The sequence below is a fragment of the Actinomyces sp. Marseille-P3109 genome (assembly GCF_900323545.1).
Classification (GTDB): Bacteria; Actinomycetota; Actinomycetes; order Actinomycetales; family Actinomycetaceae; genus Actinomyces.
Genome location: NZ_OOHN01000008.1, coordinates 1,440,034 through 1,497,704, shown reverse-complemented (window position 1 = coordinate 1,497,704; position 57,671 = coordinate 1,440,034). Strand labels below are relative to the sequence as shown.

The following is a 57,671-nucleotide window of genomic DNA, read 5'->3' as shown; positions in this document are numbered from 1 at the left end:
CCGGCCTCCTCCAGGCTGCGTTCGCCCAGGTCGATGCCGGCCACGCGCGAGCGCCTGCCCGAGGGCAGGACCACCACGGGGTCGCCGACGTGCACCGTGCCCGAGGTGATCTGCCCGGCGTAGCCGCGGTAGTCGCGCAGCTCGGGTGTCGGTGCGGCGCCCTGGGGACGGATGACCAGCTGGACCGGGAGGCGGAAGGCTCCCTCATCGCGGGCGGTGGGCAGGGACTCCAGGAGCCCCAGCAAGGTCGGCCCCGCATAGAAGGGCGTGCTGGCGGAGGCCTCGACGATGTTGTCGCCCAGGAGCGCGGAGGTCGGCAGGACGTGGATCGCGGCCACGCCCAGCTCCGCGGCCACGGCGCGGATGTCGGCCTCGATGGCGGCGTAGACCTCGGCGGAGAAGTCCACCAGGTCGATCTTGTTGACCGCGACGATGACGTGCGGGACCCGCAGCAGGGCGGCGACCGCCAGGTGGCGGCGTGTCTGCTCCAGGACCCCGTTGCGCGCGTCCACCAGCAGCACGACGACGTCGGCCGTGGAGCAGCCGGTGACCGTGTTGCGGGTGTACTGCACGTGCCCGGGGCAGTCGGCCAGGATGAAGGAGCGCCTCGGGGTGGCGAAGTAGCGGTAGGCGACGTCGATCGTGATGCCCTGTTCCCGCTCGGCCCGCAGCCCGTCGGTCAGCAGTGCGAGGTCCGCGCTGGTCAGTCCCCGGTCCAGGCTGACCTGCTCGACGGCGGCCAGCTGGTCTCGCAGGACGGACTTGGAGTCGAACAGCAGGCGGCCCACGAGCGTGGACTTGCCGTCGTCGACGCTGCCGGCCGTGGCCAGTCGCAGCAGCGAGCCGGTGGCTGCGGCGCGCGCCTCGGCCTCGGCGGGGATATCGGTGAGGGTGGGGGTGCTCATCAGAAGTAGCCCTCCTTCTTGCGGTCCTCCATGGCCGCCTCGCTCAGGCGGTCATCGGCGCGGGTGGCTCCCCGCTCGGTCAGGGTGGAGGCGGCGACCTCCAGGACGATGTCGTGGTTGGTGGCGGCATCGGACTCGACGGCTCCCGTGCAGGACATGTCGCCCACGGTGCGGTAGCGCACGGTGCGGGTGACGACCTCCTCGCCGGTGCGCAGCGCGTTGACACCGCCGGCGGCCAGCCACATCCCATCGCGCCGGAAGACCTCGCGCTCGTGGGCGTAGTAGAGGCCGGGCAGCGCGATGTCCTCGCGCTCGATGTAGCGCCACACGTCGAGCTCGGTCCAGTTGCTCAAGGGGAAGACCCGCACGTGCTCCCCGGGACGGTGACGGGGATTGAGCAGGTTCCACAGCTCGGGGCGCTGGTTGCGCGGGTCCCACTGGCCGAACTCGTCGCGCAGGGAGACGATGCGCTCCTTGGCCCGGGCCTTCTCCTCGTCGCGGCGTCCGCCGCCGAAGACTCCGTCGAAGCCGCCCTCCTCGATGGCGTCGAGAAGCGGGATCGTCTGGAGAGGATTGCGGGTGCCGTCGGTGCGCTCGCGCAGACGGCCGTCGTCGATGTAGTCCTGGACGCGGGCCACCACGAGCCGCAGACCGAGGTCCTCGACCGTCTTGTCACGGTAGGCCAGCACCTCGGGGAAGTTGTGGCCGGTGTCCACGTGCAGGACGGGGAAGGGGATCGGAGCGGGCCAGAAGGCCTTGCGCGCCAGGTGCAGCATGACCACGGAGTCCTTGCCTCCGGAGAACAGCAGGACGGGGCGGCGGCACTCGGCGGCGATCTCCCGGATGACGAGGATGGCCTCGGCCTCCAGGACGTCAAGGATGTCCAGGGCCTCAGTGGCTGCGGGGGCCTTGGAAAGGTCGGCGAGACCGGCCGGTTCGAGGTCCGGCGCCTGAGCAGGGCCAGGGGAGGGGGCCGGGGCCGGCTGGGTGTGGGTCAGGGTGATGCTCATAGGTGGATTCCGCATTCTGTCTTGGTGAATCCGGCCCAGCGGCCGGAACGGGGATCGTCTCCGGGTTTGACTCGCGCTGTGCACGGGGCGCAGCCGATCGAGGGGTATCCGTCGTGCAGGAGAGGGTTGATGAGCACGCCGTACTGGTCGGCGTAGCCGGTCAGGTCCTCCATGGTCCAGGCGGCCAGGGGGTTGATCTTGACGATCTCGTGGGTGGCGTCCCATCCGATCAGCGGCGTACGGGTGCGGGTGGGGGCGTCCTCGCGGCGCACGCCGGTGGCCCAGGCCTCGTAGCCGCTCAGGGCCCGGGCCAGTGGCTCGACCTTGCGCAGGCGGCAGCAGGCGGCCGGGTCCCGCGACCACAGGTCCGGTCCGTAGCGCTCGTCCTGCTCGGCCACGGTCAGTTCGGGAGCCACGTCGACGACGGTGACGTCCATGGTGGCGGCGACGGCGTCGCGGGTGCCCATGGTCTCCGCGAAGTGGTACCCGGTGTCCAGGAACAGGACGTCGACGCCGGGCAGGACCCGGGAGACCACGTGAGGCAGGACGGCATCGGCCATGGAGCAGGCCACGGCGAGCGTGCCGGGGAAGTTCTGGGCCGCCCACTGGACGACGTCGAGGGCAGGGGCGTTGTCACCGAGCTCGCGCGCGCCGACCTCGGCCAGGGCGCGCAGCTCCTCCTTGGGCCGCAGCGGAGCCCGGCCTGTGCCCTGTGACTTCGATGCGGTAGGAGCGTGGTGTGGCGGGCCCAGGGGCACCTGGGTGCCCTCAGCGGTCACGGCGCTCATTGCAGGGCCTCCTCATCGGCTCGGTGCGCCCACTGGGCGAAGGTCTCCTCGGGGATGCGCTGGTCCAGGTACCGACGCACCAGGCGCTCGACGTAGTCGGTCAGGCCGGAGGCGGGAACCTTGAGTCCGCGCACCGTGCGGCCCAGGCCGGCCTCGGCGCGTCCGTCGGTGGCCAGGCCCCCGCCCAGGTGCACCTGGAAGCCGGGCATCTGCTCGCCGTCGACCGTGATGATCTGACCCTTGAGGCCGATGTCCGCGATCTGGATGCGGGCGCAGGAGTTCGGGCAGCCGTTGACGGTCAGGGTGATGCGCCGCTCGAGGTCGGTGTCCGCCAGACGCGCGTCGAGCTCGGCCGATACGCGCGCCGCCAGCTTCTTGGTCTCCACGATCGCGAACTTGCAGAACTCCAGCCCGGTGCAGGCCAGGGTCGAGCGGGTGAAGGCGCCCGGGTCCGGATCGAGCCCCAGCTCTCGCAGGCCGGCGACGGCGTCGTCGACCCTGTCGGCCGGCACGTCCAGGAGCAGAAGGTTCTGCAGCGGGGTGGTGCGCACCCGGTTGGAGCCGACCCTGCCGGCCAGGTCGGCCAGGCCCAGCAGGACGTCACCGCTCAACCGGCCGACGGGTGGCTTGGCACCCACCCAGAAGCGGCCGTCCTTCTGCTCGTGGACGCCGATGTGGTCGGAGTCCCCGCTCGGCTCCTCGGGGGCCGGCCCGTCGGGCAGGGCGCGCCCCAGGTAGTCGTCCTGGAGGACCTGGCGGAATCTCTCCGGCCCCCACTCGGCCATGAGGAACTTCAGCCGGGCCTTGTTGCGCAGGCGACGGTAGCCGTAGTCGCGGAAGATGCGGATGACGCCGTACCAGACGTCGAGGGCGTCCTCCGGCGTGACGAAGGCCCCCAGCCGCTGGCCCAGACGTGGGGCGGTGGACAGGGCGCCGGCCACCCACAGGTCGTAGCCGGGACCGAGCTCGGGGTGGTTGACGCCGACGAAGGAGATGTCGTTGATCTCGTGGAGGATGTCGAGGCTGGGGGAGCCGGTGATGGCCGTCTTGAACTTGCGGGGCAGGTTGGCCAGCTCGGGGTCGCCCAGGTAGGTGTCCTTGATGGCCCGGGCCAGTGGGGTCGGATCGATGACCTCGTCCTTGGCGATGCCGGCCACCGGGGAGACCAGGAACCCCCGGGGCGTGTCCCCGCAGCCCTCGATCGTGGTCAGACCCACCGACTCCAGGCGCTGCCACAGCTCGGGCACGCTGCCGATCTCCACCCAGTGGAGCTGGATGTTCTGGCGATCGGTGATGTCGGCGGTGCCGCGGGCGAAGTCGTTGGAGACCGAGCCCAGTACCCGCAGCTGCTCGCGGCTCAGACTCCCACCGTCCAGACGCACCCGCTGCAGGAAGTAGCGGTCGGACAGCTCGGAGGCGTCCAGCTGTGCCGTACGGCCGCCGTCAATGCCCTGCTTGCGCTGGGTGTACAGACCCCACCAGCGGAAACGGCCGTTGAGGTCGTCGGGTGCGATGGTCTCGTAGCCGCCGGGGCCGTAGATGTTGACGATCCGGTCGCGCACCGCCAGCGGGGACCCGTCCTGCTTGAAGGCCTCGTTGTCATTGAGCGGCGTGCGCCCGTCGAGGGCCCACTGGCCGTTCGACCGGGCCTTGCGCGGCGGGCGCACGGTGCGGACAGGTGGCGTGACGGTGGTGGTCATTGCTCCTCCATGACGGTGGCGTGTCATTGGCACATGAGGAGCGTCCGGGGCCGGCCTGGTGCGCTGCTGCGTGCAGAGCCTGCAGAGCCGTTCGGTTGGCGTCAGCCGTCTCAACGGGGCCTTCCGGACGCTTCATTGCGCCGGATACCTCGTTGCGGGGGTTGAAGTCCCCGTGGTGTCAGGCGCTGGTCAGGCCCGACAACACATGACCGCGTGGGCACGCAGAATGTCAGCGGGATAAGCACCGCTGAGAAGAACTGCGTGAGAGAAGGTCATGGCCGAAACAATAGCGACGGGTTTATCTGACAGCAAGCAAGAATGATATGTGCTTCCGGTCACGACGCCGTTGCCGAGAGCGATCTTTTCGCATAGAGGTGCGGAAAAACGGTGGCTCCATGCGAGACGTGTCCCCGTCGGCGCGCGGGAGTGGGGTGGGACCTGCTGGCCCGTGCTCGCGGCTACGCGCCCAGCTGGCGGTCGCGCTCGACGATGGCCTCGAAGGCGCGCACGACGGCGTCGGAGAAACCGGCCCGCTCCAGGGCCACCATCCCGGCCACCGACGTGCCGCCGGGGGAGCAGACCGCGTCGATGAGGTCGGCCGGCGTGCGGCCGTGCCCGCCCTCGGCAGTGCGCTGGGCCTCGGTCTGCACGGTGCGGGCGGTCCCCAGCACCGCCTGGGCCACGATCTGGACGGCGAGGGCCTTGGGGATTCCTCCCATGACGCCGGCGCGCGCCAGGGCATCGACGAAGGCGCACACCAGGGCGGGGGAGGAGCCCGCCAGGCCGATGAAGGCGGAGAAGTCCTTCTCCTCCAGGATGACGGTGCGCCCGATCGCCTCCATGAGGGTGCGCACTGTCTCCAGGTCACGGGCGCTCGCGTTGCGTCCCGGCGCCAGCGCCGTCATGGACTCGCCCACGGCCGCCGCCATATTCGGCATCGTGCGCACGACGCGGGTGCCCTCGGGCAGCATCGACTCCAGGCGCTCGAGCGTCAGGCCGGCCGCGATGGAGACCACCAGGGGCTCGCTGCGGCCGATGGCCTCGGACAGCCGGTTCAGGACGGTGGGGATGACATAGGGCTTGAGCCCGAGGATGAGGATGTCGCTGCGCGAGACCAGGTCGGCGGCGTCGGGCACGTGGACGGCCCCGACCTGGCCGGCCAGGCGCTCGGCGGAGCCGTGCTTGCTGGTGAGCAGGAGGTGCCCGGCCGGTGTTCCCGCGGCCACCGCCCCTCGCACGATCGCGCTGACCATGTTGCCGGCACCGATGAAACCGATCCGCATGAGGGCCTCCTGCTCGTCTGTGACGTGAGACCAACACGGTACCGCGCCGGTGCGCCGGGAGGAGCGACTTCCGGAGAGTCGGTCGGTTCGTGGCGCACTGCCGGCACCCGCGACCGCCCGACCGGCCTCAGAGGACCATGGCGGCGATCCAGCCGGCGATGAGCAAGGGGATGTTGAAGTGCAGGAAGGTCGGGATGACCGAGTCGCGCATGTGGTCGTGCTGTCCGTCGGCGTTGAGACCCGCCGTGGGGCCCAGTGTGGAGTCCGACGCCGGTGAGCCGGCGTCGCCCAGCGCCCCGGCGGTCCCGATGAGGGAGACCGTCGCCACCGGTGAGAAGCCCAGGGACAGGCACAGGGGCACGTAGATCGCCGAGATGATCGGCAGGGTGGAGAAGGACGAGCCGATCCCCATCGTCACGATGAGGCCCACGAGCAGCATGACGAAGGCGGCCGCGGGCTTGGAGCCGGCGAACAGGGAGGTCGCCGACTTCACCAGCGGCTCGATCTGCTTGGTCTCCTTGAGGACATTGGCGAAGCCCTGCGCCGTGATCATGATGAGCCCGATGAGGGCCATCATCCGCATGCCGCCGGTGAAGACGTCGTCGGCCTCGGCGATGGCGACGACACGGGTGGCCATGAACAGCAGCAGGCCCAGGAGCGCCCCGACCAGGAGCGGATCGGCCTTGGACTCCATCCAGGTCAGGGAGGTCTGGACCGCGAAGCAGGCGACGACGGCGACCAGTGCGATCGCCACCTTGCGGCGGTCGATCTCGGCGGGACCGGAGATCTCCTCTCCCGAGTCGGAGTCGGCGCCGGTGTCGATCCGGTAGGCACGGGGTTTGCGGTAGGTGACGAACACGGCGATGAGCAGACCCGCGATCATGCCCAGCGCGGGGATACCCATGGCGTGAGTGGGCGAGATGTGGGAGACGTCCAGGCCCGCGTCCTTGATGTTGGCGTAGAGGATGTCGTGGAGGAAGACCCGCCCGAAGCCCAGCGGCAGAAACATGTAGGTGGTCACCAGGCCGAAGGTGATCGTGCAGGCCACCGCTCTGCGGTCCAGCTGCAGGCGGCTCATGACGATGAGCAGCGGCGGGACCACCAGCGGGATGAAGGCGATGTGGACCGGGATGAGGTTCTGGCTCATGATCGCCATGGCCGTCAGTCCGCCCAGCACCATCATGGTCGTCATGCGCACGGCTCGCTGGGAGGTGGAACCGTCCTCGGTCTCGATCCTGGCGATAAGCCAGTTCGCCAGCAGCTGGGGCAGGCCCGAGTGCGCCACAGCCATGGCGAAGGCCCCCAGCAGGGCGTAGGACAGGGCGATCTTGGCGCCGTCGGCCAGACCGTCCTGGAAGGCCACCATCGTCTCGCTGATTCCCAGGCCGGCGGTCAGTCCGCCCACGAGCGCGCCGACGAACAGCGAGAGCACCACATGGACGCGCAGTGTCGCCAGGACGAGCATGACCAGGACTGCGAGGATGACGGCGTTCACGGGGAGGCCTTCCGATGGGGTACCGGGTTGTGCGGTTCGGCCGGAGCCTGGCGGGCCCCACCGAACCGGGGCCGATTGTGCCAGGCCGGCGTGACGGGGACGTATCGTGGAGCAATGAGCGAGAACCACCACGACCTCACCAACAGCCTCCCGTCTGCCCGCCGCGCCCTGGTCACCGGGGCCTCGACCGGCATCGGCGCCGCCACCGTCCGGCTGCTGCGCTCCCACGGCTGGCAGGTGGTCGCCACGGCGCGGCGGGCGGAACGCCTCCAGGCCCTGGCCGCGGAGACCGGCTGCACCTGGGTGGCCGCAGACCTCCAGGAACCCGGCGACGTCGAGCGCCTGGCCCGCGAAGTGCTCGACGCCGGCCCGGTCGACGCGGTCGTCAACAACGCCGGCGGTGCGCTGGGAGTCGACCCGGTCGCCGAGGGCAAGGCCGAGGAGTGGGCCACCATGTACGAGCGCAACGTCCTCGCGGCCCTGCGCGTGAGCCAGGCCTTCCTGCCCGGCATGCGCGAGCAGGGCGGGGACCTGGTGTTCCTCACCTCCACGGCCGCCCATGACACCTACCCCGGGGGAGGCGGCTACGTGGCCGCCAAGCACGCCGAGCGGATCATCGCGAACACCCTGCGCCTGGAGCTGGTGGGTGAGCCGGTGCGCGTCATCGAGATCGCCCCGGGCATGGTGGCCACCGAGGAGTTCTCCCTCAACCGTCTCCATGGGGACGCCGATGCGGCCGCGAAGGTCTATGCCGGCGTCGCCGAGCCTCTGAGCGCCGACGACGTCGCCGCCTGCATCGCCTGGACGCTGGAGCTGCCCGCCCACGTCAACATCGACTCCATGGTGGTGCGGCCGCGGGCCCAGGCCTCCAACACGCTCGTCTCCCGCGATCTGTGAGGGAGCCTCGTGAGATGCGCGGGCAGCTCGGTGGCGTGCCGTGGCCGAGCGCCGCTGGATGGGCCGGTCCTCCCGGTCATAGGTTGCCCACAGGTCTGACCTGCCGCGGGCACAGAGCCGGTCCCTAACGTCTGCGCCAGCCCCGGCTGGGCCGGGAACCAGACTGAAAGGACATCCATGAGCAAGCACGTCTCCTCCAGTGGTGACGACACCTCAGCGTCCCGGCGCGACGCCGTCACAGAGAGCTTCTCCACCCAGGGCGGCACCGACGACGGCACGCGGGCTCTCCCGCAGAGCTCGACCGGCGGCGGCGTCGCAGAAGGTGCCACGAAGGATGTCACCAAGGATCCCGCGACAGCCCCCGTGCCGGACGCGGACCAGGATGGTGGGCGCAACGGCGCCGCTTCCGGATCACGTGAGGAGGCTTCCGCGGATCGTGCTGATCATGCCGCCGCGAACGCGCCGGCCAGCGCGGTTCGCGCCGCCGTCGCCGGCAACTCCACCTCCGACACGCGACTGGAGCGGTCATGGGCCACGCCGGGCGCTCAGAACGCTGCGACCATCGGCGTCGGCGGCTCTGTCTCCGACGCCGCCAAGAAGGCGCGCGCCAAGGCTCGCAAGCCCTGGTACCGCCGTCGCGTCGTTGTGGCGGCTGCCGGGGTGGCGCTGCTGGCTGGGACCTTCGCGGCCGGCTGGGGCACCAATGAGCTGCTCGGCCACGACAGTGACGCCCGTGGTAGTCACGCCCAGCAGGATCCCGGCAACGGCCAGGGCGGTCCCGGCGGGCAAGGAGGCCCCGGAGGCCAGGGCGGTCCCGGCGGACAGATGCCCGGCGGTGGTCCCGGTGGGGGCCAGGGAGGCCCCGGTGGTCAGGGCGGTCCGGGAGGAGGCTCCGGTGGAGCCGGCCGGACCACTCCCAACGGGGACGCGCCTGGCGGCTCCGGATCAGGCGAGGACGGCCAGCAGGGAGACTCCGGCTCCTCCGGCGTCCTCCAGCAGCAGGACGCCACCCCGAGCTCAGACAGCTGACGGCGCCACCATCTAGATCAACATTTTCTTCAGAGACGACGCGTATCCGTGTCGTCTCTGAAGTTCTTGTTGAGCTCTGCAGAATCGGTTACGGTCGCTGGCACGTCCCGCACCGCTGACCCTGATGACACGGAAGGGAGCACCCCGATGACTGACGCACCCCCTCGCATGGCTCTGGGCACCATGCACTTCGGAACCCGCCTGCCCGCCGCCCAGTCCCGGGAGATCCTCGACGCCTACCTGGATCTTGGCGGCCAGTGGATCGATACCGCGAACTGCTACGCGTTCTGGGGCTCCGAGACCGGTCTCGGCGGCCAGAGCGAGACCGTGATCGGCCAGTGGCTCGTTGATCGTGGCGTGCGCGATCAGGTGAGGATCAGCACCAAGGTCGGTGCGGAGCCCACCCGTCCCCATGGTTTCCCGGACGCGGTGGAAGGCCTGGGGAAGGACGTCGTCCTCCGTGCCATCCGAGACAGCCTGCAACGGTTGCAGACGGAGCGCGTCGATCTGTACTGGGCCCACATGGAGGATCGAGAACAGTCGGTCTCGGATGTCGCCGAGACCTTCGGTGAGCTGGTGGCTCAAGGACTGACCACACGGATCGGCTTGTCGAATCATCCGGCCTGGTACGCCGCCGCGGCCAACGTGTATGCCCAGCAGCGGGGATCGACCCGCTTCACCGCTCTCCAGCTACGGGAGTCCTATCTTCACCCCAGGCCCGACGTCCCTGTTGAGGGCGAGGATCATCCTCACGGGATGATGACGATCGAGAGCAAGGACCTCGCCGAACGTTGCGGGCTGGACCTGTGGGCCTACACGCCGCTGCTCACCGGCGCCTACGAGCACCCGGAGCGCCCGCTCCCCGAGGCCTACAGGCATCCGGGGACTGACAACCGGCTGACGGCGCTGCGCAGGTGGTCGGACAGTCTGGCCATGAAGCCGAGCCAGATCGTCCTGGCCCTCCTCAACGCCCAGCAGCCGGCGATCACCCCCATTGTGGGGGTCAGCAGCGTCGCCCAGCTGACCGAGGCGGTTGAGGCCACCCGCCACCCCCTCCCCGAGGAGGCCCTCGAGGAGCTCAACGCAGTCGGCTAGATCGGGTGGGACCGAGCGGATCACTGCCCGGCAACGGGCGTCTATTCCACCGCCGGGTGTGGGCAGGACGACGTCGCTGAGGCGGGTCGCGAACTGGCCCCGGTGGTGCACCGCCCACTACACTCCCCGGAGCAAAGGCACAGACCCGGCCATCACCGGTGAGCCTCCGGAAGAACCGGGCCACCTCGGCGCACCACGCCGTCGTCGGTCCTCAGTAGAACCGGACGGGACAGCCCGTCACAGCTGGAAACGAAGCGGTCGTGCAGGCCGGCCCCCCAGGGCTCCATGCACGGCAAGCGAGGTGGTACCGCGGTGCGGCACCAGTCGGGGAAGCATCCCCGGCCGGGAGCCGACGTCGTCCTCGTCAGGCCCCGGGCACCCGCCCGAGGCGGCAGGAACGAGTGAGACGAGAGCACACCGCGATGGTTGAGAAGATGGCCGAGAGCCCCGTCCCCGCCGGTAACCGCAGCAGCGAGCCGACCGGCGCCGCCTTCTACCCCCTGCACCGGCCGGGGGAGCAGATCGACCCCTCGCCCTCCTTCCCCGCCATCGAGGAGGAGGTCCTGGCCTACTGGAAGGCCGACGGCACCTTCCAGGCCTCCATCGACAACCGCAATGAGCCCTGCGACGAGTTCGTCTTCTACGACGGCCCGCCCTTCGCCAACGGCCTGCCCCACTACGGCCACCTGCTGACCGGCTACGTCAAGGACGCCGTCGGGCGCTACCAGACCCAGCGCGGCAAGCGCGTCGAGCGCCGCTTCGGCTGGGACACCCACGGCCTGCCCGCCGAGCTCGAGGCCCAGCGCCTGCTCGGCATCGACGACGTCACCGAGATCACCCGCCCCGGCGGCATCGGCATCGAGAAGTTCAACGAGGAGTGCCGTACCTCCGTCCTGCGCTACACCAAGGAGTGGGAGGACTACGTCACCCGCCAGGCGCGCTGGGTCGACTTCGACAACGACTACAAGACCCTCGACCCCGACTACATGGAGTCGGTCCTGTGGGCCTTCAAGCAGCTGTGGGACAAGGGACTGGCCTACCAGGGCTACCGCGTCCTGCCCTACTGCTGGCACGACCGCACTCCCTTGAGCAACCACGAGCTCAAGATGGACGACGACGTCTACCAGGACCGACAGGACAACACGGTCACGGTGGGCCTGCGCCTGGAGGAACCGCTGCGCCAGGGCGCCGAGCGCCCCGAGCTGGTCCTCATCTGGACCACTACGCCCTGGACCCTGCCCTCCAACCTGGCTATCGCCGTGGGCCCCGACGTCGAGTACGTGACCGTCCACGTCGATGAGGACCTCGACTCGCCGGTTGCCGGCCAGGACGTCGTCATGGCGCGTGACCTCCTGGGCTCCTACGCCCGCGAGCTCGGCGAGGACCCGCAGGTGCTGGCCACCTGCACCGGGGCCGACCTGGTGGGGCGGCGCTACCACCCGATCTTCGACTACTTTGATGACGCCGCCCACCGGGCCGAGGGCGCGGCGCCCGGGCCGAATGCCTGGACGATCATCGCCGCCGACTTCGTGACCACCTCCGACGGAACCGGAATGGTCCACATGGCCTCGGCCTTCGGTGAGGACGACATGATCGCCTGCACCGAGGCCGGCATCGAGACCGTCGTCCCCGTCGACGACGGCGGCTGCCTGACCGAGGAGGTGCGCGACTACACCGGGCTGCAGGTCTTCGACGCCAACAAGCACATCGTCGCCGACCTGCGCGACGGCACCGGTCCGCTGGCCCGCCGCGACGAGACCCGGCGCGCAGTCCTGGTGCGCCAGGCGTCCTATGTGCACTCCTACCCGCACTGCTGGCGCTGCCGCAAGCCGCTCATCTACAAGGCGGTCTCCTCCTGGTTCGTGCGGGTCTCGGCGATCCGCGACCGCATGGTCGAGCTCAACCAGGACATCGACTGGTACCCCGGCCACATCAAGGACGGCATCTTCGGCAAGTGGCTGGCGGGCGCCCGCGACTGGTCGATCTCCCGCAACCGCTTCTGGGGCGCCCCCATCCCGGTGTGGGTCAGCGACAACCCCGACTACCCGCGCACCGACGTCTACGGCTCCTACGCCGAGCTCGAGCGCGACTTCGGCGTCGAGGTCAAGGATCTGCACCGGCCCTTCATCGACACCCTCGTGCGGCCCAACCCCGACGACCCCACGGGCAAGTCCATGATGCGCCGCATCCCCGACGTCCTGGACTGCTGGTTCGAGTCCGGTTCGATGCCCTTCGCCCAGGTGCACTATCCGTTCGAGAACGTCGAGTGGTTCGAGTCGCACTACCCGGGCGACTTCATCGTGGAGTACATCGGCCAGACCCGCGGCTGGTTCTACACCCTCCACGTCCTGGCCACCGCCCTGTTCGACCGGCCCGCCTTCACCTCCTGCGTGTCCCACGGCATCCTCCTGGGCAACGACGGGGCGAAGATGAGCAAGTCGCTGCGCAACTACCCGGACGTCTCCATGGTCTTCGACCGCGACGGGGCCGACGCCATGCGCTGGCTCCTGCTCTCGGCGCCGGTCATGCGCGGTGGCAACCTCGTTGTCACCGACAAGGCCGTCCGTGACGCGGTGCGCCAGGTGGTGCTGCCGCTGTGGAACACCTGGTACTTCTTCTCCCTCTACGCGGGCCAGGTGGACGGCGGCGGCTATGTCACCGACGGCGTCGACCTCGACGATGCGAGCCTGTTCGCCAAGCGGGGCGGCCTGCACGTCATGGACCGTTACGTCCTGGGCCGCACCAAGGACCTGGCCGAGACGGTGGCCGCTCAGATGGACGGCTACGACATCGCCGGAGCCTGCGCCACGATCCGCGACTTCCTCGACGTGCTCACCAACTGGTACCTGCGCACCTCGCGTCAGCGCTTCACCGACGGCGACAAGACCGCCTTCGACGCCCTGGCCACGGTTCTGCGCGTGCTCACCGAGGTCATGGCGCCGCTGGCGCCGCTGGTGAGCGAGGAGATCTGGCGGGGGCTGACCGGTGAGCGCTCCGTGCACCTGACCGACTGGCCGGTGCTGCCGGCCCACGTCGCCAACGCCGAGCTGGTGACCGCCATGGACGAGGCCCGTGCGGCGGTCTCGGCGGCCCTGAGCCTGCGCAAGGCCGAGAAGCTGCGCGTGCGCCAGCCGCTGCGCAGCCTGACCATCGCCACGGCCGACCCGGCGGGGCTGGCCCCCTTCCGCGAGCTCGTGGCCGAGGAGGTCAACGTCAAGGAGGTCCGGCTCCTGGACGCCGAGTCCGCCGGCTACGAGGCCCGGACGGACCTGAGCCTCAACCCGCGCGCCTTCAGCCCCGAGGTCCGCAAGCTCACCTCCAAGCTCTTCGCCGCCGTCAAGGCGGGGGAGTGGGAGCTCACCGAGGACGGGGACGTGCGCTTCGACGACGTGCTACTCGACGGTGCCCCCGTGGTCCTGGAGGCGGAGGACAGCGCCTTCACGCTGACCACCCGCATCGAGGTCGACGACGACTCCCTGGCCGCCACCATGCTGCCCTCGGGAGCCTTCGTGGTCCTGGATACCGCCCTCGACGACGCCCTGGAGGCCGAGGGGTGGGCCCGCGACCTGGTGCGTCTGGTTCAGGACGAGCGCAAGGCCGCCGGCCTGCACGTGGGAGACCGCATCCGTCTGGAGCTGACCGTCCCCGAGGACAAGGGCGCCTGGACCGGTGCCCACCTGGACCTCATCAAGCGGGAGGTCGGCTGCGTGGACGCCTCCGTTGTGGCGGTCCCGGGTGCCAAGGAGCCCACCGCCACGGTCAAGAAGGTCACCGAGAAGGCCGCGGAGACGGCCGAGGCCTGATCGGGGCTCGAACCTGACTACGAGTGGGGCTGGCAGCCCGAGCGAATCGGGCTGCCAGCCCCACTCGCGCGTCTAGTCACCAGAATTCTTGATGTGCATCGAAATACGTCGCCAGAGACAGTGCGGCAGAAAATTAACCGTACCGGTTAAAGTCGCTTCATCGATCGCCCACCGAGGGTCTTGAGTATCAGATATTCCCCTGCGTCGCAGTTTTTATGACGAGTGGTGTGCATGCTACTATCATCCGTGGAAACTCGGCCCCCGGTGCTCCTTTGGTTGAATGATCCGAGTGTGTTAGGGGTAGGCTGTCACTACTGTGCGGCAGCACGCGGTTTCCGCTGAAACACTCCAAATTCCCCTGCGGACGAACCTCAGTGTCGAGGTCCATTCGGCTTCACCCTCCAACGAAGGAGATCCCTGTGACGCTCTCGGCGCAAGTCCGATCCGTATGGGCCAAATTCGGCTACGACCCTGAGAGTCATCATTGGCTGCCGCTCTGGCTGCACCTACTCGACGCCGCGGCGGTGGCCGAGCACCTCGCCAGACACTGGCTGGCACCTACCACTCGTGAGCTCATCGAGCGCGAGTTCGCGGGCTCCGAGTCTGGGCTGACCTCGGTGGAGGAGTTCTGCCTGCTCGCCTCTTGGATCGCCGGTGTCCACGACATTGGCAAGTGCACCCCGGCCTTCTCCGTCCAGGCCCCGGGCCTCGACGACCGCATGAAGGAGGTGGGGCTGCTCCACGAGCCGGTTGATCGACTCGAGCGGCGCAAGGTTCCGCATGCCCTGGCGGGGCACGTGATCCTGGAGAGCTGGCTCATGGGCGAGCACGGTTGGGACTATGAACCGGCAGTGGCCCTGGCCTCGGTTGTCGGAGCTCACCACGGCATTCCGCCTACGACGGCGGCTATCACCACCGACTACTACGGGCATGAGCACCTCCTCGGTGAGGATGAGGCGTGGAGCGCGACCCGCCACGAGCTCCTCGAACTCGTGACACGACGCACCGGTGCCGCGGCTCTTCTCCCTCGCTGGGCGCGTCACCGATGGTCCCAGCCTTTCCTCGTGGAGCTCTCGGGGCTGCTCATCGTCTCGGACTGGATCGCCTCGACCGAAGCCTATTTCCCGCTGCTGTCCCTCGAGGACGATGGTGCGCGCCTGCTCGCGCCCGATGCCCATGCCCTTCGTGCGGCCACCGGTCTGTCGCGTCTGGAGATCCCCGCGCCATGGCGTCCCCGCGACGAGGGCTCCGCCCCCGACTGTATGCTCACCAGCCGTTTCAACCTGCCCGACGGTGCCCGCGCCACCGACGTCCAGGTGTGCACACTGCAGGCTGCCCGCACCATGGACCTGCCGGGAATGCTCATCGTCCAGGAGTCCACGGGAGGAGGGAAGACCGAGGCGGCTTTCATGGCCGCCGAGGTGCTCGCCGCCCGCACTCGCCGCTCCGGAATCCTCTTCGCCCTACCCACCCAGGCGACGACGGACGCCATGTTCTCCCGCGAGCTCGACTGGCTGGGGAACATTGAGGAGGCCTACGCCGACGAGGGGGCGCCGTCGGAGTTCGCCGCTCAGCTCCTGCACGGACGGTCTCGACTCAACAAGGAGGCGCAGCTTCTGCGACGCCGCGGTTACGAGATCCGCGACCGGCTCCTTGGATCGCTTGACGACTCGACCGGCGAGACCCCACGCCCTATCGGGATCGGATGGGATGAGGAAGAGGCTCGAACGGGCCGTGCCGCAGACTCCGAGGATGGCCGCAGAGCCGACCTGGCGATCCTGGCCTGGTTCAGCGGGCGCAAGAAGTCGATGCTGTCGGACTTCGTCGTCACCACCGTGGACCACCTGCTGTTCGGGGCAATGCGTTCCCCGCACCTGGCCATGCGACACCTGGGACTGTCCCGCAAGGTCGTCATTGTCGACGAGGTGCACTCCTACTCCACGTACATGAACGTCTACCTGGACCGGGTCCTGACCTGGCTCGCAGCCTACGGGGTGCCGGTGGTGCTCCTGTCGGCCACACTGTCCGAGGCCCGATGCTCCGCCATGGTCGACGCCTACCGACGGGGCCTGCGCCTGGCAGCGGGTAAGCGCGTCCGCCGGCGTCCCTCCCCGGACAACGTACACACTCCCTTCCCCTGCCTGGTCGCTGCTGGTGAGGATCGCACCGAGATCGTCCCGACCGCGTCGGGACGACGCAGCACAGTCCGGATCAGACGGCTCACGAAGGATGCTCTGACCCCGCTCTTGGAGGAGGCCCTCGTCGACGGCGGCTGCGCGCTAGTGGTCCGCAATACGGTACGGCGCGCCCAGGAGACCTATGAGCGGCTGCGCGAGCACTTCGGCGAGGACGTCAGTCTCAACCATGCCCGGTTCACGATCGGCGACCGGCTCGCCAAGGACAAGGATCTTCTCAACCGCTTCGGTCCTCCGCGCAAGGCTGGAAAGCGCCCGTGCAGAGCCATCGTCGTCGCCACCCAGGTCGTCGAGCAGTCCCTCGACGTAGACTTCGATCTGCTCGTCACCGACCTCGCTCCCATCGACCTGGTCCTCCAGCGCATGGGACGCCTGCACCGTCACCAGCGGCGACGACCGCCCCTACTTGCCGAGCCCGTCTGCTACATCGACTGGCTGCCGTCGACATCGTCCCCCGAGCCCTCGTTGGAACCGGGGGCCAAGGCGATTTACGGCGAGCAGGACATGCTCATGAGCGCGGCCGCACTGAACCGGGTGGTCGACGGCCCCGGCGTCGTCACGGTTCCCGACGATGTCCACGACCTCATCGAGGCCGTCTACGGTCCCGATGCCCCAGTACCGCCGTCGTGGAGGGAAGCTGTTGACCGAGCTCGAGAGAAATACGCGACGAGCAACCGTGCGAAACATGAGGCCGCTCAGGGATTCCTTCTGAATGAGCCCGAGCGGAGAGGGAAGAGTGCCTCCCTGATCGACTGGCTGCACGTGACGGCCTCCGACAACGAGGAGAGGGGACGCGCCCAGGTCCGCGACGGCGAGGACTCCCTGGAGGTCATCCTCCTGGACCTGTGCCGGGTAGGCGGCCAGGAGGAGCTGCGCACCCTGCCATCCGCACCGGAGGCTCCAGGAGCCATGATCCCCACAGACCGTGCCCCGGACAAGAAGATCGCCCGCGCCATGGCCCTGTCCGCCGTGAGGTTGCCTCCGCGCCTGAGCAATCCGCGCCGGATCGACGAGGTTATCGATGAGCTGGAGAAATGCGTCGTACCCGCTTGGCAGGATGATCCGCAGCTCCGAGGACAGTTGTTCCTTCTTCTGGAGGAGGGCCGGGCGCAGCTGGCCGACACCGTACTCGAGTACTCCCCATCCACCGGACTCAAGGAGGTCCAATCAGAATGACGCAGCGTTTCAATCTTCTCGACGAGTCCTGGATCCGGGTAACCAGGCTCGACGGCACGCCCGATGAGGTCTCCCTCCTCACCCTGTTCCGGGAGGCGACGGACATCACTGGGATCCATGGCGAGATCGCCAGCCAGGACGTGGCCATCCTGCGCCTGCTGCTGGCCATCTGCCACCGCGCCATGGATGGGCCGGAGGACCTGGACACCTGGAGGGAGTACTGGGAGGAGCCCGAGCGCCTGGGGCGGGACGCCAGTGCCTACCTGGAGCGTTACCGGGAGCGCTTTGACCTGCGCGACCCGGACCGTCCCTTCTTCCAGGTTGCGGGTATCCACGCGGCATCAGGCAAGACTTCGGGGCTGGAGTCCCTCATCGTGGACGTCCCCAACGGCAATCCCTTCTTCACGACCCGTATGGCTCAAGGATTGGAGTCCATCAGCTGGGCGGAGGCGGCCAGATGGCTGGTGCACGTTCATGCCTTCGACCCGTCCGGTATCCGCACCGGAGCCGTCGGAGACCCTTTGGTCAAGGGAGGAAAGGGGTACCCAATCGGCCCTGGGTGGACAGGGCAGATCGGCACCGTGACCGTGACGGGCGAAAGCCTGGAGCGGACGCTGCTCCTCAATACCGCCGTCTGCGAGAACCTCCCTGATCTGGTTGACGTCGATCCGGAGCAGGATCTTGCTCCGTGGGAGCACGAGAATGAAGGTCCGGCGGGTTCCCACGACCTGGAACCTACGGGACCTGTTTCCTGCTATACGTGGCAGACGCGCCGCGTGTTGCTGCACGGTGATGATGCGGGAGTCACCGGTCTTTTCCTCGGCAACGGAGATAAGGCAACACCTCAGAACCGGTATCTGGTGGAACCGATGACCGCATGGCGCTACTCCGAGCCTCAGACCAAGAAGTTCAAAACGCCCGTCTACATGCCGCGCAAGTTGCCGACAGACCGGGCATTTTGGCGGGGGCTGTCAACCGTTGTGGCTCAGTTGAGTCCGAAGGTCACGGTTAAAGGTGCAAGTGCAGTGACGCGATACCGCTCTCCCGGTGTCGTCTCCTTCTATCAGGAGCTCATGCGCCGCAGAATCGTGCCTGTAGGCGGCCTCGTTCCTTTACGCGCCGTCGGCATCGAGTACGGAGCCCAGGAGGCGGTCGTCACCGAGCTCGTTGACGACGTCCTCCCCCTGCCCGCTGGCCTACTCAACCCCGAGAACACGAGACTGCTCGCCGTTGTGCGCGATGCCATGGAGGAGACGGAGCAGGTCGCCTCCGCACTGCGGAACCTGGCCGGGAACCTGGACCGCGCTCGCGGTGGGAGCCCGGATACGGCGTCGGCTGCGCGTGAGCACGCCGGCGCCGCCTTCTACCAGGTCATTGATGAGCGTTTCCCCCGATGGCTCGCCTCCCTGGACGAAGCGGACCCGATCAGGGCTCGCGACCAGTGGCGCAGGCTGCTGCGCTCCGAGGCATGGGGACAGCAGGAAGCGCTGGCATCCGCCGTGCCTGATACCGCCTTCGCCGGGCGTGGAGAGGGAAAGGGGCGGATGGACGTCGGCAAGGCGTTGTTCTTCTTCCGCCGTGCTCTGAACGTGGCCGTACCAGCACCTGCACAGCAAGACAGCAGCGCTGAGAACAATAAGAATGAAGAAAGGACACCGGCATGACTGTGTCGGATACCAATACACACGCCAACCTTGCAGAAGCAGTACTGCCCGGAGCGCACCAGCGGCCTTACCGCCCGCGGCTGGAGGAGAATGCCGGCCGCCTCGTCGACCAGCGCATTGGCGGAACGAAGAGGCAGGAGGGCCTGCAAGCCCGCTATCGGCGCAATGAGGCTCGAGCAGGCGGTGAGTTGGCCGCTCTGCGCAAGGGCGCGAACAGGCCGCCCGGAGAGCTCCCCGAGATCTGGGAGCTCACGAGCGTCCACGTTCCCGACTATGCGGGTGACGCCCCTACGTGGGAGGAGACCGCCGTCCATACCGCCATGACGCTCTATGCCGTGCACCAGCAGTCACGGACCGAACCCATGTTCGTGCCCGGAAGAGGGCTCGGCCATGCCGCCCGCAGCCTGATCGGTCCACCGGATGACGAGAACCCTTCGGCCCGGGCGCGCTTCAACGCCCTGGTCACCTCGACGACCGTCACCGAGCTGCGCCACCACCTGCGGGGCTTCATCTCGCTGCTCCGAGCCCGGAGCATCACCTTGGATCACGCCATGCTCGCAGACGACATCCTTCACTTCCAGCAACCGGGCGGAGCCAGAAAGGTTCGCCTGACCTGGTCACGGGAGTACCAGTTCCTATCTGCCGAATCCCCAGCCTCTTCCGACGATGCCACCCCGGCATCTGCAACCAACTCAACGATAACCGCGCCAACCCCGGAGAACTGACAATGAGCACCTACATCGATATTCACATCATCCAGAACCTTCCGCCCTCCTGCGTTAACCGAGACGACTCGGGCTCACCCAAATCTGCTGTTTACGGAGGCGTCCGCCGTCTGCGGGTCTCCAGCCAGTCCTGGAAACGAGCAACGCGTCTGTACTTCAATGATCTGCTGGACGCCGAGGACGTCGGCGTACGCACGAAGCGAGTCGTCGAGGTGCTGGCCGCGGCAATTGCGAAGGATGCACCTGAGCTCGCGGAGAACGCCACCACGCTCGCCGAGGGAGTGTTCAAGGCGGCCAAGATCAAGCTCTCACCTCCGCGCGGCAAGAAAGACGGGACTCAGGAGTCCGGCTACCTTCTGTTCCTGTCCACCAGCCAGATCACGCGCCTGGCTGAGCTGGCTGTTACCTCAGTCCGCGATGGTGAAGCGCTCGACGCCAAGGCAGTCAAGAAGATCTTCAAGGAAACGCACGCCGTCGATATCGCACTGTTTGGACGCATGGTCGCCGACGACACCGACCTCAACGTTGATGCCGCCTGCCAGGTGGCCCACGCCATCTCCACGCACGCCGCTGAGAACGAGTACGACTTCTTCACCGCCGTCGACGATGAGAAGAACCGATCAGAGGAGGAGGACGCCGGTGCCGGAATGATGGGCACGGTGGAGTTCTCCTCGGCCACCATGTACCGCTACGCCACCGTTAATCTCGACATGCTGGCTGAGAACCTTGGGGACGGTGAGGCGGCACTGCGAGCGCTTGAGGTCTTCATCAAGGGCTTCTGCCTGTCGATGCCCACCGGGAAGCAGAACACGTTCGCCAACCGGACTCTCCCGGAAGCCATCGTTGTGTCTATCCGTGACGACCAACCTGTTTCCCTCGTCGGTGCCTTCGAGGAACCGGTGCCGGAGGCCTCCGGCCGCGGTTACGTCGACCGTTCAGTGGGGGCGCTCGCTCAGTACACCGAGACGATCGAGAAGAACTACGGGGTGACGCCGCTGAGCAGTTTCGTCGTTGCCCTCAAGGATTCAGACGCCGTCTCCTCGCTCGGTGAGCGCGTGTCCTTCGCCAACCTGCCCGACCGGGTCCGTCAGGTTGTGGCTCTCCGAGCGAGCCGTGAGGAGCGAGCCTGATGACCGTCCTCCTCCTGCGACTGGCAGGACCTTTGCAGGCCTGGGGGGTGAAATCTCGCTTCACCGTCCGCTCCACCGAGCTTGCGCCGACCAGGAGCGGCATCATCGGCATGCTGTCGGCCGCAATCGGCCGTCGCCGAACGGACCCGATCGAGGACCTCTTGTCCCTGCGGTTCGGGGTGCGGAAGGACCAGCCCGGTCGAGTCATCAGGGACTTCCACACGGCACGCTCGCTTGACGGCAAGGAATCTATGCCCCTGTCGAACCGGCACTACCTCGCCGACGCCGTCTTCCTCGCAGGTATCGAAGGTGATCGCCCCCTCCTGGAGGGCATTGACGAGGCGCTTCACCATCCGGCTTTCCCGCTATACCTCGGGAGGCGCTCCTGCCCGCCGACGCCTCCCGTGTCCCTGGGCCTACGGGAGGCGGCGCTGCTCGATGTGCTTCGGACCGAGCCCTGGCTCGCTTCACCGTGGTTCCAGAAACGGCATCGCAGCCGTGTCTTCGACGTGGAGCTGCTGCTCGACCAGGAGGCCGTACCCGTAGGGGAGCGGGGCTCGGCCCGCGGCAGTCGTGACGTACCGGTTTCCTTCGATCCGCGACGCCGCGACTATGACTTCCGCCAGGTTGAACGGCTCATGGTGCAGGTCGGTGTGCCTGAAGCGGACGCGCATGATCCCATGCTTGCGCTGGAGGAGGCGAACCAGTGTTCCTAACGAAGATCGAGCTGGCCCCGGAGCGCCGCCTTGCGCGCAAGTATCTGGGGTCGCCTCAGGCCATGCACGCCGTCGTCATGAGCGCCACCGGAGGTCATGACGGGAACGGGCCTGGACGCGTCCTGTGGCGGGTCGACCGAGGTGTGACAACGGCCCTGTACATACTGTCGCCGTTAGAACCTGACTGCTCTCGGCTCGTCGCAGAGGCGGGGACGGCCGGTACCCAGGCGCGGACCCTGGATTACTCCCTATTCCTCGCCTCGCTGGATGCCGGGCAGCTGTGGGCCTTCCGCCTCGCGGCGAACCCGTCCTACTCGGCTTCTCGGGGCCCAGGAGCGCGCGGACAGCGCTACGGACACGTCACCGTTGAACAGCAGCGACAGTGGCTGATGGACCGCCTCCCACGGTTCGGCTTCGAGCTCATGCCCGTGGACCATGCTGATGGTGAGGGGACTGACGATGCCGTCTTGGTCGTGTACCGGGGGCGTCCTGTTTTCAACCGTCGGCGACCAGGGGGTGAAGGATACGACCGCGTGACCATCAACCGCACCGTCTATGAAGGCGTTCTGCGTGTCACTGATCCTGAGCCCCTGCGCCGCGCGCTCATCGCCGGGATCGGCCGGTCCAAGGCCTACGGTTGTGGGCTCATGACGCTCGCCCGGGTGCGACAGGACTGACAATGTTAAGAATGCTGCCGGTTCCGGTGACGGCGCTGCCCCGTGTCCAGGACCGGATGTCCTTCCTCTACCTGGAGCACTGCGTGGTGCACCGGGAGGATGGTGCCCTGACCGCGCGCAACGACCAGGGCACCATCCGCGTCCCCGCTGCCTCTCTGGTGTCGGTCTTCCTCGGTCCGGGAACGTCGGTCAGTCACCAGGCGATGAGCCTGCTGGGCGAGTGCGGGACGACGGCGGTCTGGGTCGGTGAACGCGGCGTGCGCTACTACGCGCATGGCCGATCGCTGGCGACATCCACCCGTCTGCTGGTGGAGCAAGCGGCCAGCGTCTCCTCTCCCCAGAAGCGACTGCGGGTGGCGCGTGAGATGTACTGCATGCGCTTCAGCGGCGAAGATGTCGACGGGCTCACCATGCAGCAACTCAGAGGCCGGGAAGGCGCTCGGGTCCGCGAGGTGTACCGCGAGAATTCCAGGCGCACTGGAGTTCCCTGGACCCGACGCGACTACCGTCCTGATGACTTCGAGGCGTCGGATCCGATTAACCAGGCGCTCTCAGCCGCGCACGCAGCCCTGTACGGCGTCGTTCACGGAGTGATTGTCTCCCTGGGGTGCTCGCCGGGGCTCGGCTTCGTTCACACGGGCCACGAGCGCTCCTTCGTCTACGACGTCGCCGACCTGTACAAGGCGGAGACGACGATCCCCATCGCCTTCGATGTCGTCTCCGAGGGGATGGATGACCTCACCGGGACCACTCGCCGGCGAGTTCGGGACAAGGTATTCGAGCTCAAGATCATCGAACGGACGGTCAAAGATATCTACCGCCTGCTTGAGGTTGGTGATCTGGAGGATATGAGCATCAACGTCGTCTCCTTGTGGGACTACCAGCAGCGTGCCGTGGCCGGTGGAGCGAATTACGCGGGAGAGGACGCAGGAGGATGGTAGTCCTGGTTCTTTCCGCTGCCCCTGCCTCGTTGCGGGGCTCCATGACTCGCTGGTTGTTGGAGGTCTCCCCCGGGGTCTTCGTCGGGCATGTTTCAGCTCGAGTACGAGAGCAGCTGTGGGAGCTAGTGTGCGCATACATCGGGGAAGGTCGTGCGCTACTGATCTGGTCGGTGCGCTCCGAGCAGCGGTTCGAGATCGCCTCTCTGGGGCACGAGCGTGAACCGGTCGATATCGAAGGGTGCCTCGTCATGCGCACCCCGTACCGGCAGATCGAGGGATCGCTGGCGATCCCCGGCGCCGTCAAGCCTCCGAAGGAGTCCTGGTCGATCGCTGCGAGACGACGGCGCTATCGGAACTCTGCGGAGCGAGCGCTAGGTCGGCAGTGAAGGCAAACGCGGTCTGGTAGTGTGGCTCGTCGTTGGGATTCCAAGGATCCGCAAGTGTAAACCCCGCGCGAGCGGGGATGATCCTGGCATTCAATTAGCCGTCCAGATGTCCGCGGAGTAAACCCCGCGCGAGCGGGGATGATCCCGATAGAATCGCACTGACAGAACCACCCAGGGCGTAAACCCCGCGCGAGCGGGGATGATCCCCAACCAGTTCGCCGTCGACACAAACATGATCGGTAAACCCCGCGCGAGCGGGGATGATCCGGTCGCGTCCGGGACGATCTACGAGAAGGAACGGTAAACCCCGCGCGAGCGGGGATGATCCCTGCTCCGGCTCAGGCTTGGTGACGACGAGGACGTAAACCCCGCGCGAGCGGGGATGATCCTTGACGGTTTGCTTTCCCGCAGAGTAGAAGCGGGTAAACCCCGCGCGAGCGGGGATGATCCGGGACGATGCACATCATCGACCCGAAGAAGGGGGTAAACCCCGCGCGAGCGGGGATGATCCTCGAAACTAGATGTCCTCTTGTTAGGATTCATGGTAAACCCCGCGCGAGCGGGGATGATCCGAACCCCGAGCCGGGCAGCCCTCGCATCAGGACGTAAACCCCGCGCGAGCGGGGATGATCCGTATCGCTCCGCGTCCCGGGCGATCCGCAGCGTGTAAACCCCGCGCGAGCGGGGATGATGCGCCGACCCCTTGGACTGTGGAGTGGTGTGTTGTGCATATCTGTGCGCGAGGAAGTTCACCGCAGATTGCTCACGCTCCGGGAGGTTATCCATGAGGTCTATCATCGGATCCGCCGTTCTCCCGCGGCTCGTGAGTGACTCGGTGTCCATGCAGCGGACATGGCTGGATCCACAGTCAAAGTGCCCTAAAGAAGACCTTGGAATCCTGCGGCTCTCGTTTGCGCTATGACGTTACCGCTGCGCTCATGTCCGCTGCGTGGACACTGGTCGCCGCCAGGCCGTCGTCCCTGACGATAGCTACCACCGCAAGCCTGGCGAATAAGCCTGGCGGCCTGAGCGAATCGGGTTGCCGGCCCCCGTCCTGGCGGTGTGCTCAGTAATTAGTCCTGGATTACGTCAGCCTGTTTGAGTTGATGCCCCCAGGTGATGTGCCCTTCCTTGATGAGTTGAAGTTCCTCTTCAGTCACGTGGTAGACCTGTACCTTGCGGGAAGAGCGCCGCCACCTTGTTCTCCGCTGCGTCCTCGGCGTCAAGAACTGGTCCTATGTCGAAGAGGACCGGAAACCGAGAGCGCCGGCCGACACCAAGATCCGTATTCGTCACAGTTCCAAGGTAGGTCATGTGGCGCCCACCGAGACCGTCGACCTCCACGGCACCGTGGTCCATCTGCCAACGCCCCCAGTGCGAGAGGGCGATGCGACTGTGATACGGACCCCTCGGCTGTTCCACAGACTCTGGGGCGGAGTACGGTTTGACATTGCGAGAACGGGCGCGTCCGGAAAGTGCTGTTCCTGCTGTTCCCGTCATGTATCTTCACCCTTCCCCGGTTACCAGTCCTGATGATTGAGGAATGCTTCTCTCTTCATGGAGGGATTGAGAGCGCAGGCATCCGGGCCGCCGAGGGCGGGCTGCGGTAGGGTTCGCGCGGCAGTGGGCGCGCGCGGCGCCTGCAGATGGAGGACCTCATGAACGACGAGCGCCACAACCGGCACCTTGAGCAGGATCCGGCTCAGAACCCACCCCACCCGGGTGCCGCCTTCGGCATCCCCGAGGGCGCCACGGGGGAGGAGGTCGTTGACGCCGTCTTCGGTGAGACCGGCATCGACCCCGAGCTCCTGCCCTACCTGGAGGCCTCAGGCGCCCCCGTTCTCTCCGACGGCGACGGCCTGACCGTCTCCGTCTCCGAGCTCCAGGAGGCCGGTGCCCAGCGGGAGGCCGACGCCGATGCCCAGGACCGCGAGGACCTCGAGGCCCTGCGTGAGCTCGTCGCCGCCAACATGATCCCCGGTGGTGACGCAGACCGCCTTGAGGAGCTCCTCGCCGAGGTCGATGCCGACGACTCCGACGACTGGGAGTCCTGGGAGCCCCAGCTCCCCGATGCCCCCGAGGATGATCACCTGCGCGAGCTGGAGGCTGCCGCCCGTGCCGTCGAGGTCACCGCCCGCATGCGCGAGGTCGAGGCCGAGATCCTCTCCCGCGCCCCCGAGCACCAGGTCCAGCCCTCCCTGGAGCGTGTCGAGGCCGTCCTCGACCTCCTGGGCAACCCCGAGCGCACTTACCGCACCGTCCACATCACCGGCACCAACGGCAAGACCTCCACCGCCCGCATGACCGAGCGCCTTCTGGCCGCCGGCGGCATGCGCACCGGCCGCTTCACCAGCCCCCACCTGGCCACCATCCGCGAGCGCATCAGCCTGGACGGCGAGCCGATCAGCGAGGAGGGCTTCATCGCCGCCTGGGAGGACGTGGCCCCCTACATCGCCATGGTCGACGAGCGCTCCCAGGCCGACGGCGGGCCGCGCTTGTCCTTCTTCGAGGTCCTGGCCGTCATGGCCCTGGCCGCCTTCGCCGACTACCCCGTCGACGTCGCCGTCATCGAGGTCGGCCTGGGCGGACGCTGGGACGCCACGAACGTCATCGGCCCCGACGTCGCCGTCATCACCCCGATCGGGCGTGACCACGAGCGCTGGCTCGGCTCCTCGATCACTGAGATCGCCTACGAGAAGGCCGGCGTCATCAAGGACGGCTCCACCGTCGTCGTCGCCCAGCAGGTCCCCGACGCCGCCGCAGAGATCGAGCGGGCCGCCACCGAGCACCGGGCCATCGTGCGCCGCGAGCGCGATCCGGAGGAGGACCCCACCTCGCCGGATGCCGGTGTCCTGCAGGTCCTCGACCGTCAGCTCGCCGTCGGCGGCCAGCTCGTCACGCTGGCCACCGCGGCGGCAGTCTACGAGGACGTCTTCGTCCCCCTGCACGGGGGCTACCAGGCTCGCAACGCCCTGCTGGCCCTGGCGGCCGCCGAGGCGATCCACGGCGGGCGCCAGGTGCCCGCGCGGGTCGTCGAGGACGGTTTCGCCTCCGTCACCAGCCCCGGCCGCCTGGAGGTCCTGCGCTCCTCGCCCACGGTCCTGGTCGACGCCGCCCACAACCCCCACGGCATCGATGCCCTCACCGGAGCCATCGAGGAGGCCTTCGGCTTCCAGCACCTCGTCGCGGTCCTGGGCGTCATGGCGGACAAGGACGCCGAGGGGATCCTGGCCGGCCTGGAACCGGTGACCGACGCCGTCGTGTGTGTCCCCATCGACTCGCCGCGGGCCATGGCCGTCGACGACCTGGGCGAGATCGCCAAGGAGGTCTACGGCGCCGACCGCGTCGTGGTGAGCCAGCAGCTCGGCGAGGCAGTGGGGCAGGCCGTCGCCCTGTCCGAGGGCTACGACATCCCGCTGACCGCATCAGGAATCCTCATCGTCGGCTCCGTGCTCCTGGCCGCTGAGGCTCGCGCCCTGTTCGGCAGGCCCTGATCCGGCCTGGATCTCTAGCCCACCTGGTTTCCCTGGGCGTCGCGGACCGTGATGTTCGATTTGTCGAACGACGTCCCGTTCCAGCTCAGGTCGGCGCTGCCCGTGCCTGAGCCGGTGTGCATTCCGGTGGTGTCCGTAGGGAGTTTCTCGTTGCTCCACTCCACGTGCAGGATGTCGCCCCGGGGTTCCAGTGAGGTGATGACCGGCTCGTAGGATTCTGCGTCACTGATCCTCGACAGGTCGTAGGAGGCGACGAGGCTCAGCTCGTCGTCGTAGAACGCCAGGGAGGGGAAGGCTGCCGATCCGCCACCGTTGCAGGTCAGTGCCACGGCGGTGGTGGGAGTGCCGTTGAGGACGTAGGTGGCCGAGGGGTCCTCGATCCTGGCGAATCCCCCGAAGCTCAGAGAGGCCTGTCCGCCGGAGAAGGAAACGGGGCCGCTGGCTGTGCAGGTTGAGGGCAGGGGCAGTGAGGCATTGAGGAGCGTGTTGCGCTCGGGCGCGGTGTCCGCCGGTGTGGGGGTGGGGCCCTCGGTGGCCTGCGTCGACAGAGGTGATGATCCCGATGCGGTCTGCGTCTGCGCTGCTGACGGCTTCTGCCCGCCCCCAGATGGAGAGGCGGCTGCCGAGTGCGGGGCTGAGGGGGTCTCCTGAGCGGATGAGGCGGATGCGGCCCCGGAGGATGTTGTTCCACTCATGCCGCAGGCGCTGAGCACCAGGGTGCACAGGAGCGGGAGTGCGGGCAAGGCCCATCGGGCTTGGGCGCGGAGGTGGTGAGGACGGTGCGGGCGAACGGGCTCTCGGCTGCTCACGGGAGACACATCTTTCTTGCGGAGAGAACGGGGATGAGGGGCGCTATGTCCAGAGGCCTGGGGTGTCGCTTCCGGAAACCAGTCACATGATACATAACACAAAAAGGCGTATCAACAACTTGTGCACACAAGTGCATACTTGTGTGCACAAGTTGTTCGGAGGTGGTTCCTCCGGCTCCATCCCGCTTCCCTCAGGAGCTCCCGCATGTCATTGACGGACAGTGTCGTCTACCAGATCTATCCCAAGTCCTTCCGCGACTCCACTGGTGACGGCGTGGGCGATCTGCGCGGCATCATCGAGCAGGTCGGCTACATCGCCTCCCTGGGGGTGGACCACGTCTGGTTCAATCCCTTCTTCCCCTCGCCGGGCCGGGACAACGGATACGACATCTCCGACTACTGCGCCATCGACCCGGCCATGGGAACCATGGAGGACTTCGAGGAGCTCGTCGCCGCCCTGGGCGAGCACGGCATCGGCGTCATGCTGGACATGGTTCTCAACCACGTCTCCACCGATCACGAGTGGTTCCAGCGGGCCCTGGCCGGTGACCCCGTCTACCAGGACTACTTCTACCTGCTGCCCCCCAAGGAGGATGGCTCGCCGCCCACCAACTGGGTCTCCAAGTTCGGCGGCCCTGCCTGGGCGCCCTTCGGGGAGACCGGCCTATACTACCTGTGCCTCTACGACCGCACCCAGGCCGACCTCAACTGGCACAACCCGGCCGTGCGCGCCGAGGCCGCGGGGGTCGTCAACTTCTGGCGGGCCAAGGGCGTCAAGGACTTCCGCTTCGACGTCATCAACGTCATCGGCAAGCCCGTTCCCTTCCAGGACGCGCCCGCCGGCACGGACGACCGCCGCATGTACACCGACGGCCCCCTCGTCCACGACTACCTGCGCGAGCTCTCTGCGGCCAGCTTCGGCCAGGACCCTGAGGCGATGACGGTCGGCGAGATGTCCTCAACCACCGTCGAGGCCTGTGTCGACTACTCCAACCCGGCCAGTGGCGAGCTGAGCATGGTCTTCAGCTTCCACCACCTCAAGGTCGACTATGCCGACGGCGCCAAGTGGACCCGCGTCCCCTACGACTTCGCCGCCCTCAAGCGCATCCTCAATGAGTGGGCCCTGGGCATGCAGGCCGGCGGCGGCTGGAACGCCCTGTTCTGGAACAATCACGATCAGCCCCGCGCCATCGACCGCTTCGCCGACCCTGAGCGCTACCACGCCGAGTCCGCGACCATGCTCGCCACCGTCGTCCACCTGCTGCGCGGCACGCCATACATCTACATGGGCGAGGAGATCGGCATGACCGACCCCGCCTACCTGTCCATCGAGGACTACGTCGACGTCGAGGCCCGCAACGCCTACCACGAGCTGACGGCCGGCGGCATGGACGCTCAGGAGGCCTTCGCCGTCGTTCACTCCAAGGCCCGCGACAACGCCCGCACCCCCATGCAGTGGAACGCCGAGATCCCCGGTGCCGGATTCACCACCGGGACGCCCTGGCTGCGGCCCACCAACCAGCGGATCGTCAACGTCGAGATCGAGGAGAGTCAGGGGCGGATCCTGCCCTACTACCGGCGCCTCATCGCCCTGCGCAAGGAGCTGCCCATCATCTCCCGCGGCACCTACGCCCCCTACCTCATGGAGCACGAGGACGTCCTGGCCTACACCCGCGAGCACGAGGGCGGCCGCCTGCTGGTCCTGTGCAGCTTCCGCGGCCACAGCACCGAGGTGGATGTCCCGGAGGCCTTCGCCGCCGCCCGCATCCTCATCGGCAACTACGACGGTAACGACCGCACCCGCAGCAGCGCCGAGCTGCCCGCCGTCACCGGCCGCCTCGAGGCGGGAGTGATCCGCCTGCGCCCCTACGAGGCCATCGCCCTGCTCACCTGAATCAGCAGCAGCCCGCGTCCCCTCCTGTCCGTCACTTCTGTCCGCCCCGTCCACCCCGGAGGACTGCCGAGCCCGCCCTCCCCGACACCGCTGTACCCACCCGCGCTCCGAAAGGAACCCCCATGTCCGAACCAGACAAGGGACCCGAGATCCCCATCGCCTCCCCGGTGACGGGGACAGTCATCGACCTCGCCGACGTCCCCGACCCCGTCTTCTCCTCCAAGGCCGTCGGGGACGGGCTCGGTGTCGAGCCCGACGACGGCGCCATCGTCTCCCCGATGGACGCCACCGTCACCATGGTGGCCGGAACCGGACACGCCATCGGCTTCAAGAGCGAGTCCGGCCTGGAGGTCCTCCTGCACCTGGGCGTCGACACCGTCGAGCTCGGGGGAGCCCCCTTCGACCTGAGCGTCACGGTCGGAGACACCGTCAAGGCCGGGCAGACCCTGGGCGCCATGGACCTCGAGGCCGTCCGAGCCGCGGGCAAGGCCACCACCGCCATCGTGGTCCTGACCAACACGATCACCCACCTGTCCGACCTGACCGTCACCACCGGGAGAACGGACGCGGGCACCACCGTCGCCACCGCCACGCTCAAGGGCGAGGACGATGACGCAGCTCCCACAGGTGCTGCGAGCACCGAGGTCGATGCCGGTACCACCGACGGGGCACGCACCGACGGCCTCACCGGCTTCGACGCCACCGCCGCCGACATCATCACCGGCATCGGCGGCCCCGACAACGTCCGCTCCGTCCTGCACTGCATCACCCGCGTGCGCTTCTACCTCAAGGACGAGTCCCTGGCCGACGACGAGGCCGTAACCGACCTCGACGGCGTCATCGACGTGGTCAAGTCGGGCGGCCAGTACCAGGTGGTCATCGGCCCCGACGTCGTCGACGTTTACGACGCCGTCGTCGCCCAGCTGCCGAATGTGGGGGCCGGCGATCAGGCCGCCGATGTCGAGATCGTCGAGCGGCCCACCACTCTGTGGGGCTGGGTCAAGCTTGGCTTTTCCTCCCTCATCGGCGTCATCACCGGATCGATGATCCCCGTGGTCGGCATGCTGGCGGCCTCCGGGATCCTCAAGGGCCTTCTGGCGCTGCTCGTCCAGTTCAAGGTCGTCACCGAGGCCTCCAACACGTTCCACTTCATCGACGCCATGAGCTCGTCGATGTTCTTCTTCCTGCCAATCATCGTCGGCTTCACCGCGGCCAAGCGCCTGGGCGCCGACCCCATCGTCGTGGCCATCATCGGCGGCGTGCTCTGCTATCCCTCCGTGGTCACGATGTCCAACCCGGATGATGAGGCCTACCACGTCGTCGCACAGGTGGGGCGCACGGTCTTCAACGCCGACTTCTTCGGGATCCCCGTCTCGCTGCCCGAGGGCAACGCCTACGCCTACTCGATCTTCCCCATCATCGTGGCGGCCTGGCTCGCCTCCAAGATCGAACCCTGGCTCAAGAAGGCCCTGCCGGCAGTCATCCGCCCGATCTTCGGCCCCCTCATCGAGATCTTCGTGGTCTCCGCCCTCATCCTGCTGGTCTTCGGGCCCGTCGTCATGATTATCTCCGGTGGTATCGCCTCCGTCATCAACGCGGTCCTGGGCTTCAACTACACGCTCGCGGGCCTGCTCATCGGCGGCTTCTACCAGTGCCTGGTCATCTTCGGCCTGCACTGGGCGGTCATCCCGATCATCTCCTCCGAGCTCGCCAGCCCCGGTTACTCCCATCTCAACGCCATTGTCTCGGCCACCATGATCGCCCAGGGAGGCGGCGCCCTGGCGGTCTGGCTCAAGGTGCGCGACGCCCGCATCAAGCGGATGGCCGCGCCGGCCACCATCTCCGCCTTCTGCGGCGTGACCGAGCCGGCCATGTACGGTCTCAACCTCAAGTACGGCCGCATCTTCATCACCGCCTCGATCGGCGGCGCCGTCGGCGGACTGCTCACCGGACTGCTCAACGTCAACATGTGGGGCTTCACCGGGGCCTTTGTCGGCTTCCCCTCCTTCGTCAACCCCAAGGGCATGGGCTCCTCCTTCACCGGCTTCTGGATCGCCGGCGTCGCGGCCCTCGTGGTCTCCTTCCTGTGCACCTACTTCTTCGGTTTCAAGCAGGCCGACTTCGACAAGGAGCGCACGGTCAAGAAGGTCCGCCTCGGCAACCGCGAGCCCGTCGCCAAGTAGCCGAGCAGCACCGTCCGGGTGAGCGCGCTCAATGAGTCCGTCCCGCCCCGAGTCAGCAGGCCGGTGGCCCGACAGCATCCCAGGATGCTGTCGGGCCACCGGCCCTTCCTGCGGGCGCCTGTCATTCAGGCCTTCCGTGGCTCCAGGGCCCGGCTCAGCGCTCGGCGGGAAGTCGGTGGGCGGTGTCCTGGAAGGCGAAGTCGACTGGCGAGTGACGTGAGCGCGTGAACTCGAAGAGCACTCCCGCCGAGTCGAAGGTCGCCGACGAGACCACGACGACGCAGTCCATTCCCCCCAGGTGGATGAGCCGGCGGTCCTCGGCGGTGGCCCGCTCCACCGTGATCCGCCGGGTCGCGCTGGCCACCCGCACCCCCAGGACCTCCTCCAGGTGGGCGTAGACCGAGGACTCGACGATCTGCCGAGTCAGGTGAGGAACCACCGAGGTCAGGAAGTGGCTGGTATCCACGATGAGGGGGATGTTGTCCAGCAGGCGCAGCCGCTTGACCATGATGATCTCGGCCCCCTCGGCCATCCCGGAGGCCCCTGCCGTCTCGGCGTCGACCACGCCCTTCTCCAGGGAGATCATGTGGGTGCTCAGCGGGACTCGGTTGCGCTCAGCGGCCTCCTGGAGCGACTCGATCCCCCCGACGAGGAAGGTGGAGGTCGCTCGCGGCCGGGAGATCACCTGGACGCCCCGGCCCTGCATGGTCTGGACGTATCCCTGGGCCACGAGCAGCGCCAGCGCCTTGCGCACCGTGTTACGGGTGCAGCCGAACTCCTCGGCCAGGGCGTTCTCCGAGGGGAGCAGATCAAGGAAGCCGTAGGTGCCCGAGTCGATGCGTTCGCGCAGGGTCTGGAAGATCTGGTCGTACTTGGCCTGGGCCACGGGAAGGGTCCTTCCTCAGGTCTCGGGGTAGCGGGCGGGCGCCCACCGGGGCTTGTGCATACAAGTATCACGTCGTCCCTCACCTTGGTGACATCTGTGGCGGTGCGTCCGTTTGCGCTGCTCGCAGGCCATGTGGCCGTCTCAACGAGCGAGGTCGCAAGGTGCGTGAGAGGATGGAAATGCGAGCGGGCGATGAGCACCTCGTCGGCCCGCTCCGGCGCGTCCCACGGACGTTCCCGGGACGCCCAGGGACCCATCGGGTCCGCGCGGGGCCCGATCAAAGCCACACGGTCGTCCTTCACCCTCAGGTGCATGGCGGTCAGGCCTGGAACCAACACCTGCCAAGACCCGAGAAGGAAACACCATGCCTTTGGATGCTGCCTGGGCCCTCGACTGGACCCGTTGCGCCGCCCTACTGATCGCTGAGAGCCGCGTCGAGCTGACCGAGCTGGATCGAGCCATCGGGGATGCCGACCACGGGGACAACCTGGATCGCGGCATGAGGGCCGTGGTCACCAAGCTCGATGCCGCCCAGGAGGCCGGAAACCTCCCGGCAACTCCGGGAGGAGTCCTCAAGGTCGTCGCCACCACCCTCATGGCCACCGTCGGCGGCGCCGGGGGTCCGCTGCTGGGCACCGCCTTCCTCAGGGCCGCCCGCTCCAGCGATGTCTCCGCCTGGGGGCCCCAGGAGCTGGTCCGTGCCCTGGAGGAGGCCACCTCCGGCCTGGAGGCCAGGGGGCACGCCACCAGCGGGGACAAGACCATGGTTGACGCCTGGAGGCCCGCAGCGGTGGCTGCCAAGGAGGCGGCGGAGATCGGAGAGGGCGAGATCGGAGTCCTCGCCGCGGCCGCTCGGGCCGCCGCCAAGGGCGCCCTGGACACCGAGCCGCTCCAGGCCCGTCGTGGCCGGGCCTCATTCCTGGCGGAGCGCTCCTGCGGGCACCGCGACCCCGGTGCCCAGTCCTCCGCGCTCATCCTCCAGGCCGCCGCCGACGCCGCCCGCGACCGCTCCTTGGACCCGATCCTGGTGGTCGAGCAGGCCTGATCCCGGCTCTCCCGTGGCTATGAGGGGCCAGAACCCGTTATGGTCCATCCGGTCCCTCACCCGCCAACCAGCAAGGAGCCCCCCATGGCCAGCACGTCCCAGACCGGCCGCATCCTCATCCTCATCAAGCCCGACGCCGTCGAGCGCGGCCTGACCGGCGAGATCCTGCGCCGCATCGAGGCCAAGGGGTACGCCTTGACGGCTCTGAAGGTGCTCACCCCCACCGAGGAGATCCTCGCCGCGCACTATGCCGAGCACGTGGACAAGCCCTTCTACCCCGGCGTCGTGGAGTACATGACCTCCGGCAACGTGGTGGCCGCGGTCGCCGAGGGGCAGCGCGTCGTCGAGGGCGTGCGCAGCCTCATGGGGCCCACCGACCCCACCACGGCCGCCCCCGGCACCATCCGCGGCGACCTGGGTCGCGACTGGGGCACCCCCGCCATCCTCAACCTCGTCCACGGCTCGGACAGCGATGAGTCCGCGGCCCGAGAGATCGCCATCTGGTTCCCCGAGCTGGCCGACTGAGCCCGAGCCCCGGCGCCTCCTCGGCACCGCCCAGATCGCGACGGTGCGCCTCCCCGTGAGGGAGGCGCACCGTCGTCGCTGGAGAGGGGCGCGGTCAGACCCGTTCCGCCCGCCCCAGGACCTCCTTGAGCGGGACCCGGGCGCCGGTGCGGGTGACGGCCCGGGTGTAGATCGTCGCTGCCACGCGCACCAGCAACGGCAGGAAGACGAGTGCGATCACCATCGCGATCACCTGCTCGCTCCAGGAGGAGACCCCGAGTACCAGGCGTGCCGGCATCATGAAGGGTGCGAAGGGCGGCAGGAAGGAGAGGACCCGGAAGGTCATGGTGTTGGCGTCCCCGATGGCCATCAAGATGCTCAGAGCGTAGGGGATCATCGAGAGCATCACCAGGGGCATGCTCACCGAGCCGACGTCCTCCTGCCGGCTCACCAGTGAGGCGGCGGCTCCGAAGGAGACCGCGAAGATCGCGTAGCCCACGATCAGCCACACGAGCATCGCCACCAGCACGCCGTCCAGATCGAGGCTGATGTCCGGCATGACACCGGTCGCCTTCGCGGTGACGACCCCGGCCACGGCCACCGCCCCGGTGGTGAGGAAGGAGGCGATGCCGATCCCCAGGATCTTGCCGGCCAGCAGCGAGCTGGGCCGCACGCAGGCCAGGAGGATCTCCACGATCCGGCTCGACTTCTCCTCCACCACGCCCTGTGCGATGAACTGGCCCCCGCCCATGATGGCGAACATCAGCAGGACGTCGATCGTCATGAGGACCGTGTAGCGCGGACCGAAGTCGGCGGCATCGCGCTTGAGGGTGTTGAGCACCGTGACCTCCGGCTTGGCGGTGCTGAGCTGGGAGGCCACCTGGCCCGGGTCGCCGCCCAGGGCCGCGATCTGCTGTCCCAGGGACGCCTGCTGGAGGAAAGCCGTGACTCCGGAGACGACCGCGTCGTCGGCCGACTTCTCCACGGTGATGGTGGGTGCGGATCCGGAGACGTCGAGGACCATGTCCACATGCGGTGTGCCCTCGGGGGCGTCGTCGGACAGCACCTCCTTCGTCTCCCGACCGGAGACGTCAACGACCTCGATCGTCTCCCCGTTGGAGGCGACGACGCTGTCCAGCCCGGCGGCCTGCGAGACCGGTGTGCCCTTGAGGCCGAGCCGGTAGGCCTTGTCCTGACCGGAGGCGTAGATGCTGATGCCGATGATGCCGCCGATGACCGCTACGAGCAGCACCAGGGTCAGGACGATGGTGGACTTCTTCATCAGGTGCGCCCGCAGCTCTCGGCCGGTGACCAGGGTGATCTCCTGACGGCGGGTGATAGGGCTGGTTCGGGCGCTCATCGGCGCGCCTCCTTCTTCGTGTCGGTCTGGTCGGTGGTCTGGCTGAGGGAGGTCGGCGCCGTCAGAACCTCCCGGAAGATGTCGGTGAGGCGATGGCGCACCGGGCCGAGTTCGCGCACCGTCCCCAGACGCTGGGCGGTACGCAACAGCTTCTGCTCGTCGTCGCCCGCGGCGGTGATGGTCAGGCGGCCCTGGTCGTTGATCTGCACCGCCGGGTCGTTCAGACCGTCCAGGGTGCCGGCCTCCAGCGGGGCGGCCTCCAGCGGCGGCTCGATGACGACCCGCCATCGCGGTGTCTCGGTGGCCTGGAGCTCGGGAATCGTCCCGTTGGCCACGAGTCGGCCCGAACGGATGATGACCACCCGGTCGCACAGGCGCTCGACGACGTCGAGCTGGTGGGAGGAGAAGAGCGTGGGAACGCCCGTGGACGCCCGCTCCAGGAGGACCTGGCTCATGACGTCCACGGCCACCGGGTCCAGGCCGGAGAAGGGCTCATCGAGGATGAGCAGCTCGGGGTCGCTCACGAGTGCGGCGGCGAGCTGGACGCGCTGCTGGTTGCCCAGAGACAGGGTCTGCACCTCGTCGCCGCGCCGCTCCTCAAGGCCCAGGCGCTCGGTCCACCGGTCTGCGGCCGCCTTGGCGGCGGAGGCCGACAACCCGTGCAGACGGGCCAGGTAGATGAGCTGGTCGGTCACCTTCATCCGGGGGTAGAGGCCGCGCTCCTCGGGCATGTATCCGATGCTGCGCCGGATCGCGGCGTCCATGGGGGAACCCTTCCAGGTCACGGTGCCTGTGTCCGCGGCGAGCACCCCCATGACGATGCGCATCGTGGTGGACTTGCCGGCTCCGTTGGCTCCGACGAAGCCGACGATCTCGCCGCCGGCCAGGGATAGGGAGAGGTTGTCGAGGGCCTGGAGGCTCCCGAAGCGTTTGGAGAGGTTGGACAGTGTGAGCATCGTGGCTCCTTGGATCTCGGAGACGAGGGTCGGACAGGGCTGATGGGCGGGCGCTCGGACAGCGTGTCTAGCCCCCTTGACATGGAAAGTCTGCTTGTCTTGATTGGTGATGTCAAGTCCCTTTGTCGTTTCTGTCATCGCCGGGGCCGCCTGCGCTGTTAGGGTGGCACCCGTGCACCTCAAGACGTTGACGATCAAGGGATTCAAGTCCTTCGCCTCGTCAACCACCCTCCGTCTGGAGCCCGGAATCACCGCCGTGGTCGGTCCCAACGGGTCCGGCAAGTCGAACGTCGTCGACGCCCTGACCTGGGTCATGGGGGAGCAGGGCGCCAAGAACCTGCGCGGTGGCTCCATGGCCGACGTCATCTTCGCCGGCGCCGGCTCCCGCCCGGCCCTCGGGCGAGCCGAGGTCTCCCTGACCATCGACAACACCGACGGCGCCCTGCCGATCGACTACACCGAGGTCACCATCTCACGCACCCTGTTCCGCGGGGGCGGCTCGGAGTACCAGATCAACGGCACCCCCTGCCGCCTCCTCGACGTCCAGGAGCTCCTCAGCGACACGGGCCTGGGGCGCCAGATGCACGTCATCATCGGGCAGGGCCAGCTCGACGCCGTCCTGAGCGCCACCCCCGACGACCGCCGCGGCTTCATCGAGGAGGCCGCCGGCGTCCTCAAGCACCGCAAGCGCAAGGAGCGCGCCCTGCGCAAGCTCGAGTCCATGGCCGCCGACCTCGCCCGGGTCTCCGACCTCGCCCAGGAGCTGCGCCGTCAGCTCGGCCCCCTGGCCCGGCAGGCCGCCATCGCCCGGCGCGCCCGGACCATCCAGGTCGAGGTCCGCGACGCCACCGCCCGGCTGCTGGCCGACGACGTCGTCCAGGCCCAGTCCCTCCTGGAGGCCGGGGACGAGGACAAGGAGGCCTTGGCCAGGCGCCGCAGCGCCGTCGAGGAGGCCGAGCGCGTCGCCCGGGCGCGCCTGAGCGAGCTGGCCGCCATTGAGACCACCTCCGCCCAGCGCCTGGCTCGGGCCGGCGGTGTCTGGGAGGACCTCACCGGGGTCGCCCAGTCCCTCGGTGCGCTCGCGGACGTGGCCGGGGAGCGGATCCGGCTCCTGGCCTCCGTCCCCGCTGCGAGCCACGGCGCCGACCCCGAGGAGCTCGAACGGCGGGCCGAGGCGGCCGGGAGGGAGGAGGCCGAGCTCGCCGACGCTGTTGAGGCCGCCCGCACGGCGCTCAGTGACGCCACCCGGGTGCGCTCCGACGCCGAGAAGGCCGAGAAGGCCGCCGACCAGGCGCTCTCGGCCGCCCAGCGTCGGCTCTCCGAGAGACGGGAGACCATCGCCCGTGCCGGCGGACGCGTCGCCTCTGCCCGCAGCCGCCACGAGGCCAGCCTGGCCGCCCTCGAGCAGGCCCGCAGCGCCCTCCGGGCCGCGCAGGACCGCGAGGAGCGCGCCCGAGCCGCCTTGGCCGCAACTGGGGGAGATGCGCAGGAGACTCACGGCGCCGGTTCAACCGGAACCCCCTCGGGCAGTGGCCCGTCCGGCGACCCCGGCGACTCGCGGGACGGCTCTGAGGCGGTGATCGAGGCGCCCAGCGCCGCCGACGCCGCGGCTCGCGCGGCAGCCGTCCACGAGGAGGCCGCCCAACAGCTGGCCGAGGCGCGCGAGGCCGTCTCCGCCGCCACCGACGCCCGCCGGGAAGCCGCCTCCGACCGGGCCACCTGGGCGGCCAGGCGCGACACCCTGGCCATGTCCCTGCGCAACCAGGACGGCACGGCCGCGCTGCTCCAGGCCGGCGTCGACGGCCTCCTCGGGCCGGTGGCGGAGCACCTCAGTGTTGAGCGCGGCTGGGAGAACGCCGTCGCCGCCCTCCTGGGAGTGCTCGCCGAAGCCGGTCTGGCCGCCGACGCCGAGGCGGCCCTGTCCGGACTGGAGCACGCCCGCAGTCGGGACGTGGGGGCAGTGCGACTGGTGCTGGCCAACGACTCCTCGCTGATCCCCTCGCCCCACACCGCTGATGAGGACTCGTCCGCTCCCATCGACGGTGCATTGGCGGCCCGCGGACTCGTGAGCCCTGCGCGCCCCGATCTCGGAGGATTCGGGCAGGTCCTGGACGGGCTGCTCAGGGCCGCTTGGGTGGCGGAGGACATCGAGACCGCTCGTGCCCTGCGCGCAGGGCTTCCCGATGCCGTCGTGGCCACCCGCAGCGGTGACGTCCTGGCTCCCGGCTGGGTCTCCGGGGCTGGCCGAGGAGCCTCCTCGGTTCTCGAGCTCACCGCCGCTCATGAGGAGGCCGATGCCGAGGCCGCAGCCGCCGCCCAGGCCGAGACTGCAGCCGACGCAGCCCTGGAGGAGGCCCGTCGCAAGGAGGAGGCCGCCCGCCAGGAGCTCAGCGAGGCGCTGGCCGCCCTGCGTCAGGCCGACGCCGAGGCCGCCCGGGCTGCCGAGGCGATGGCCCGACTGACCTCCGCGGCCCACGCCGCCACTGAGGAGACCGGCCGTGCCCGTCGGGTCCTGGAGCGGGCAGAGGCCGAGTCGGTCCAGCGCACCGCCGAGCTCGCCGCCGCCACGGCCGCCCTGGCCGAGGTCGAGGACGAGCACGATGCTGCCGAGGACTCGGGCGAGCCGAGCCCGCCAGGCGGCGCCGGCCGCCTCGAACGCGAGCTGGAAAGCGCTCGCCAGGAACGGGAGAGCGCAGCCGACGCCGCCCGCCAGGCCCGCGCCGTCGAGACCGACGCCAGGTTGGCCCTGCGCACGGCCGAGGAGCGTGAGCGCTCCAGCCGAGGACGCGCGGACTCACTGCGAGCGGCCGCCCGCCGGGAGCGCGAGCAGCGCGCTGCCGCCGAGCGGGCCCAGCAGCGCCGCAGCGCCCAGCTGGCCGTCGCCACCCATGTGCGGGACCAGGCCCGCGCCGCTGCTGAGACAGCGAGAGCATGTGTCCAGCAGGCCGCCGACGAGCGCGCCACCATCGAGACCGAGCGCGCCCAGGCCCTGGCGGCCACCAACGAGGTCCGCGAGGAGATCGACCAGCTGACCAAGGAGCTCGGCAACCTCACCGATGCCGCCCACCGCGAGGAGGTCGCCAGGGCCGAGCAGCGCATGCGCCTGGAGGCCCTGGCCGACCGCGCCATGAGCGAGCTCGGCCTCGAGCTGGACCCCCTCGTGGAGGAGTACGGACCGCACATGCTCGTCCCCGAGGTTGTCGAGGAACCCGATGCTGCGCCCGGCTCCGACGCGGAGCCCGCCCGCGGGCAGCCCGGTGCCCACGTCCCGGCCGGGTCCGGGCACGCGGGCCATCCCTATGTGCGCTCCGAGCAGGAGAAGCGCCTGGCCAAGGCCTCGCGCGACCTCGCCCGGCTCGGCAAGGTCAACCCGCTCGCCCTGGAGGAGCACGCAGCCCTGGAGCAGCGCCATCAGTTCCTGGCCGAGCAGCTGGCCGACCTCAAGCGCTCGCGCGACGACCTGCTGAGCATCGTCGAGGAGATCGACGCACGCGTCCAGGAGGTCTTCGCCCAGGCCTATGAGGACACCGCCCGCCAGTTCGCCTCCGTCTTCGACCGGCTCTTCCCGGGTGGGGAGGGGCGCTTGGTGCTCACCGATCCCGATGACATGCTCACCACCGGCATCGAGATCGAGGCTCGTCCGGCGGGCAAGAAGGTCAAGCGGCTCTCGCTGCTCTCGGGCGGGGAGCGCTCGCTGGCCGCCGTCGCCCTGCTGGTGGCGATCTTCAAGGCGCGCCCCTCGCCCTTCTACGTCATGGATGAGGTGGAGGCGGCCCTGGACGACACCAACCTGGGGCGGCTGCTGGAGATTTTTACCGAGCTGCGTCAGTCCAGCCAGCTCATCATCATCACGCACCAGAAACGGACCATGGAGGTGGCCGACGCGCTCTACGGCATCACGATGCGTGACGGGATCACCAAGGCGGTCTCGCAGCGGTTGGCTCAGCCCGACCGCGGTACGGCTGTGACTCCTGATACCTGAGTGAACCATGAGGAATGTGTGATAGCACTCTTACAATATGACCGTCGTTTTCAGATTCGAGTCATCGTTGTGCCAGGAAGTTACCAGGTTTTGTTGTCGATTGGACGACAAATGCGTGCAAAGTCTGGTCAGATCGCATTTCTCAGGGCAGAATCCTAGCCATGGGTGCCATGATTCTTCCCCTCGTTGTCGTGCTGGTTGCCGGCCTTCTTGTGCTCGGCCTGGTCTGTGCCGAGCGCTTCCCGGTGCGCTCCTGGCCGTCCCGCATTCGCGGTCTGGTCCGCAATGCGCAGGAGGTGCGTCAGGAGGGGCAGGGCGTCGAGGTGGAGGTCGTGCCCCAGGAGGTCCGCCTCACCGACCTCATGACGCGTGAGGGGCCCGCCGCCTACGTGGGGACCGACTCCTTCGTCGGCCTGGTCGGGGTCGTCGAGAAGGCGATGGACACCGCGGAGAGGACTCGGGGGGTCGCCGGTTCCCGACGTCGCGGCCAGGTGCACGAGCCGGCTGCCAGCGGGATCTCGCATACCCAGGGATGATCTGTCGGCCCGGTTCGTGAAAACTATGTCCACGTTATTTTCACGAACCACCGGGCTTGAAGAGTCGGTCTCTGGATAAAATCCCGGCCCTGAGAGATCGCCATCCCGTCTACTCTTATCAGCTCCTGTTGCGTCTGACGCCAACAGGTTCCGCTTTTCTCCGTATTGACACCGAGGCCATTGGCCTTCCTCGTCCTGCGGCACGCCGGCAGGGGTGCCGCAGGAATTTTTTTTGTCACGACTCAGGGGCGGGTCGGTGATTTCCCGCGGCGCCCTACCGGCCAGAGGCGTCCGGAGACGAATGACCCTGCCACAGCGGGGCGGCCATCGGGCATGATGGGCCTATGGAACCGATCCTCATCGTTCTCGGCATCATCCTGGTCATCGTCGTCGGCGGTGGCCTGTGGCTCTACGCAGGCAGACGTCGGGGACAGGTCCCTGACGAGGTCAGTGCCCACAGGCCGATGTCCGTGGAGGACCTCCTTCCATCCGAGGAAGAGGAGGAGCCGCCCTCGGACGAGGCCGAGCCGGCCGCCCCGCCCACCGCGACGTTGGAGTCCCCTGAGTCCATCCCCGGCCGCATGCAGCGCCTGCGCGCCCGCCTGGCCGGCGCCGGCGGCTTCGGCAAGGCCGTCCTGTCCGTCCTGTCCCGCGGTGACCTGACGGAAGAGGACTGGGAGGAGATCGAGGACACCCTGCTCACCTCCGACCTCGGTATCGAGGTGACCACTTCTCTCATGGACGAGCTGCGCACCCAGGCCAAGGTCCTGGGCACCTCCGACCCCGAGGCCGTCCGCACCGTCCTGCGCGCCGAGCTGCTCAAGCTCGTCGACCCCACCCTTGATCGCTCCCTCAACCTGGAGCGCCCCACTCCGGTCGACGGCGCACAGGGAACGCCCGCGGCCGCCATCCTCATGGTGGGCGTCAACGGCACCGGAAAGACCACCACCTGCGGCAAGCTCGCCCGCGTCCTGGTGGCCCAGGACAAGACCGTCGTCCTGGGTGCGGCAGACACCTTCCGGGCCGCGGCCGCCGAGCAGCTGACCACCTGGGGCGAGCGCGTGGGCGTTGACGTCGTGCGCTCCGACAAGGAGGGCGCCGACCCCGCCTCCGTCGCCTACGACGCCGCCCGCCAGGCGGCCGACCAGGGCACGGACGTCGTCGTCGTCGACACCGCCGGGCGCCTGCAGAACAAGGCCGGCCTCATGGATGAGCTGGGCAAGATCAAGCGCGTCATGGAGAAGATCGCCCCCGTCGGCGAGATCCTCCTGGTCCTGGACGCCACCACCGGACAGAACGGCATGCGCCAGGCCCAGGTCTTCTCCGAGGCCGTCGGCATCACCGGCATCGTGCTCACCAAGCTCGACGGCACCGCCAAGGGCGGCATCGTCGTCACCGTTCAGAGGGAGCTGGGCGTTCCCGTCAAGCTCGTGGGCCTGGGGGAGGGCGCCGATGACCTGGCTCCCTTCGACCCGGAGGGCTTCGTCGACGCGCTGCTGGGCTGAGCCGTCGCTCACGGGCCTGCCCGTCTCTGCGCAAGGCCTCCGGCTACCGGTCCTCTTCCCGTACCGGTAGCCGGAGGCCTTGCGGCCGGAGCATCCTTGACGACGAAGCCGTGGCCCCGGACTGGACGGCGCGCCGCAGGAATCCGGGACGCCCGAAGGTGGTGACGATGAGGACCCTCGTGGCCGGCAGCGGCTCCAGGAGCCTCGCGGTCGCGCTCAGCCCGTCAGTGCCGGGCATGTCAACGTCCATGGTCGACCGCCTGGCGTGGGCTCATCCCGAAGACGCTCGCATTGCCGCTGGTGGGGCTGCTGAGCCCCAGGATCATGTGATCGTCGTCGTCTTGCCCGCGCCGTTAGGGCCCAGGAGGGCGACGACCTCTCCGGGGCGGATGGTCAGGTCGGTGCCGTCAACGGCGGTGACGGCACCGAAGGACTTGTGCAGATCGGTCAGGCTGATGGCGTCGACGCGATCCGTTTGGGGAACCACCTGGAGTGAGGACTCCGGGGCGGGCCGAGGTGTTGTTGTGCTCATGGCTCAAGACTCGTGCTGCAGCGGCGGTGGCCCATGGCCCATTGGTCACCACATGCTCATGACATTTCTCAGGGGTGAGCAGGCAGTGGAATGACCGCATCGTGGCGGGGCAAAGCCGGATTGTTCCATGTGAGAGGAGATACCGGGCGAAGAAGGCGGAAGTGGCGGAGCCGGCCAGTAGCGGGCGGTCGGTGAGTGTGGGCTCAGTCCCGGTCCGGGCGCGGGGGAGAGGGCGGGCCCCGCTTGCCGCTATCCTGGGTCGCAGTCAGGGGAATCATCATGGCTCTCGGCCATGGACGTTTCTCCCTCATCCGCCCACAGTCTCCCGACCAACGCGCCCGACGGCGCCAGGAAGGACCATCGCGTGTTCGGCAACCTCTCCGATCGCATCACCGCCTCCTTCAACCAGCTGCGCGGCAAAGGTCGTCTCACCGAGGCCGACGTCAACGCCACGGTCACCGAGATCCGCCGTGCCCTCCTGGAGGCCGACGTCGCCCTGCCCGTGGTGCGCGCCTTCACCTCAGCGGTGCGCGAGAAGGCGGTCGATGCCGCCCGTTCCCAGGCCCTCAACCCGGGCCAGCAGGTCGTCAAGATCGTCAACGAGGAGCTCATCGAGGTCCTGGGCGGTGAGACCCGGGAGATCAACTGGGCCGACCGCGGCCCCACAATCATCATGCTCGCCGGCCTCCAGGGCGCCGGTAAGACCACCCTGGCCGGAAAGCTCGGCCGCTGGCTGCGCGACCAGGGCAAGCGCGTCCTGCTGGTGGCCTCCGACCTCCAGCGCCCCAACGCCGTCACCCAGCTGAGCGTCGTCGCCGAGCGCGCCGGGGTGCACGTGTGGGCGCCCGAGCCCGGTAATGGCGTGGGCGACCCGGTAGCCGTGGCCCGCTCCGGCGTCGAGCAGGCGCGCGCCAACGGCTACGACGTCGTCGTCGTGGACACCGCCGGCCGCCTCGGTGTGGACGCCGAGATGATGGACCAGGCGATCCGCATCCGCGACGCGGTCGTCCCCCACGAGATCCTCTTCGTCCTGGACGCCATGGTCGGTCAGGACGCGGTCAACACCTCCGTCGCCTTCCGCGACGGCGTCGGCTTCACCGGCGTGGTCCTCTCCAAGCTCGACGGCGACGCCCGCGGTGGTGCGGCCCTGTCCGTTCGCGGCGTCACCGGCGCTCCGGTCCTGTTCTCCTCCACCGGTGAGGGCCTGACCGACTTCGAGCGCTTCCACGCCGACCGCATGGCCTCGCGCATCCTGGACATGGGTGACCTGCTCACCCTCATCGAGCAGGCCGAGCGGACCCTGGACCGCCAGGAGGCCGAGGACGCCGCCGCCAAGCTCGCCAAGGGCACCTTCACCCTCGACGACTTCCTGGGCCAGCTGCGCCAGATCCGCAGGATGGGCTCCATGAAGAAGCTCTTGGGCATGATGCCCGGCATGGGGCAGATGCGTGAGGCCCTGGAGAACTTCGACGAGCGCGAGGTCGACCGCATCGAGGCGATCGTGTGCTCCATGACCCCGGCCGAGCGCAAGGACCTGTCCATCCTCAACGGCTCGCGCCGCAGCCGCATCGCCAAGGGATCGGGAACCACGGTCCAGGCCGTCAATGAGCTCGTGGACCGCTTCGAGCAGGCCAAGAAGATGATGGAGGCCATGGCCTCCGGCGGAGGCATGGGCGGTCTCGGCGAGGGCGGCCCCATGCCCGGGATGGGGTCGCTGCCCGGCATGGGCAAGCACTCCAAGGCCCGTCAGGCCCCCAAGGCCAAGCGCGGCAAGGGTGGCAAGAAGGGGCGCAGCGGCAATCCCGCCAAGGCCGCCCGCCAGGCCAAGGAGGCCGCGGCCGCCAAGCAGGCCAAGATCGAGGCGGGGCAGAGCGCCGCGCCCGCAGCCGGCTCCTCCTTCGGGCTCGGCGGCGGCCAGGCCGACGCCTCCGGCTACGGGATCATGCCCCAGGCCCAGCAGAGCAAGCAGCCTTCGGGCGACGACGTCGCCGACGCGATGGGCGCCCTGCCCGAGGACCTGCGCCGCCACCTCGGGCTGTAGACGTAACGGCTCGCGGCACCTGGGAGTCGAGCCGCGGATTCGGACATCGTCGGATCGACGGAGGTGGGTCAGTCGTCGGGAGACGGGGCCGTCGCGCCCTCGATGACGGTGCCCTGGTGGAACACCGCCTGCCAGGTCGAGCCCCGGCGACGGTAGAGCGTGGATCTCCGGGTGACACGACTCGGCGTACGTAAGGTATAGAGGACCTGGACGACGTCGTCGGCAAGGATGCGGGACTCAGCCTCCTCGATGTTGTATCCATCGGCGAGGGAGTCCGCATGCCTTCCCTCCAAGCGTCCCAGGACGATCTCCCTGACCTCGCTGCGGCTGTAACGCCGTCCCGAGGCGCCGACCTCGTTGAAGTCCTCCGCGACCTGCTCATCGAAAGAGTCGGTGTCCCAGATCAGTTCCGGGTGGTGGAAGATCGGTTCTCGTCGGATCAGTTCATGCCACTGTGTTGAGCTCTCCATCCCTTACCTCTCGTCGCGACGTCGACGGCTTGGACGTGACTGGGCTTGTAGCCAGCCGTTGGTCTCGGCGGTGCGGGCCGCTGCGGTGCGTCCGCCGGACGGAACGTTAGCGGAGCCTCTCTCGGCGGCGGTGCGGATCGTGGCACCAGGCTCATGCCGGCCGGATCGACGTCGGGCACCGGGATGGCGGCTGCCCCGGGAAGGCAGCCCCATGAAGGTTCTTCATCCATGGCGCCCGGCGTGCGAAGCGGTTGGCCCCTATCGAACCCGCTGGTTGCCTGCCGTCTGTGGGCGATCTCGCACCGGACTATGGGGCCGCGCCTCCGCTCAGGCTGGCGACGTCGTCGGCCCCTCTGGCAGAATGTCCGGCTGTACTCGATCGGACGTCGGTCCCTCTCCCGGCCCCGGTCGCGTCTCGGCTCACGCCGGAAACCGTTGCTTGACCCCACCGGGGACCAGCGCGCGCCAAACGATCCAGAACCAGGAGTTCAACCAAGTGGCAGTCAAGATTCGCCTCAAGCGCATGGGCAAGAAGTTTGCCCCCTTCTACCGGGTCGTCGTCCTCGACTCCCGCAAGAAGCGCGATGGTCGTGTCATCGAGGAGATCGGTGTCTACGACCCGATGCAGGAGCCCTCGCTCATCCGCATCGACTCCGAGCGCGTCCAGTACTGGCTCGGTGTGGGGGCTCAGCCCTCCGACGCTGTCTACAAGCTGATCAAGATCACCGGCGACTATCACCAGTTCAAGGGTCTCAAGGGTGTCGAGAGCACCCTCAAGGTCAAGGACGCCGACGCCGCCACGGTCGCCAAGGAGGCCGCGGTCAAGGCCGCCGCCGACGACGCCGAGAAGCGCAAGGCAGCCGCCGCCAAGGCCAAGGCCGACGAGGAGGCCGCTGCGGCCGCCGAGACTACCGAGGCCGTGGCTGACGAGGCCGCTGAGGCCGCCTCCGAGGAGGCCTGAGATGCTGGCCGACGCCCTCGAGCACCTCGTGCGGGGCATCGTCGACAATCCCGACGACGTCACCGTCACCTCTCGGTCGCTGCGCCGCGGCGACCTGCTGGAGGTGCGGGTCAACCCCGAGGACCTCGGCCGAGTCATCGGCCGCTCGGGTCGTACCGCTCGAGCACTGCGCACGGTGGTAGGGGCACTGGCGGACTCGCCGGTGCGCGTCGACGTCGTCGACACCGACCGCCGCTGAGCACACGGGGTCGCACGACTGACGGTGTCGGTCTCGCCGACTGATACGGGTGCCCGGTTCCCGCCAGGGGGGCCGGGCACTGTCGTGCTCTCAGAGCCATCGCCGCCCCCACCCGGCCGCCACCGACCGGATGCCTTTGACCGGGAGGAAGCCCGGCGGAGGCGGTCAACCTCACGCCACCGGTGCCCGACCTCATCCCCATGGCCGATGGGATCACCAACTGGGGCACGGTAGGTTGGCGTCAGAGAACCAGATCCCTCACTAGCCTTTCCACGTCCCGATTCCAGGAGAACAGGTGCTGCTCACCCTTGCCGTCATCGGTCCCGCCCATGCCCTCAAGGGCGAGGTGCGTCTCGAGATCCGCACCGATGACCCCGAGGGGCGCCTCGCGCCCGGAACCACCGTCCCCACCGAACCGGCGCAGGCCGGCCCTTTGACGGTCAGTCGTCTGCGCTTCGACGGGTCGCGCTGGTTCGCCTCCTTCGAGCAGGCAGGAGACCGTACGGCCGCCGAGGCCCTGCGAGGCGTGAGGCTCCTGGTTGAGACCGACGACGAGGCTCCTGGTGACACCGAGGATGCTGAGGAATCTTGGTACCGGCACGAGCTCGTCGGACTCAGGGCGCTGAGCATCGCCGGCGAGGAGCTGGGAGAGGTCACCGACCTGGAGCCCGGCGTCGCCCAGGACCGCCTGGTCGTCACCACACCCGAGGGTGACGACGTGGCCGTGCCCTTCGTTGCTGAGCTCGTCCCATCCATCGACCCCGAGGCCGGTACCGTGACCCTGGATCCGCCCGGCGGGTTGTTCCCCGGACGCGGCCAGGCGGAGGAGGCCCGGTGAGGATCGACGTCGTCAGCATCTTCCCCGACTACCTCAAGGTCCTGGACCTCTCACTCATCGGGAGAGCCGCCGGCCACGGCACCCTCGACCTGCACGTGCATGACCTTCGTGACCACGCCCACGACCGGCACCGCACCGTCGACGACACCCCCCTGGGAGGTGGAGCCGGCATGGTCATGAAGCCGGACGTGTGGGGCGAGGCCCTCGATGATGTGCTCGCCGTGGACGCCCCCACCGCCGGACGTCAGGTCCTCATCGTCCCCACCCCCTCGGGCGAGGTCTTCACCCAGCGCACTGCCGAGGACCTGGCCGACGCCGACGCGCTGGTCTTCGCCTGCGGCCGCTACGAGGGCATCGACGCGCGCGTGCCCGAGCACTACGCCTCCCGCGGTATCGAGGTGCGAGAGCTGAGCATCGGCGACTACGTCCTCAACGGGGGAGAGGTCGCCGCCATCGTCATGATCGAGGCGATCGCCCGTCTCCTGCCCGGAGTCCTGGGCAACCCCGAGTCGCTGGTCGAGGAGTCCCACGGAGCCGCCGGCCTGTTGGAGTACCCCGTCCACACCCGGCCCACCCGGTGGCGCGGCCTGGAGGTCGACCCCGTCCTGCTGTCCGGTGACCACGCCCGCATCGCCCGCACCAGGAGGGACCAGGCCATCGCCCGCACCGTTCGCCGCCGCCCCGACATGGCTGCGAGCCTGGACCCCACGCGCCTGGACCGCGAGGACCGTGCCACGTTGGCGTCCCTGGGATGGGCGGTCCCGACCGGGGCGGCCCACCCGGTGCCGGTGCGCATCCGGACCGCCACCACCTGCGACGCCGAGGCACTGGCAGACCTGGCGGCCCGCACCTTCCCCGATGCCTGCGAGCAGGTCATCGCCCCCGAGTCCATTGCCCGGCACATCGCCACGAACCTGGTTCCCGACCTGTTCCGCGCCTGGGCCGAGGACGACCGTGTCGACCTCATCGTCGCCGAACTGCTCGCGCCCCAGCCCGTGCAAGAGGCGCCCGGTGGGGCGGAACCGGAAGGCACGCCCACCGGCCCGGACCTGGTCGGCTACGCCGCCGTGCTGCGCGAGGAGCCGGATGCCGCAGGCGAGCCGCCCACCGGGATCGACCCCCGGCCCGCGTGCGTCCGAGCCCGGCACGGGCAGGTTGTCGGAGAGCTGTCCAAGGTCTACGTCGACTCCACGATGAGAGGGTCAGGACTGACCCCCGCGCTCATGAGCGCCGTGACGCGGCAGGCCACCGACCACGGGACGAGCCTGCTCTGGCTCGGCACTCACGTCACCAACAAGCGCGCCCAGAAGGCCTACAAGCGGGCCGGCTTCCGCCAGGCCGGAACCCGCACCTACAACGTCGGGGGCCAGGACGCCCATGACGTCGTCATGATCCGGCGGACAGGAGAAGGCCAATGAGCAGAGCACCCGACCAGAACCTCAAGGACATGACCGACGACATGGCTGATGACACGGACGACACCCGCGGCAACGGCGGCGAGCCGCGCACGAAGAGCTCCGAAGCGGCTGGGCCCGCCTCGCCTGCGGCCCGGGTCGGAGCCCGCCTCAAGCAGTGGGGCATCACCCTGTCCTACCTGGTCATCGCCGTGGCGATCATCGCACTCATCCGCACCTTCGTCATCCAGAGCTTCACCATCCCCTCCGGGTCGATGGAGGACACCCTCACCGAGGGAGACCGTGTCACTGTGACGATGTACGACTCCCACGACATCGAGCGGGGCGACGTCGTCGTCTTCACCGATCCCGACCACTGGCTGACGACCCAGGAGCCCGCAGGCCTGCAGGGCGCCTTCCAGGACTTCCTGGTCGCGATCCACATCTTCCCCCAGGACGCTGGACACCATCTCATCAAACGTGTCATTGGGATGCCCGGCGACCACGTCGTCGCCGACGGGAACGGTTCCCTGAGCGTCAACGGCTTCGAGATCCACGAGGACTACCTCAAGCCCGGCCGGTCGGCCTCCGACGTCGCCTTCGACATCACCGTGCCCGAGGGCTACGTCTGGGTCATGGGGGACAATCGCGCCAACTCCTCGGACTCCCGGTACCACCAGAACGACGCCCACCACGGCTTCGTCCCCGTGGGCAACGTCGTCGGCGTCGCCAAGAACGTCGTGTGGCCCTACTCCCACTGGTCCGGCCTGACCGACGGGCGCCAGGTCTTCTCCCAGGTTCCCGATCCGACATCCATCCCGACAGCTCTCCCCGCCGAACCCGCTGAGCCCGTGCCGTCTCGCACCCTGGCCGGCTCCGGCAGCTGACGAGCCCGTCCTCCCGGCGGCCCTCGAGCAACCGGTGCGACATCCCGCAGCACGACGTGCCGGCGGGCGCCGAGCCACTGCTGACACATGCGTCCGGGATGCCCGCTGGGACGCGCAAAAGGCGTGAACTCAGGCACGTAGACGCCGGCGCGCTCGTCCATGGGTGCGAGCCTGTGGCAGACTGAGCGGGCACTTGGGTCCTGCGGCTCCTCTGCCACTGGGGAGGCCGTCGCCTCGAGGGAACCCAGGGGCGTCCACCTCCGGCGCTGCCCCCGACGGCGCGGCGCCGCCGAACCAGCACTCCTGACCAGTGGCACGGGTGTGGAGAGAAACATGAACCTGATCGACGAGATCAACGCCGCATCACTGCGCGACGACATCCCCTCCTTCCGTCCCGGGGACACCCTCAAGGTCCACGTCAAGGTGGTCGAGGGATCCCGTACCCGCGTCCAGGTCTTCCAGGGCGTTGTCATTGCGCGCCAGGGTGGCGGCATCTCGGAGACCTTCACCATCCGCAAGGTCTCCTTCGGTGTCGGCGTCGAGCGCACCTTCCCCGTCCACACGCCCTCCATCGAGAAGATCGAGGTCGTCACCCGGGGTCAGGTGCGTCGTGCCAAGCTCTACTACCTGCGCAACCTGCGCGGTAAGGCCGCCAAGATCAAGGAGCGTCGCGAGGACTGAGCGTCCGCACTCTGAAGACGGCGCCCGGAGCCTGACGGGCTCCGGGCGCTCGTCATCTCTCGCCGTGCAGCGGCGGACCCACGTACATCGACCTAAGGGGGAAGGGGACACGGTGAGACCGCCGCAGGACGAGGCCGATGACGTCGGACTGGACCTGAAGCAGGCCGCACCTTCACAGATCGGCCGGGCCTCCAGATCCGCCGTCACCCCTGCATGCAGCTCTCCCTCCGCAGACTCCCCTCAGGAGACCGACGAGCCGTCTGAGCCGGCAGCCGGGCCCTCGAACGTGATCCTGGGCGACGACAGCGATGAGTGGGACTACGACCCATTCATCGACCCTGATGCCGACCCCGAGCCCGACGACGAGCCCGTGGACCTGCCCCCCTCCATCCAGCCTCGTCGGCACGTCGCGCCCGCCATCCCTCCACCGGAGACCCGCTCCCTGGGCCAGAGGCTGACGAGGCTCCTGCTCGTCCTGGCGGTCGTCATCCTGGTTCCGGCCCTTCTGAAGACCTTCGTCGTCCAGATCTACGAGATCCCCTCGGGGTCCATGGAGCGCACCCTGAGCGACGGGGACAAGGTCGCGGTCACGATGTTCGACTCCGATGACATCGACCGCGGTGACGTCGTCGTCTTCAGCGACCCCGACGACTGGCTCCACGTCCAAGAGACGACGGGTCTGCGCGGCACCCTTCAGAAGGTCTTGGTCTCCGTGCACGTTCTGCCCGAGCACACCGGTCATCACCTTGTCAAACGGGTGATCGGTGTGGGAGGTGACCATGTCGTCTCCGACGGGAAGGGAACGCTGAGCGTCAACGGCGTCGCGATCAAGGAGCCCTACGTCAAGGATGGTCAGTCCCCGTCCCTGACGTCCTTCGACGTCACCGTTCCCCAGGGATACGTCTGGGTCATGGGGGATAACCGCAGCAACTCGGCCGACTCGCGCTACCACCGCGATGACGTCCACGGCGGCTTCGTGCCCCTGACGAACGTCGTCGGGGTGGCCAAGGTGGTCTTCCAGTGGACGAACCTGAGCCGATGGGGGAGTCTGGGCGGCGGGGAGCAGGCCTTCTCCCAGGTTCCTGATCACGACACCCCCGTCCCCTCTCCTGCGTCCGCGTCATCCGGGCCCACGGCGAGCAGGCCGACAGGACCGACGCAGCGGGGCCCCGACCCCGATGACCCCGATGCCCCCGACGATCTCGACGACAAGGACAGCACGTCCCTGGACGGCCCGCGGACCGAGACCGGTGAGGCGACCGACGGCTCCGAGCACACCATGCCCGGCCGGATCGGCCCGGCCCCAGGGGCTGACGGAGAGGACGCGGTGTCAGGGACATCCGGGTCATCCGGGATGTCAGGCCATGGACAATCAGGTGCGGGCGCCGTGGGGGCCGCCGTGCCGGGCTCCTCGGACGGATCCGGCGGCTCGGGAACGGACGCGAGGATGATGTGGTGAGCCTCCGGGTGCGACCCCGCCCCGACCGGTGCCTGGAGAACGAGCTGCTCCGCGGCTGCGACTACGTCGGTGGTCTGGATGAGGTAGGGCGCGGTGCGCTCGCCGGACCGGTCAGCGTAGGGCTGGCAGTGGTAGGCCGCCGTACCGACGACGCCTTCCCCGACGGCCTGGCCGACTCCAAGCAGCTCACGGCCCGTGCGCGCACCGGCCTGATCGAGCCCGTGCGCGACTGGCTGGTGGACTGCGCCGTCGCCCATGCCTCACCGGCAGAGATCGATGAACACGGCATCGTCGGTGCCCTGAGACTGGCCGGCCTGCGCGCCTTGAAACAGGTCAATGCGCGCGGACACGCCCCAGGCGTCATCATCCTCGACGGCGTGGCCGACTGGCTCACCGCTCCACAGCCCGACCTGCTCACCGCACTGGATGACCGGCAGCCTCCGGAACCGGTCCTGGATCCCGCCGCGGGGCCTCCCAGCCCGCCGGTGCGCATGGAGGTCAAGGCCGACGCCCGCTGCGCCGTCGTCGCGGCAGCCAGCGTCCTGGCCAAGGTCGAGCGGGACTCCCTCATGGCCTGCCTGGACGATCCCGGCTACGGGTGGGCCTCGAACAAGGGCTACGCCTCACCGGCCCACATCAAGGCCCTCACCGAACTGGGCGCCAGCAACCAGCACCGACGCAGCTGGCACCTGCCCGGGCTGGATCAGCACGAGGGCTGACGCACCGGGCAACAGCCGGTACCGACCCGGGCAGGCCCCGACTCGCCCCCGCAACCTGCTGGGCCTGGGCGCCGCGGGCAGGCATGATGGCCCGGTGAGCGCAGAAGACCTCGAGTCCTATGAGAACGAGCTGGAGCTCTCGCTGTACCGGGAGTACCGCGACGTCGCCTCCCTGTTCTCCTACGTGGTGGAGACCGAGCGACGGTTCTACCTGGCCAATGCCGTCGACGTCCAGGTGCGCACCAACGGAGGGGAGGTGTTCTTCGAACTCACCCTCGAGGACGCCTGGGTGTGGGACATCTACCGCGCCTCCCGGTTCGTGAAGTCCGTCCACGTCGTCACCTTCAAGGACGTCAACGTCGAGGAGCTCACCAAGCTCGAGATGGACATCCCCTCCTCCTAGAGCCTCCAGAGCGATCTCCTCAGGCTGGGCCTCTCACCTTCTGCAGGCTCCTGTCCCGGAGCGGCGCGGTTGCCCGGGAGCCACAGGTCGTCTCCTGCCAGTGCCCTCCACAGGGCTGATCGGGCCGTGGCGCGGATCAGGTGATTCTGCCTCAGGCTGGTGGCGGAGGTGATCGGCATGGTCGAACAGGTTGCAACAGGGAGCGCGGTGAATCCGCCCTGGTCCGGTGAGGCTGGGCTCACCGGACCCTCCGGGAGCCTGCGCAGTCCAGGGGCCGCCGTAGCCCACCAGTCCCGCCTTCGCACCGGGCGCTACGGGGAGGACCTGGCCGCTGCCTACCTGGAGGACATCGGTTGGCAGATCCTGGAGCGCAACTGGCGTCCGGACCACGGTCTGCGCGGGGAGCTCGACATCATCGCCCTCGACCCCGCCCCCGGCGGTCAGGAGCCGGAGCCCGGCAGCGCCCCCGGTGACGGCGGGAAGCGACGCAGACGACCAGCACTGGTCATCGTCGAGGTCAAGACCCGCAGCTCCCTGCGCCAGGGGCCACCGGCCGCCGCCGTCGACGCCCGCAAGCTGGCCCGGCTGCGCGCCCTGGCGGCCGCCTGGATCAGCACCCACGAGGGCCCGCACGCCGGCCTGCGCCTCGACGTCGTCTCCATCCTCCTGCGCGAGGAACGCCCCGCGCTGCTGCGCCACCACCGGGCGGTGGGGACGTCATGGGGCTAGCGCGCACGCTCGCGGTCACCCTGACTGGGCTGGCCGGACACATCGTCGACGTCGAGGCCCACGCCACCCAGGGCCTGCCCGGATTCACCCTCGTCGGCCTGCCCGACGCCGCCGTGCGCGAGTCGCGTGAGCGCGTCCGGGCCGCTTTGAGCACCTGCGGCGTCACCTGGGGAGAGCAGCGCCTGACCGTCAATCTCTCCCCGGCGGACCTGCGCAAGACCGGCACCGGACTGGACCTGGCGCTCGCGCTGGCCGTCCTGGGCGCTCGCGGTCAGCTCGGACGGTCCGCGGCCGGTCTCCTGGGGCGCACCGTGTACATCGGCGAGCTCGGGCTGGACGGCTCGGTCCACTCGGTGCGCGGCGTCCTGCCCAGCGTCCAGGCCGCGGTCGCCGCCGGGGTTGAGGAGATCGTCGTCGCCCGGGAGGCGTGCGCCGAGGCTGAGCTCGTCCCCGGTGCCCAGGTCACCGCCATCGGCCATATCGGCCAGCTCGTGGACCGCTACGGAGGACGCCTGAGCCCCGCCGTCGCCGCTGCGGTGGAGCAGATCGCCCAGGCCGACGACACCGGCCCGGCCCGCGTTGAGGGCGGCGATCCGCCGGACCTGGCCGACGTCGTCGGACAGGCCGAGGCCAGGCAGGCCCTCGAGGTCGCCGCGGCCGGGGGACATCACCTCATCATGGTGGGGCCGCCGGGGACGGGAAAGACCATGCTCGCCGAGCGTCTGCCCTCGATCCTGCCTCCCCTGGAGCAGCCCGACGCCGTCACCGTCACCTCGATCCACTCCCTGGCCGGCACCTTCAACCCGGCCCACGGGCTCATCACCCGGCCACCGCTGCGCGCACCGCACCACACCGCCACCCGGGCCGCCGTCGTCGGAGGCGGATCCGGCCTGCCGCGCCCCGGGGACGTGTCCCTGGCTCACCGGGGCGTGCTGTTCCTCGACGAGGCCCCCGAGTTCAGTGCCGGTGTCCTGGACTGCCTGCGTCAGCCCCTGGAGTCCGGGACGGTCACCATCGACCGGGTGGGCGGTCGCGCCAGCTACCCGGCCGCCTTCCAGCTCGTCCTGGCCGCCAACCCCTGCCCCTGCGGCAAGGCCGGCGGCCGTGGCCTGGAGTGCACGTGCACCTCCCTGCAACGACGGCGGTACTTCTCGCGCCTGTCCGGGCCGCTGCTGGACCGGGTGGACATCCAGGTCGAGTTGGCCCCCGTCAGTGCCTCCGACCTTGCCCACCCGGCGCGCAGCGAGCCCAGCGCCGTGGTGGCGCAGCGGGTCCTGCGAGCCAGACGCGCCGCGAAGCACCGGCTGGCCGGCACGCCGTGGCGGCTCAATGCCGAGGTGCCCGGCTCCTACCTCAGAGGCCCCGACGGCGGACTGAGCGCGCCGCTCAGCCGCCGGCTCATGAGTGCCCTGGAACGTGGGGACCTCTCCCTGCGCGGGGTGGACCGGGTGCTCAGGGTGGCGTGGACCCTGGCCGACCTCGAGGGCGCCGAGGCCCTCACCCTCACCCACATCGGGACCGCACTGGCCCTGAGAACCTCAGGAGCACGATCATGAGTCCCACCCTGCCCTACGACATCGATGACCCGGCGCTGGTCCGCGCCACCTGGTCGCGCCTGGCGGAGCCGGCCAGTGCTGCGGCCACGATGCTGGTGGATCGGCTTGGACCGAGCGCCGCCTTGAGGTGGCTGCTGGAGGAGGCCATCGACTCCTCGGGGCGTGTGCGCAGCGCCCCGCGCCCGCCCGTGCCGCAGCCTCCACCGGGCGTCTCCAGCACCGGTGGGCTCAGCGTCCACTGGGCGCAGGTCGCTGCGCGATGGGCGCCGCGCCTGGAGGGACTCGACATCCGTCGCGAGCTGGACGTGCTCGACCGCCTCGGTGGGAGCCTCGTCCTCCCCGGAGACATCTGGTGGCCGCCGGGACTCGACGAGCTCGAGCACCCGCCCTTCTGCCTGTGGGTGCGCGGCGACCCGTCGCTGTTGGTCAGTGCCAAGGACCGGGCGGCAGCGAGCTGCAGCAACGGTGGAGCCGTCCCCGAGACCGGTGGGCACAACTCCAATCGGGGCGGCGACGCCGCCGGCGAGTCCGGTCTCAGCGAGATGATCACCAGAGCCCATCACCTGCCCGTGCGTGAGCAGCGAATGCCTGCAGGGCCGGCCAACGGGCTGTGCCTGGCGCTGGTAGGGGCCAGGGCCTCCACCCGGTACGGGGAGGAAATAGCGACCTCCTTGGCCTCGGGGGTGACGGCGAAGGGCGGCCTCATCGTCTCCGGCGGAGCCTTCGGCATCGACGCCTGCGCGCATCGCGGAGCACTGCGCGAAGGCCCCACCGTGTCCGTCTCCGCCGGGGGAGTGGACCGTCTCTACCCGGTCGGCAACACCGGGGTGCTGGAGGCGGTCATCTCCAACGGGGCGCTGGTCGCTGAGGTCCCACCGGGCTGCCAGCCCGGCCGCTACCGGTTCGTCTCCCGCAACCGTGTCATCGCGGCCATATCCGGGGCGACGATCGTGGTCGAGGCGGCCTGGCGCTCAGGAGCCCTGTCCACCGCCCACCGAGCCCTCGATCTGGGCAGACAGGTGGGTGCCGTCCCCGGACCGGTGACCTCCATGTCCTCGGTCGGCTGTCACCGGCTCCTGCGCAAGGGCGCGGTCTGCATCACTGACGCCGACGACGCCCTTGAGCTCCTCACGCCCCTGGGCGCCGTCGACGCCGACGCCGTCAAGGAGCAGAACCCCGAGCTGGCGGGAGACGGTCTCCTGGACGGGCTGGAACCGGACAGTGCCGCCGTCCTGGACGCCATGCCGGCCAGAGCCTCCGCGACCACCGAGGCCATCGTCCGCTCCTCGGGCCTGTCCCAGAAGGAGGCAGTGGCGGCCCTGGGGATCCTGGAGCTGCTGGGCAGGGCGGAGCGCACCGCCGCCGGCTGGCGACGACGCCACCGGTAGCCAGACGTCGTAACGCCCCGGGCGGGGCTCGCCTGGGCGGTGAGCTCTCCGGGGTCAGACCACGGTGGCTGCTGACAGCGCAAGCTCCTGCCGGGAGTGCTGGGCCTCCTCATCCAGCAGTGGCAGGTCCTCGATCGTGACCAGTCGAGCCGTCAGTGCGTAGTCGACCAGGGCGGTGCGTCGGTAGGAGGCGTGCATACGCGGACCGCCCCGCATACCTCTGACGCCGATGCGGTCGAGCTTGTCGCAGATGTTGTCCAGCGCGCGATTGAAGCGGGTGAGTTTCCAGCCCAGGCGGGCTGCGGCGTCGGCGTTACGGGGCAGGTCGACTGGCCCGCTGCCGGTGCGACGCAGCCAGGGCTCCGCCAGGGCCAGGGTCACCAGATGCTGGTTTCGGGTCAGATTCACGATGCCCACGGTGGTCTGGCCGGAGCCCGGAGGCACCTCTCTGGTCTGGGAGACCTCGTAGCCGGGGAAGGGCACCTGCAGGATGATCTCGTAGGTGGTGGAGCCCGCCGTGAAGACGATCGCCATGTCCGGGAAGACCAGCGGTACCCGGGAGCCCGGAGCCACCCATGAACGGGAGGTGCCGGAGCGCTCGGTAAG

Annotated in this window: 45 protein-coding genes, 2 pseudogenes and 1 CRISPR repeat array (2 of these 48 only partly in view); of the genes and pseudogenes, 33 read left to right on the top strand and 14 right to left on the bottom strand. The window is 68.8% G+C overall.

The annotated features are described in order from the left end of the window. The 6 genes from BQ8008_RS06720 to BQ8008_RS06695 form a co-directional block, all read right to left on the bottom strand. Positions 1 to 905 carry the 5' portion of a sulfate adenylyltransferase subunit 1 gene (locus tag BQ8008_RS06720; protein WP_108833340.1) on the bottom strand. It extends 433 nt beyond the left edge of the window, so only the first 905 of its 1,338 coding nucleotides appear in the window; its start codon is at positions 903 to 905; its stop codon lies beyond the left edge, outside the window. Further along, positions 905 to 1,915: a sulfate adenylyltransferase subunit CysD gene (cysD, locus tag BQ8008_RS06715; protein ID WP_108833339.1), complete on the bottom strand. Its 1,011-nt coding sequence runs from the start codon at positions 1,913 to 1,915 to the stop codon at positions 905 to 907. The genes BQ8008_RS06720 and cysD overlap by 1 nt, the downstream gene beginning before the upstream one ends. After that, positions 1,912 to 2,703: a phosphoadenylyl-sulfate reductase gene (locus BQ8008_RS06710; protein ID WP_108833338.1), complete on the bottom strand. Its 792-nt coding sequence runs from the start codon at positions 2,701 to 2,703 to the stop codon at positions 1,912 to 1,914. Before BQ8008_RS06710 ends, cysD begins: the two co-directional genes overlap by 4 nt. Beyond that, positions 2,700 to 4,403 carry a nitrite/sulfite reductase gene (locus tag BQ8008_RS06705; protein ID WP_108833337.1) on the bottom strand — a complete coding sequence of 568 codons (1,704 nt, stop codon included), beginning with the start codon at positions 4,401 to 4,403 and terminating at the stop codon, positions 2,700 to 2,702. The genes BQ8008_RS06710 and BQ8008_RS06705 overlap by 4 nt, the downstream gene beginning before the upstream one ends. Positions 4,404 to 4,861: 458 nt before the next feature. Further along, complete coding sequence (proC, locus tag BQ8008_RS06700) at positions 4,862 to 5,686, bottom strand: pyrroline-5-carboxylate reductase (protein WP_108833336.1); 825 nt, start codon at positions 5,684 to 5,686, stop codon at positions 4,862 to 4,864. Between the two features lie 127 nt (positions 5,687 to 5,813). Beyond that, positions 5,814 to 7,181 carry a Na+/H+ antiporter family protein gene (locus tag BQ8008_RS06695; RefSeq protein ID WP_108833335.1) on the bottom strand — a complete coding sequence of 456 codons (1,368 nt, stop codon included), beginning with the start codon at positions 7,179 to 7,181 and terminating at the stop codon, positions 5,814 to 5,816. Between the two features lie 114 nt (positions 7,182 to 7,295). Here BQ8008_RS06695 and BQ8008_RS06690 point away from each other — a divergent pair, with 114 nt between their 5' ends. The 13 genes from BQ8008_RS06690 to BQ8008_RS06630 all read left to right on the top strand — a co-directional run bounded on the left by BQ8008_RS06690 (position 7,296) and on the right by BQ8008_RS06630 (position 27,109). Further along, the gene (locus BQ8008_RS06690; protein WP_108833334.1) at positions 7,296 to 8,078 is read left to right on the top strand and encodes an SDR family oxidoreductase; all 783 of its coding nucleotides are present in this window, start codon (positions 7,296 to 7,298) and stop codon (positions 8,076 to 8,078) included. A gap of 177 nt (positions 8,079 to 8,255) precedes the next feature. Beyond that, complete coding sequence (locus BQ8008_RS13325; protein ID WP_159086777.1) at positions 8,256 to 9,107, top strand: hypothetical protein; 852 nt, start codon at positions 8,256 to 8,258, stop codon at positions 9,105 to 9,107. Positions 9,108 to 9,254: 147 nt separating this feature from the next. Then, positions 9,255 to 10,202, top strand: a complete 948-nt coding sequence (locus tag BQ8008_RS06685; protein WP_108833333.1) for an aldo/keto reductase — start codon at positions 9,255 to 9,257, stop codon at positions 10,200 to 10,202. A gap of 422 nt (positions 10,203 to 10,624) precedes the next feature. Next, positions 10,625 to 14,005: an isoleucine--tRNA ligase gene (ileS, locus tag BQ8008_RS06675; protein ID WP_199908028.1), complete on the top strand. Its 3,381-nt coding sequence runs from the start codon at positions 10,625 to 10,627 to the stop codon at positions 14,003 to 14,005. Between the two features lie 419 nt (positions 14,006 to 14,424). Further along, the gene (locus BQ8008_RS06670) at positions 14,425 to 17,376 is read left to right on the top strand and encodes a CRISPR-associated helicase/endonuclease Cas3 (protein ID WP_108833332.1); all 2,952 of its coding nucleotides are present in this window, start codon (positions 14,425 to 14,427) and stop codon (positions 17,374 to 17,376) included. Next, positions 17,373 to 19,040, top strand: coding sequence for a type I-E CRISPR-associated protein Cse1/CasA (gene casA, locus BQ8008_RS06665; RefSeq protein ID WP_108833331.1), 1,668 nt, complete (start codon positions 17,373 to 17,375; stop codon positions 19,038 to 19,040). The genes BQ8008_RS06670 and casA overlap by 4 nt, the downstream gene beginning before the upstream one ends. Continuing rightward, positions 19,037 to 19,765 (top strand): type I-E CRISPR-associated protein Cse2/CasB, encoded by a 729-nt coding sequence (gene casB / locus BQ8008_RS06660; protein ID WP_108833330.1) that lies wholly within the window; start codon positions 19,037 to 19,039, stop codon positions 19,763 to 19,765. Before casA ends, casB begins: the two co-directional genes overlap by 4 nt. A gap of 2 nt (positions 19,766 to 19,767) precedes the next feature. Beyond that, positions 19,768 to 20,895, top strand: a complete 1,128-nt coding sequence (gene cas7e, locus BQ8008_RS06655) for a type I-E CRISPR-associated protein Cas7/Cse4/CasC (RefSeq protein ID WP_108833329.1) — start codon at positions 19,768 to 19,770, stop codon at positions 20,893 to 20,895. After that, positions 20,895 to 21,611: a type I-E CRISPR-associated protein Cas5/CasD gene (cas5e, locus tag BQ8008_RS06650; RefSeq protein WP_108833328.1), complete on the top strand. Its 717-nt coding sequence runs from the start codon at positions 20,895 to 20,897 to the stop codon at positions 21,609 to 21,611. The genes cas7e and cas5e overlap by 1 nt, the downstream gene beginning before the upstream one ends. Then, positions 21,602 to 22,288, top strand: a complete 687-nt coding sequence (locus BQ8008_RS06645) for a type I-E CRISPR-associated protein Cas6/Cse3/CasE (RefSeq protein WP_108833327.1) — start codon at positions 21,602 to 21,604, stop codon at positions 22,286 to 22,288. The genes cas5e and BQ8008_RS06645 overlap by 10 nt, the downstream gene beginning before the upstream one ends. A gap of 2 nt (positions 22,289 to 22,290) precedes the next feature. Beyond that, positions 22,291 to 23,229 carry a type I-E CRISPR-associated endonuclease Cas1e gene (gene cas1e / locus BQ8008_RS06640; RefSeq protein WP_108833326.1) on the top strand — a complete coding sequence of 313 codons (939 nt, stop codon included), beginning with the start codon at positions 22,291 to 22,293 and terminating at the stop codon, positions 23,227 to 23,229. Beyond that, a complete protein-coding gene (cas2e, locus tag BQ8008_RS06635; protein ID WP_108833325.1) occupies positions 23,223 to 23,615 on the top strand; it encodes a type I-E CRISPR-associated endoribonuclease Cas2e in 393 nt (130 codons plus the stop codon). The genes cas1e and cas2e overlap by 7 nt, the downstream gene beginning before the upstream one ends. Before the next feature lie 56 nt (positions 23,616 to 23,671). After that, positions 23,672 to 24,309: direct repeats of the CRISPR family, unit length 28 nt; unit sequence GTAAACCCCGCGCGAGCGGGGATGATCC. A 964-nt stretch (positions 24,310 to 25,273) separates the two neighbouring features. After that, a complete protein-coding gene (locus BQ8008_RS06630) occupies positions 25,274 to 27,109 on the top strand; it encodes a bifunctional folylpolyglutamate synthase/dihydrofolate synthase (protein WP_108833324.1) in 1,836 nt (611 codons plus the stop codon). Positions 27,110 to 27,123: 14 nt separating this feature from the next. On the opposite strand, the gene BQ8008_RS06625 is transcribed toward BQ8008_RS06630, so the two are convergent. Further along, positions 27,124 to 27,804, bottom strand: coding sequence for a hypothetical protein (locus BQ8008_RS06625; protein WP_159086776.1), 681 nt, complete (start codon positions 27,802 to 27,804; stop codon positions 27,124 to 27,126). A gap of 319 nt (positions 27,805 to 28,123) precedes the next feature. Here BQ8008_RS06625 and BQ8008_RS06620 point away from each other — a divergent pair, with 319 nt between their 5' ends. Both BQ8008_RS06620 and BQ8008_RS06615 read left to right on the top strand, forming a co-directional pair. Further along, positions 28,124 to 29,812, top strand: a complete 1,689-nt coding sequence (locus BQ8008_RS06620; RefSeq protein ID WP_108833322.1) for an alpha,alpha-phosphotrehalase — start codon at positions 28,124 to 28,126, stop codon at positions 29,810 to 29,812. A 122-nt stretch (positions 29,813 to 29,934) separates the two neighbouring features. Next, a complete protein-coding gene (locus BQ8008_RS06615) occupies positions 29,935 to 31,995 on the top strand; it encodes a glucose PTS transporter subunit IIA (RefSeq protein WP_108833321.1) in 2,061 nt (686 codons plus the stop codon). 154 nt (positions 31,996 to 32,149) lie between these two features. Here the strand turns inward: BQ8008_RS06615 and BQ8008_RS06610 are convergent, their stop codons facing one another. Beyond that, positions 32,150 to 32,881 (bottom strand): UTRA domain-containing protein, encoded by a 732-nt coding sequence (locus tag BQ8008_RS06610; protein ID WP_108833320.1) that lies wholly within the window; start codon positions 32,879 to 32,881, stop codon positions 32,150 to 32,152. A gap of 364 nt (positions 32,882 to 33,245) precedes the next feature. On the opposite strand from BQ8008_RS06610, the gene dhaL reads away from it, so the two are divergent. Together dhaL and ndk are read left to right on the top strand one after the other, a co-directional pair. After that, the gene (dhaL, locus tag BQ8008_RS06605; protein ID WP_108833319.1) at positions 33,246 to 33,926 is read left to right on the top strand and encodes a dihydroxyacetone kinase subunit DhaL; all 681 of its coding nucleotides are present in this window, start codon (positions 33,246 to 33,248) and stop codon (positions 33,924 to 33,926) included. Positions 33,927 to 34,010: 84 nt separating this feature from the next. After that, complete coding sequence (gene ndk / locus BQ8008_RS06600) at positions 34,011 to 34,451, top strand: nucleoside-diphosphate kinase (protein WP_108833318.1); 441 nt, start codon at positions 34,011 to 34,013, stop codon at positions 34,449 to 34,451. Positions 34,452 to 34,545: 94 nt separating this feature from the next. On the opposite strand, the gene BQ8008_RS06595 is transcribed toward ndk, so the two are convergent. After that, the gene (locus tag BQ8008_RS06595) at positions 34,546 to 35,790 is read right to left on the bottom strand and encodes an ABC transporter permease (protein ID WP_108833317.1); all 1,245 of its coding nucleotides are present in this window, start codon (positions 35,788 to 35,790) and stop codon (positions 34,546 to 34,548) included. Next, positions 35,787 to 36,746, bottom strand: coding sequence for an ABC transporter ATP-binding protein (locus BQ8008_RS06590; RefSeq protein WP_108833316.1), 960 nt, complete (start codon positions 36,744 to 36,746; stop codon positions 35,787 to 35,789). The genes BQ8008_RS06595 and BQ8008_RS06590 overlap by 4 nt, the downstream gene beginning before the upstream one ends. Positions 36,747 to 36,918: 172 nt before the next feature. Between BQ8008_RS06590 and BQ8008_RS06585 the strand changes: the two genes are divergently transcribed. The 3 genes from BQ8008_RS06585 to ftsY all read left to right on the top strand — a co-directional run bounded on the left by BQ8008_RS06585 (position 36,919) and on the right by ftsY (position 42,769). Continuing rightward, positions 36,919 to 40,728: an AAA family ATPase gene (locus tag BQ8008_RS06585; RefSeq protein WP_108833315.1), complete on the top strand. Its 3,810-nt coding sequence runs from the start codon at positions 36,919 to 36,921 to the stop codon at positions 40,726 to 40,728. A 161-nt stretch (positions 40,729 to 40,889) separates the two neighbouring features. Continuing rightward, complete coding sequence (locus BQ8008_RS06580) at positions 40,890 to 41,264, top strand: hypothetical protein (RefSeq protein ID WP_108833314.1); 375 nt, start codon at positions 40,890 to 40,892, stop codon at positions 41,262 to 41,264. A 344-nt stretch (positions 41,265 to 41,608) separates the two neighbouring features. After that, positions 41,609 to 42,769, top strand: a complete 1,161-nt coding sequence (gene ftsY / locus BQ8008_RS06575) for a signal recognition particle-docking protein FtsY (protein WP_108833313.1) — start codon at positions 41,609 to 41,611, stop codon at positions 42,767 to 42,769. A gap of 83 nt (positions 42,770 to 42,852) precedes the next feature. On the opposite strand, the pseudogene BQ8008_RS06570 reads toward ftsY, so the two are convergent. Both BQ8008_RS06570 and BQ8008_RS06565 read right to left on the bottom strand, forming a co-directional pair. Beyond that, positions 42,853 to 43,019 (bottom strand): annotated as a pseudogene (locus BQ8008_RS06570) (response regulator); the annotation flags it as partial. Then, positions 43,015 to 43,301, bottom strand: a pseudogene (locus tag BQ8008_RS06565) (ATP-binding cassette domain-containing protein); the annotation flags it as partial. The pseudogenes BQ8008_RS06565 and BQ8008_RS06570, both read right to left, overlap by 5 nt. Before the next feature lie 364 nt (positions 43,302 to 43,665). Here BQ8008_RS06565 and ffh point away from each other — a divergent pair. Further along, positions 43,666 to 45,342, top strand: coding sequence for a signal recognition particle protein (gene ffh, locus BQ8008_RS06560; protein ID WP_108833312.1), 1,677 nt, complete (start codon positions 43,666 to 43,668; stop codon positions 45,340 to 45,342). A gap of 68 nt (positions 45,343 to 45,410) precedes the next feature. Here the strand turns inward: ffh and BQ8008_RS06555 are convergent, their stop codons facing one another. After that, positions 45,411 to 45,812: a nuclear transport factor 2 family protein gene (locus BQ8008_RS06555; RefSeq protein WP_108833311.1), complete on the bottom strand. Its 402-nt coding sequence runs from the start codon at positions 45,810 to 45,812 to the stop codon at positions 45,411 to 45,413. Between the two features lie 496 nt (positions 45,813 to 46,308). Between BQ8008_RS06555 and rpsP the strand changes: the two genes are divergently transcribed. From rpsP to BQ8008_RS06495, 12 genes are all read left to right on the top strand, one after another. Continuing rightward, positions 46,309 to 46,773 carry a 30S ribosomal protein S16 gene (rpsP, locus tag BQ8008_RS06550; RefSeq protein WP_108833310.1) on the top strand — a complete coding sequence of 155 codons (465 nt, stop codon included), beginning with the start codon at positions 46,309 to 46,311 and terminating at the stop codon, positions 46,771 to 46,773. 1 nt (position 46,774) lies between these two features. Next, positions 46,775 to 47,011 (top strand): RNA-binding protein, encoded by a 237-nt coding sequence (locus BQ8008_RS06545; RefSeq protein WP_003786440.1) that lies wholly within the window; start codon positions 46,775 to 46,777, stop codon positions 47,009 to 47,011. Positions 47,012 to 47,306: 295 nt separating this feature from the next. Further along, positions 47,307 to 47,849, top strand: a complete 543-nt coding sequence (rimM, locus tag BQ8008_RS06540) for a ribosome maturation factor RimM (protein WP_108833309.1) — start codon at positions 47,307 to 47,309, stop codon at positions 47,847 to 47,849. Next, entirely contained in the window at positions 47,846 to 49,267 is a 1,422-nt protein-coding gene (gene trmD, locus BQ8008_RS06535) for a tRNA (guanosine(37)-N1)-methyltransferase TrmD (protein WP_108833308.1), read from the top strand. Before rimM ends, trmD begins: the two co-directional genes overlap by 4 nt. Further along, the gene (lepB, locus tag BQ8008_RS06530) at positions 49,264 to 50,130 is read left to right on the top strand and encodes a signal peptidase I (RefSeq protein WP_199907949.1); all 867 of its coding nucleotides are present in this window, start codon (positions 49,264 to 49,266) and stop codon (positions 50,128 to 50,130) included. Before trmD ends, lepB (BQ8008_RS06530) begins: the two co-directional genes overlap by 4 nt. 333 nt (positions 50,131 to 50,463) lie before the next feature. Then, positions 50,464 to 50,811 (top strand): 50S ribosomal protein L19, encoded by a 348-nt coding sequence (rplS, locus tag BQ8008_RS06525; protein ID WP_108833307.1) that lies wholly within the window; start codon positions 50,464 to 50,466, stop codon positions 50,809 to 50,811. A 112-nt stretch (positions 50,812 to 50,923) separates the two neighbouring features. Further along, on the top strand, positions 50,924 to 52,270 hold the full coding sequence (gene lepB / locus BQ8008_RS06520; RefSeq protein ID WP_108833306.1) for a signal peptidase I: 1,347 nt from the start codon (positions 50,924 to 50,926) through the stop codon (positions 52,268 to 52,270). Then, complete coding sequence (locus tag BQ8008_RS06515; RefSeq protein WP_108833305.1) at positions 52,267 to 52,989, top strand: ribonuclease HII; 723 nt, start codon at positions 52,267 to 52,269, stop codon at positions 52,987 to 52,989. Before lepB (BQ8008_RS06520) ends, BQ8008_RS06515 begins: the two co-directional genes overlap by 4 nt. A 94-nt stretch (positions 52,990 to 53,083) precedes the next feature. Next, positions 53,084 to 53,392 carry a DUF2469 domain-containing protein gene (locus BQ8008_RS06510; RefSeq protein ID WP_009232177.1) on the top strand — a complete coding sequence of 103 codons (309 nt, stop codon included), beginning with the start codon at positions 53,084 to 53,086 and terminating at the stop codon, positions 53,390 to 53,392. Between the two features lie 207 nt (positions 53,393 to 53,599). Next, positions 53,600 to 54,121, top strand: coding sequence for a YraN family protein (locus tag BQ8008_RS06505; RefSeq protein WP_234415265.1), 522 nt, complete (start codon positions 53,600 to 53,602; stop codon positions 54,119 to 54,121). After that, the gene (locus BQ8008_RS06500; protein WP_108833304.1) at positions 54,112 to 55,677 is read left to right on the top strand and encodes a YifB family Mg chelatase-like AAA ATPase; all 1,566 of its coding nucleotides are present in this window, start codon (positions 54,112 to 54,114) and stop codon (positions 55,675 to 55,677) included. The genes BQ8008_RS06505 and BQ8008_RS06500 overlap by 10 nt, the downstream gene beginning before the upstream one ends. After that, positions 55,674 to 57,065, top strand: coding sequence for a DNA-processing protein DprA (locus BQ8008_RS06495; protein ID WP_108833303.1), 1,392 nt, complete (start codon positions 55,674 to 55,676; stop codon positions 57,063 to 57,065). Before BQ8008_RS06500 ends, BQ8008_RS06495 begins: the two co-directional genes overlap by 4 nt. Positions 57,066 to 57,119: 54 nt before the next feature. Here the strand turns inward: BQ8008_RS06495 and BQ8008_RS06490 are convergent, their stop codons facing one another. Next, positions 57,120 to 57,671: the 3' portion of a hypothetical protein gene (locus tag BQ8008_RS06490; protein ID WP_108833302.1), read on the bottom strand. The gene runs 198 nt beyond the window's last position; the window shows 552 of its 750 coding nt (coding positions 199-750); its start codon lies off the right edge, out of view — the gene reads right to left on this strand; the stop codon is at positions 57,120 to 57,122.

Coding starts and splice junctions, on each gene's coding strand:
- cysD (WP_108833339.1), bottom strand. CDS start 1,915: ATGAGCATCACCCTGACCCACACCCAGCCGGCCCCGGCCCCCTCCCCT.
- BQ8008_RS06710 (WP_108833338.1), bottom strand. CDS start 2,703: ATGAGCGCCGTGACCGCTGAGGGCACCCAGGTGCCCCTGGGCCCGCCA.
- BQ8008_RS06705 (WP_108833337.1), bottom strand. CDS start 4,403: ATGACCACCACCGTCACGCCACCTGTCCGCACCGTGCGCCCGCCGCGC.
- proC (WP_108833336.1), bottom strand. CDS start 5,686: ATGCGGATCGGTTTCATCGGTGCCGGCAACATGGTCAGCGCGATCGTG.
- BQ8008_RS06690 (WP_108833334.1), top strand. CDS start 7,296: ATGAGCGAGAACCACCACGACCTCACCAACAGCCTCCCGTCTGCCCGC.
- BQ8008_RS13325 (WP_159086777.1), top strand. CDS start 8,256: ATGAGCAAGCACGTCTCCTCCAGTGGTGACGACACCTCAGCGTCCCGG.
- BQ8008_RS06685 (WP_108833333.1), top strand. CDS start 9,255: ATGACTGACGCACCCCCTCGCATGGCTCTGGGCACCATGCACTTCGGA.
- ileS (WP_199908028.1), top strand. CDS start 10,625: ATGGTTGAGAAGATGGCCGAGAGCCCCGTCCCCGCCGGTAACCGCAGC.
- casA (WP_108833331.1), top strand. CDS start 17,373: ATGACGCAGCGTTTCAATCTTCTCGACGAGTCCTGGATCCGGGTAACC.
- casB (WP_108833330.1), top strand. CDS start 19,037: ATGACTGTGTCGGATACCAATACACACGCCAACCTTGCAGAAGCAGTA.
- cas7e (WP_108833329.1), top strand. CDS start 19,768: ATGAGCACCTACATCGATATTCACATCATCCAGAACCTTCCGCCCTCC.
- cas5e (WP_108833328.1), top strand. CDS start 20,895: ATGACCGTCCTCCTCCTGCGACTGGCAGGACCTTTGCAGGCCTGGGGG.
- cas1e (WP_108833326.1), top strand. CDS start 22,291: ATGTTAAGAATGCTGCCGGTTCCGGTGACGGCGCTGCCCCGTGTCCAG.
- cas2e (WP_108833325.1), top strand. CDS start 23,223: ATGGTAGTCCTGGTTCTTTCCGCTGCCCCTGCCTCGTTGCGGGGCTCC.
- BQ8008_RS06630 (WP_108833324.1), top strand. CDS start 25,274: ATGAACGACGAGCGCCACAACCGGCACCTTGAGCAGGATCCGGCTCAG.
- BQ8008_RS06625 (WP_159086776.1), bottom strand. CDS start 27,804: ATGAGTGGAACAACATCCTCCGGGGCCGCATCCGCCTCATCCGCTCAG.
- BQ8008_RS06620 (WP_108833322.1), top strand. CDS start 28,124: ATGTCATTGACGGACAGTGTCGTCTACCAGATCTATCCCAAGTCCTTC.
- BQ8008_RS06615 (WP_108833321.1), top strand. CDS start 29,935: ATGTCCGAACCAGACAAGGGACCCGAGATCCCCATCGCCTCCCCGGTG.
- dhaL (WP_108833319.1), top strand. CDS start 33,246: ATGCCTTTGGATGCTGCCTGGGCCCTCGACTGGACCCGTTGCGCCGCC.
- ndk (WP_108833318.1), top strand. CDS start 34,011: ATGGCCAGCACGTCCCAGACCGGCCGCATCCTCATCCTCATCAAGCCC.
- BQ8008_RS06595 (WP_108833317.1), bottom strand. CDS start 35,790: ATGAGCGCCCGAACCAGCCCTATCACCCGCCGTCAGGAGATCACCCTG.
- BQ8008_RS06590 (WP_108833316.1), bottom strand. CDS start 36,746: ATGCTCACACTGTCCAACCTCTCCAAACGCTTCGGGAGCCTCCAGGCC.
- BQ8008_RS06580 (WP_108833314.1), top strand. CDS start 40,890: ATGGGTGCCATGATTCTTCCCCTCGTTGTCGTGCTGGTTGCCGGCCTT.
- ftsY (WP_108833313.1), top strand. CDS start 41,609: ATGGAACCGATCCTCATCGTTCTCGGCATCATCCTGGTCATCGTCGTC.
- BQ8008_RS06555 (WP_108833311.1), bottom strand. CDS start 45,812: ATGGAGAGCTCAACACAGTGGCATGAACTGATCCGACGAGAACCGATC.
- BQ8008_RS06545 (WP_003786440.1), top strand. CDS start 46,775: ATGCTGGCCGACGCCCTCGAGCACCTCGTGCGGGGCATCGTCGACAAT.
- lepB (WP_199907949.1), top strand. CDS start 49,264: ATGAGCAGAGCACCCGACCAGAACCTCAAGGACATGACCGACGACATG.
- rplS (WP_108833307.1), top strand. CDS start 50,464: ATGAACCTGATCGACGAGATCAACGCCGCATCACTGCGCGACGACATC.
- BQ8008_RS06500 (WP_108833304.1), top strand. CDS start 54,112: ATGGGGCTAGCGCGCACGCTCGCGGTCACCCTGACTGGGCTGGCCGGA.
- BQ8008_RS06495 (WP_108833303.1), top strand. CDS start 55,674: ATGAGTCCCACCCTGCCCTACGACATCGATGACCCGGCGCTGGTCCGC.